This window comes from Arhodomonas sp. KWT2 (assembly GCF_041949875.1).
GTDB lineage: Bacteria > Pseudomonadota > Gammaproteobacteria > Nitrococcales > Nitrococcaceae > Arhodomonas > Arhodomonas aquaeolei.
Genome location: NZ_JBHFPQ010000022.1, coordinates 1 through 56,746, shown reverse-complemented (window position 1 = coordinate 56,746; position 56,746 = coordinate 1). Strand labels below are relative to the sequence as shown.

50 protein-coding genes and 1 tRNA gene (1 of these 51 cut by a window edge) are annotated in these 56,746 nt (G+C 70.0%); 35 read left to right on the top strand and 16 right to left on the bottom strand.

Translation table 11 applies throughout. The features are described from left to right. From rimI to ACEZHJ_RS01575, 4 genes are all read left to right on the top strand, one after another. Positions 1 to 90: the end of a ribosomal protein S18-alanine N-acetyltransferase gene (gene rimI / locus ACEZHJ_RS01590; protein ID WP_018719019.1), read on the top strand. 390 nt of this gene lie to the left of the window's left edge; the window shows 90 of its 480 coding nt (coding positions 391–480); its start codon lies off the left edge, out of view; its stop codon occupies positions 88 to 90. Next, on the top strand, positions 87 to 1,337 hold the full coding sequence (locus tag ACEZHJ_RS01585; protein ID WP_163139257.1) for an MFS transporter: 1,251 nt from the start codon (positions 87 to 89) through the stop codon (positions 1,335 to 1,337). The genes rimI and ACEZHJ_RS01585 overlap by 4 nt, the downstream gene beginning before the upstream one ends. A gap of 54 nt (positions 1,338 to 1,391) precedes the next feature. Continuing rightward, positions 1,392 to 1,634, top strand: coding sequence for a DUF2970 domain-containing protein (locus tag ACEZHJ_RS01580; RefSeq protein ID WP_018719021.1), 243 nt, complete (start codon positions 1,392 to 1,394; stop codon positions 1,632 to 1,634). Between the two features lie 114 nt (positions 1,635 to 1,748). Then, positions 1,749 to 2,069, top strand: coding sequence for a cytochrome c (locus tag ACEZHJ_RS01575; protein WP_040409587.1), 321 nt, complete (start codon positions 1,749 to 1,751; stop codon positions 2,067 to 2,069). Positions 2,070 to 2,106: 37 nt separating this feature from the next. On the opposite strand, the gene ACEZHJ_RS01570 is transcribed toward ACEZHJ_RS01575, so the two are convergent. Further along, on the bottom strand, positions 2,107 to 2,994 hold the full coding sequence (locus ACEZHJ_RS01570; protein ID WP_163139256.1) for a ferritin family protein: 888 nt from the start codon (positions 2,992 to 2,994) through the stop codon (positions 2,107 to 2,109). Positions 2,995 to 3,175: 181 nt separating this feature from the next. On the opposite strand from ACEZHJ_RS01570, the gene ACEZHJ_RS01565 reads away from it, so the two are divergent. Genes ACEZHJ_RS01565 through ACEZHJ_RS01540 form a run of 6 tightly spaced genes read left to right on the top strand, consistent with a single transcriptional unit; the run spans position 3,176 to position 11,001 of the window. Beyond that, on the top strand, positions 3,176 to 5,467 hold the full coding sequence (locus tag ACEZHJ_RS01565) for a NosR/NirI family protein (RefSeq protein WP_163139255.1): 2,292 nt from the start codon (positions 3,176 to 3,178) through the stop codon (positions 5,465 to 5,467). Next, positions 5,464 to 7,386, top strand: coding sequence for a TAT-dependent nitrous-oxide reductase (nosZ, locus tag ACEZHJ_RS01560; protein ID WP_018719025.1), 1,923 nt, complete (start codon positions 5,464 to 5,466; stop codon positions 7,384 to 7,386). Before ACEZHJ_RS01565 ends, nosZ begins: the two co-directional genes overlap by 4 nt. Next, complete coding sequence (locus ACEZHJ_RS01555) at positions 7,387 to 8,679, top strand: nitrous oxide reductase family maturation protein NosD (RefSeq protein WP_163139253.1); 1,293 nt, start codon at positions 7,387 to 7,389, stop codon at positions 8,677 to 8,679. After that, complete coding sequence (locus ACEZHJ_RS01550) at positions 8,676 to 9,599, top strand: ABC transporter ATP-binding protein (RefSeq protein WP_018719027.1); 924 nt, start codon at positions 8,676 to 8,678, stop codon at positions 9,597 to 9,599. The genes ACEZHJ_RS01555 and ACEZHJ_RS01550 overlap by 4 nt, the downstream gene beginning before the upstream one ends. Further along, complete coding sequence (locus ACEZHJ_RS01545; RefSeq protein WP_163139252.1) at positions 9,596 to 10,417, top strand: ABC transporter permease subunit; 822 nt, start codon at positions 9,596 to 9,598, stop codon at positions 10,415 to 10,417. The genes ACEZHJ_RS01550 and ACEZHJ_RS01545 overlap by 4 nt, the downstream gene beginning before the upstream one ends. Continuing rightward, the gene (locus ACEZHJ_RS01540; protein ID WP_163139251.1) at positions 10,417 to 11,001 is read left to right on the top strand and encodes a nitrous oxide reductase accessory protein NosL; all 585 of its coding nucleotides are present in this window, start codon (positions 10,417 to 10,419) and stop codon (positions 10,999 to 11,001) included. The genes ACEZHJ_RS01545 and ACEZHJ_RS01540 overlap by 1 nt, the downstream gene beginning before the upstream one ends. A 459-nt stretch (positions 11,002 to 11,460) precedes the next feature. On the opposite strand, the gene ACEZHJ_RS01535 is transcribed toward ACEZHJ_RS01540, so the two are convergent. The 3 genes from ACEZHJ_RS01535 to ACEZHJ_RS01525 form a co-directional block, all read right to left on the bottom strand. Then, positions 11,461 to 14,262 (bottom strand): valine--tRNA ligase, encoded by a 2,802-nt coding sequence (locus ACEZHJ_RS01535; RefSeq protein ID WP_018719711.1) that lies wholly within the window; start codon positions 14,260 to 14,262, stop codon positions 11,461 to 11,463. 109 nt (positions 14,263 to 14,371) lie between these two features. Continuing rightward, entirely contained in the window at positions 14,372 to 14,800 is a 429-nt protein-coding gene (locus ACEZHJ_RS01530; RefSeq protein ID WP_018719710.1) for a phage holin family protein, read from the bottom strand. A 4-nt stretch (positions 14,801 to 14,804) separates the two neighbouring features. Then, positions 14,805 to 15,077, bottom strand: a complete 273-nt coding sequence (locus ACEZHJ_RS01525) for a YqjD family protein (protein WP_018719709.1) — start codon at positions 15,075 to 15,077, stop codon at positions 14,805 to 14,807. A 194-nt stretch (positions 15,078 to 15,271) separates the two neighbouring features. Between ACEZHJ_RS01525 and ACEZHJ_RS01520 the strand changes: the two genes are divergently transcribed. From ACEZHJ_RS01520 to ACEZHJ_RS01505, 4 genes are all read left to right on the top strand, one after another. Continuing rightward, positions 15,272 to 16,642, top strand: a complete 1,371-nt coding sequence (locus ACEZHJ_RS01520; RefSeq protein WP_163139250.1) for an L-serine ammonia-lyase — start codon at positions 15,272 to 15,274, stop codon at positions 16,640 to 16,642. Between the two features lie 114 nt (positions 16,643 to 16,756). Continuing rightward, on the top strand, positions 16,757 to 17,143 hold the full coding sequence (locus ACEZHJ_RS01515; RefSeq protein ID WP_018719707.1) for a rhodanese-like domain-containing protein: 387 nt from the start codon (positions 16,757 to 16,759) through the stop codon (positions 17,141 to 17,143). Positions 17,144 to 17,189: 46 nt separating this feature from the next. Further along, entirely contained in the window at positions 17,190 to 18,743 is a 1,554-nt protein-coding gene (locus tag ACEZHJ_RS01510; RefSeq protein WP_018719706.1) for a phospholipase D family protein, read from the top strand. Positions 18,744 to 18,845: 102 nt separating this feature from the next. Next, complete coding sequence (locus tag ACEZHJ_RS01505) at positions 18,846 to 19,763, top strand: cation diffusion facilitator family transporter (protein ID WP_163139249.1); 918 nt, start codon at positions 18,846 to 18,848, stop codon at positions 19,761 to 19,763. Positions 19,764 to 20,345: 582 nt separating this feature from the next. Here the strand turns inward: ACEZHJ_RS01505 and ACEZHJ_RS01500 are convergent. Further along, on the bottom strand, positions 20,346 to 22,544 hold the full coding sequence (locus ACEZHJ_RS01500) for a TRAP transporter large permease subunit (RefSeq protein WP_018719704.1): 2,199 nt from the start codon (positions 22,542 to 22,544) through the stop codon (positions 20,346 to 20,348). 99 nt (positions 22,545 to 22,643) lie between these two features. Next, a complete protein-coding gene (dctP, locus tag ACEZHJ_RS01495; protein WP_018719703.1) occupies positions 22,644 to 23,780 on the bottom strand; it encodes a TRAP transporter substrate-binding protein DctP in 1,137 nt (378 codons plus the stop codon). Positions 23,781 to 24,160: 380 nt separating this feature from the next. Between dctP and ACEZHJ_RS01490 the strand changes: the two genes are divergently transcribed. From ACEZHJ_RS01490 to ACEZHJ_RS01475, 4 genes are all read left to right on the top strand, one after another. After that, positions 24,161 to 24,328, top strand: a complete 168-nt coding sequence (locus tag ACEZHJ_RS01490) for a phospholipase D-like domain-containing protein (protein WP_375036161.1) — start codon at positions 24,161 to 24,163, stop codon at positions 24,326 to 24,328. 75 nt (positions 24,329 to 24,403) lie between these two features. Next, a complete protein-coding gene (locus tag ACEZHJ_RS01485) occupies positions 24,404 to 24,643 on the top strand; it encodes a hypothetical protein (protein ID WP_375036158.1) in 240 nt (79 codons plus the stop codon). A gap of 302 nt (positions 24,644 to 24,945) precedes the next feature. Beyond that, entirely contained in the window at positions 24,946 to 27,138 is a 2,193-nt protein-coding gene (locus ACEZHJ_RS01480) for a TonB-dependent siderophore receptor (protein ID WP_375036157.1), read from the top strand. A 618-nt stretch (positions 27,139 to 27,756) separates the two neighbouring features. Continuing rightward, positions 27,757 to 29,190 (top strand): M20 family metallopeptidase, encoded by a 1,434-nt coding sequence (locus ACEZHJ_RS01475; protein ID WP_163143086.1) that lies wholly within the window; start codon positions 27,757 to 27,759, stop codon positions 29,188 to 29,190. 419 nt (positions 29,191 to 29,609) lie between these two features. Here the strand turns inward: ACEZHJ_RS01475 and ACEZHJ_RS01470 are convergent, their stop codons facing one another. From ACEZHJ_RS01470 to ACEZHJ_RS01460, 3 genes are all read right to left on the bottom strand, one after another. Beyond that, on the bottom strand, positions 29,610 to 29,864 hold the full coding sequence (locus tag ACEZHJ_RS01470) for a hypothetical protein (RefSeq protein WP_163143822.1): 255 nt from the start codon (positions 29,862 to 29,864) through the stop codon (positions 29,610 to 29,612). Positions 29,865 to 30,013: 149 nt separating this feature from the next. Then, positions 30,014 to 30,430, bottom strand: a complete 417-nt coding sequence (locus tag ACEZHJ_RS01465) for a DNA polymerase III subunit chi (protein ID WP_018717194.1) — start codon at positions 30,428 to 30,430, stop codon at positions 30,014 to 30,016. 1 nt (position 30,431) lies between these two features. Beyond that, positions 30,432 to 31,922, bottom strand: coding sequence for a leucyl aminopeptidase (locus ACEZHJ_RS01460; protein WP_375036156.1), 1,491 nt, complete (start codon positions 31,920 to 31,922; stop codon positions 30,432 to 30,434). 144 nt (positions 31,923 to 32,066) lie between these two features. Here ACEZHJ_RS01460 and lptF point away from each other — a divergent pair, with 144 nt between their 5' ends. After that, positions 32,067 to 33,143, top strand: a complete 1,077-nt coding sequence (gene lptF, locus ACEZHJ_RS01455) for an LPS export ABC transporter permease LptF (protein ID WP_163139167.1) — start codon at positions 32,067 to 32,069, stop codon at positions 33,141 to 33,143. Next, entirely contained in the window at positions 33,140 to 34,201 is a 1,062-nt protein-coding gene (lptG, locus tag ACEZHJ_RS01450) for an LPS export ABC transporter permease LptG (protein WP_163139166.1), read from the top strand. The genes lptF and lptG overlap by 4 nt, the downstream gene beginning before the upstream one ends. 13 nt (positions 34,202 to 34,214) lie before the next feature. On the opposite strand, the gene ACEZHJ_RS01445 is transcribed toward lptG, so the two are convergent. Together ACEZHJ_RS01445 and ACEZHJ_RS01440 are read right to left on the bottom strand one after the other, a co-directional pair. Beyond that, a complete protein-coding gene (locus ACEZHJ_RS01445) occupies positions 34,215 to 34,646 on the bottom strand; it encodes an RDD family protein (RefSeq protein ID WP_259202251.1) in 432 nt (143 codons plus the stop codon). A 70-nt stretch (positions 34,647 to 34,716) separates the two neighbouring features. Next, positions 34,717 to 34,791: transfer RNA gene (locus ACEZHJ_RS01440), tRNA-Glu, on the bottom strand. A 107-nt stretch (positions 34,792 to 34,898) separates the two neighbouring features. On the opposite strand from ACEZHJ_RS01440, the gene pcnB reads away from it, so the two are divergent. The 5 genes from pcnB to panD all read left to right on the top strand — a co-directional run bounded on the left by pcnB (position 34,899) and on the right by panD (position 38,972). Beyond that, complete coding sequence (pcnB, locus tag ACEZHJ_RS01435; RefSeq protein ID WP_163139165.1) at positions 34,899 to 36,242, top strand: polynucleotide adenylyltransferase PcnB; 1,344 nt, start codon at positions 34,899 to 34,901, stop codon at positions 36,240 to 36,242. After that, positions 36,232 to 36,720 carry a 2-amino-4-hydroxy-6-hydroxymethyldihydropteridine diphosphokinase gene (folK, locus tag ACEZHJ_RS01430; protein ID WP_205599746.1) on the top strand — a complete coding sequence of 163 codons (489 nt, stop codon included), beginning with the start codon at positions 36,232 to 36,234 and terminating at the stop codon, positions 36,718 to 36,720. The genes pcnB and folK overlap by 11 nt, the downstream gene beginning before the upstream one ends. 52 nt (positions 36,721 to 36,772) lie before the next feature. Further along, the gene (panB, locus tag ACEZHJ_RS01425; RefSeq protein WP_026320946.1) at positions 36,773 to 37,594 is read left to right on the top strand and encodes a 3-methyl-2-oxobutanoate hydroxymethyltransferase; all 822 of its coding nucleotides are present in this window, start codon (positions 36,773 to 36,775) and stop codon (positions 37,592 to 37,594) included. 43 nt (positions 37,595 to 37,637) lie between these two features. Further along, a complete protein-coding gene (gene panC, locus ACEZHJ_RS01420) occupies positions 37,638 to 38,486 on the top strand; it encodes a pantoate--beta-alanine ligase (RefSeq protein ID WP_163139163.1) in 849 nt (282 codons plus the stop codon). Between the two features lie 105 nt (positions 38,487 to 38,591). Continuing rightward, complete coding sequence (gene panD / locus ACEZHJ_RS01415; protein WP_018717203.1) at positions 38,592 to 38,972, top strand: aspartate 1-decarboxylase; 381 nt, start codon at positions 38,592 to 38,594, stop codon at positions 38,970 to 38,972. A 396-nt stretch (positions 38,973 to 39,368) separates the two neighbouring features. Here the strand turns inward: panD and ACEZHJ_RS01410 are convergent, their stop codons facing one another. The 4 genes from ACEZHJ_RS01410 to ACEZHJ_RS01395 are packed head-to-tail and all read right to left on the bottom strand — an operon-like array spanning position 39,369 to position 43,998. After that, positions 39,369 to 39,695, bottom strand: a complete 327-nt coding sequence (locus tag ACEZHJ_RS01410) for a hypothetical protein (protein ID WP_163139162.1) — start codon at positions 39,693 to 39,695, stop codon at positions 39,369 to 39,371. Continuing rightward, complete coding sequence (locus tag ACEZHJ_RS01405; protein WP_375036155.1) at positions 39,692 to 41,092, bottom strand: acyclic terpene utilization AtuA family protein; 1,401 nt, start codon at positions 41,090 to 41,092, stop codon at positions 39,692 to 39,694. The genes ACEZHJ_RS01410 and ACEZHJ_RS01405 overlap by 4 nt, the downstream gene beginning before the upstream one ends. Further along, positions 41,089 to 43,005: a TRAP transporter permease gene (locus ACEZHJ_RS01400; RefSeq protein ID WP_375036154.1), complete on the bottom strand. Its 1,917-nt coding sequence runs from the start codon at positions 43,003 to 43,005 to the stop codon at positions 41,089 to 41,091. The genes ACEZHJ_RS01405 and ACEZHJ_RS01400 overlap by 4 nt, the downstream gene beginning before the upstream one ends. 27 nt (positions 43,006 to 43,032) lie before the next feature. Beyond that, on the bottom strand, positions 43,033 to 43,998 hold the full coding sequence (locus tag ACEZHJ_RS01395) for a TAXI family TRAP transporter solute-binding subunit (protein WP_375036153.1): 966 nt from the start codon (positions 43,996 to 43,998) through the stop codon (positions 43,033 to 43,035). A 172-nt stretch (positions 43,999 to 44,170) separates the two neighbouring features. Here ACEZHJ_RS01395 and ACEZHJ_RS01390 point away from each other — a divergent pair, with 172 nt between their 5' ends. Beyond that, positions 44,171 to 45,067: a LysR family transcriptional regulator gene (locus ACEZHJ_RS01390; RefSeq protein WP_259202246.1), complete on the top strand. Its 897-nt coding sequence runs from the start codon at positions 44,171 to 44,173 to the stop codon at positions 45,065 to 45,067. 24 nt (positions 45,068 to 45,091) lie between these two features. On the opposite strand, the gene queG is transcribed toward ACEZHJ_RS01390, so the two are convergent. Further along, the gene (queG, locus tag ACEZHJ_RS01385) at positions 45,092 to 46,171 is read right to left on the bottom strand and encodes a tRNA epoxyqueuosine(34) reductase QueG (protein WP_163139157.1); all 1,080 of its coding nucleotides are present in this window, start codon (positions 46,169 to 46,171) and stop codon (positions 45,092 to 45,094) included. A gap of 205 nt (positions 46,172 to 46,376) precedes the next feature. Here queG and ACEZHJ_RS01380 point away from each other — a divergent pair, with 205 nt between their 5' ends. From ACEZHJ_RS01380 to hflC, 9 genes are all read left to right on the top strand, one after another. Beyond that, on the top strand, positions 46,377 to 47,855 hold the full coding sequence (locus tag ACEZHJ_RS01380; RefSeq protein ID WP_375036152.1) for an NAD(P)H-hydrate dehydratase: 1,479 nt from the start codon (positions 46,377 to 46,379) through the stop codon (positions 47,853 to 47,855). Further along, positions 47,852 to 48,325 (top strand): tRNA (adenosine(37)-N6)-threonylcarbamoyltransferase complex ATPase subunit type 1 TsaE, encoded by a 474-nt coding sequence (gene tsaE / locus ACEZHJ_RS01375; protein WP_163139155.1) that lies wholly within the window; start codon positions 47,852 to 47,854, stop codon positions 48,323 to 48,325. Before ACEZHJ_RS01380 ends, tsaE begins: the two co-directional genes overlap by 4 nt. Positions 48,326 to 48,444: 119 nt before the next feature. Continuing rightward, entirely contained in the window at positions 48,445 to 49,737 is a 1,293-nt protein-coding gene (locus tag ACEZHJ_RS01370) for an N-acetylmuramoyl-L-alanine amidase (protein WP_163139154.1), read from the top strand. A gap of 36 nt (positions 49,738 to 49,773) precedes the next feature. Further along, on the top strand, positions 49,774 to 51,690 hold the full coding sequence (gene mutL / locus ACEZHJ_RS01365; RefSeq protein WP_163139153.1) for a DNA mismatch repair endonuclease MutL: 1,917 nt from the start codon (positions 49,774 to 49,776) through the stop codon (positions 51,688 to 51,690). A 2-nt stretch (positions 51,691 to 51,692) separates the two neighbouring features. Next, positions 51,693 to 52,649, top strand: a complete 957-nt coding sequence (gene miaA, locus ACEZHJ_RS01360; protein WP_205599745.1) for a tRNA (adenosine(37)-N6)-dimethylallyltransferase MiaA — start codon at positions 51,693 to 51,695, stop codon at positions 52,647 to 52,649. Positions 52,650 to 52,756: 107 nt separating this feature from the next. After that, on the top strand, positions 52,757 to 53,008 hold the full coding sequence (hfq, locus tag ACEZHJ_RS01355) for an RNA chaperone Hfq (RefSeq protein ID WP_018717215.1): 252 nt from the start codon (positions 52,757 to 52,759) through the stop codon (positions 53,006 to 53,008). A 4-nt stretch (positions 53,009 to 53,012) separates the two neighbouring features. Beyond that, entirely contained in the window at positions 53,013 to 54,311 is a 1,299-nt protein-coding gene (hflX, locus tag ACEZHJ_RS01350) for a ribosome rescue GTPase HflX (RefSeq protein ID WP_163139152.1), read from the top strand. A 100-nt stretch (positions 54,312 to 54,411) separates the two neighbouring features. Continuing rightward, positions 54,412 to 55,680, top strand: a complete 1,269-nt coding sequence (gene hflK / locus ACEZHJ_RS01345; RefSeq protein ID WP_163139151.1) for an FtsH protease activity modulator HflK — start codon at positions 54,412 to 54,414, stop codon at positions 55,678 to 55,680. Continuing rightward, positions 55,680 to 56,746 (top strand): protease modulator HflC (hflC, locus tag ACEZHJ_RS01340; RefSeq protein ID WP_375036151.1); only part of this gene is annotated, 1,067 nt, incomplete at its 3' end. The genes hflK and hflC, both read left to right, overlap by 1 nt.

Here is a 56,746-nt window from a genome sequence, read left to right as displayed (position 1 = left end):
GTCGGCCGGCGCCGCGATTACTACCCCGCCGAGACCGGCCGGGAGGACGCCCTGGTGCTGCGTCTCGTCCTGGCCGGAGAGGACGCGTGAACCGCCGCGCGGTCACCGCCTGGGCCCTCTACGACTGGGCCAATTCGGCCTTTGCCACCGTCGTTATCGCCGGCTTTTTCCCCCTGCTGTTCCAGGACTACTGGAGCACCGACGTGGGCCCGGCGGCGAGCAATCTGCGCCTGGGTGGGGCGAGTGCCGTGGCGAGCCTGATGCTCATCGCCGTGGCGCCGCTGCTCGGTGCCATGGCGGACCGCCTGGGTGCACGCAAGCGGCTGCTGTTCACCTTCGCGGTCCCCGGCATGCTCGCCACCGCCGCGCTGGCCTGGGTGCCCGGCGGCGCCTGGATGTCCGCCGCGGCGCTGTATGTGTGTGCCTCGGTGGGGTTCATGGGCGCGAATGTCTTCTACGATGCGCTGCTGGTGAACGTCGCGCCGCCGTCCCGGTGGGACGCCGTCTCCGGTCTCGGTTACGGGCTCGGCTATCTTGGTGGCGGGCTGCTGTACCTCGGCTGCGTGCTGGCCGCGCTCAATCCGTCGGCGCTGGGTTTCGCCGACGCGGGCGCCGCCGCGCGGGCCGGGTTCGTGGCCACCGCGGTGTGGTGGGGCGTTTTCGCGCTACCGCTCGCACGGCGGGTGCCCGAGCGCCGCCGCCATCCCGAGGCCGGCGCGTGGCAGGCGGGCTGGCGCGAGCTCGCCGGCACGTTACGGCACCTGAGCGCGGTGCGTCCGGTGCTGGTCTTCCTGCTGGCTTACTGGCTCTATATCGACGCGGTGCACACCGTGATCCGCATGGCGGTGGCCTACGGCCGGGCGCTCGGCTTCGGCCGCGACGACCTCATCGTCGCGCTGCTGGTGGTGCAGTTCGTGGGCTTTCCGGCCGCGATCCTCTACGGCCGTCTGGGCGAGCGCTGGGGCCCGCGGCGTGGCATCTACGCGGGGCTGCTGGTGTACGCGGCGATCTGCGTGTGGGGGGCGTTCATCGAGTCGGCCTGGGAGTTCTACGTGATCGCCGTGCTGGTCGGGCTGGTGCAGGGCGGTGTCCAGGCCCTGAGCCGTTCGCTGTATGCACGGCTCATCCCGCCCGGGCGCGCCGGTGAGTTCTTCGGTTTCTACAACCTGCTCGGCAAGTTCGCGGCCGTGCTGGGGCCGCCGCTGTTCGGTGTGTTCGGCACGGTGTTCGGTAGCGTGCGTTTCTCCATGCTCTCGCTGATCGTGCTCTTCGCCGTCGGTGCCGCGGTGCTGGCGCGGGTGCCGGAGTCCGCCTTCCGGGCCGGTGACGGGTCGTGAGCCCGGCCCCGTTTGCCCGCTATAATGGCGACTCATTCCGAGAGGGAGACAGTGATGAGCGACGGTGAGCGCGAGCACAGCACGGACGCCGGCCAGGGGCGTCCGCCGTCCACGTGGCAGGTGATGAAGAGCGTCGCCGCGGCGGCGTTCGGCGTGCAGTCCGAGGCGGCCCGTCAGCGGGACTTCACCCGTGGCCGGCCCGGCACCTTCATCATCGCCGGCGCCGTGTTCACTGCGGTGTTCGTCGTCGCCCTGGTGGTCATCGTCAACCTGGTTCTCAGCGCGGCCGGCCACTGACCCCGAATTCCCCCGGGGTAGTGGGCGGCCTTGCCGTGCGCCCTTAATGAAGTAAAATACGTACTTCATTTAAAAGGCGCCACCGGCGCCACTGCCCTGGGGGATGTCCAGATGATGAAGAAAGCGATCGTGTTCACGGGGATGCTCGTCTTCGCCGCCGCCGTCAGCGCCAAGGGGGATCCGGCCGCGGGCAAGAGCAAGGCGGCGGTCTGCGCCGGCTGCCACGGCCAGGACGGCGTGTCGATCGCGCCGATGTATCCGAACCTCGCCGGCCAGAAGGAGCAGTACCTGGTCAACGCCATCACCGCCTACCGGGAGAAGCAGCGCACCGGGGGCAACGCCCCGACGATGTACCCCATGGTGGGCAGCCTGTCGGACCAGGATGTCCAGGATCTCGCCGCCTACTTCTCCTCTCTGCCCGCCGGCGGCAAGTAGATCCGGCACCGGGCGGGCCGGGCGCGCGTCGTCCGGCTCACCCCCGCACCAGCCCGGCGCGCACGTCGCCCAGGATCGCGATCCTGGGCACGATCCCGTCGGCCCGCGACTGCGCCTCGCGCACCAGGGCCTCGTCCTTCGCCTCCTCCGCCGTGCTCATCAGCGCCGCATAGAGCGCCTCCGTCGTCCGCAGTGCCGCGTCCACATGGCTCAACGGGGTGCCTGCGCTGCCGGGGGAGGCCGACGGTTCCCCGTCCGCATCCGTGTACAGGCGGGCCAGACGCGCCGCCGCGCCCTCCAGCCCCTGGTTCCGGCAGGCGGCGACGGCGGCGGCGAGCTGGCCGCGTAGCGTGGTCTCGCCGCTGTCCATGTACGCACGGAGCGCTCCGGTATCGGCGAACGCGCGGGTGCCGGGACCGATGCGTCGCCGCGCCCGCCGGCGTTCGAGGCGCAGCAGGGCGACGTGGCCGAGCTCCTCGTCGGCCATGCGCTCGGCGTACTCGCGTACGGCGGGCTCCTCCGCCTCGGAGGCGATGCGCACGTAGAAGGCGAAAGCCCGTTCCTCGTTGTGCACGGCGAGCTCCAGGGCCCGTAGCGGCGTCATCAGTGCCTCGCCGCCGGCGTCCGCAACCGCGTCCTCCGACAGCGACTCCGGCGACTGCCAGCGAAACCCCGGCAGCGAGTCCGTGTCGACGCCCTGCCGGCGGCCCCACTCGGCGATGCCGTGCTCGTGTTCGCGTTCCTGCTCCGCGAGGTCGGCGAAGACCCGGGCGAGGGCGGCGTTGCCGGCGGCGTGCATGCGTGCCGCCAGTGCGTCATAGCGACACGCGGCCTCCCGTTCCATGGCCGTGGCCAGGGCGAACAGTGCCGGCACACTGTCAACGGCCGGGAGGGCATCGAATTTGTATATTTCGTCCTTGTTCATTGATGTATCTCCAACACGTGACAACGATCGGAAAGCCCTGTCTATTCTGACCTAACGTGACCATGCCCACATGTTGACCTCGGTCAAGCGAATCATTGAATGACAAAAGTAGCATTGCATATACATTGAAATGAGCTGACGGCGACAGCCGTGACAGCCGGTGACGGAAGGTGACTTTCCCATGCGCGTGTCCCTGCCCGCTGCAACGACCCGGTTACTGGGCCTGTCCCTTGCCGTCGTTCTGCTTTGCCTGCTGCCCGGCGTCGCCGGTGCCTCGGCCTCCGCGCTGGGGCACTTCCTTGAGCGGGTGCAGCCGGGGCAGGTCTTCCCGGGGGCGGAGCGTTTCGGTCCGGTGCAGACCGACCCACCGGTAGCCCCGGTGTTCCGGGGCGGCGAGCAGGTCGGTTACGTGCTGCTCAACACCGACTACTCCCAGGCCATCGGCTACTCCAGCAAGCCCATCGACATCCTGGTCGGTGTCGACAATGACGGCATCGTCCGCGGTGCGCGGCTGGTGCAGCACCACGAGCCGATCGTGTTGATCGGCATCCCGGAGAAGCGTATCCGGGCGTTCCTGGACCAGTTCATCGGCTTCGACGCGACCCGCGGCACGGAGATGGAGGAGGCGGTGGACATCGTCTCCGGCGCCACGGTGACCGCCATGGTCATGGAGGACAGCACCCTCTGGGCCGCCAACCAGGTGGCCCGGCGCCTGGGCCTCGGTGACCTGGAGGCCGACGGCGGGGACGAGGGCGGCAGCGCACGGTCCGTGGACACGGAGGCCCCCGTGAAGGTGCGGGACTGGAGTGCCCTGACCGCGGACGGCTCGGTGGCTTCCATGCGGGTCACGGTGCGCGAGGTGAACAAGGCCTTCCGTGGGCTGGACAATCCCAAGGCCCGGCGGCGCCCGGAGAAGGGCCCCCAGGACGACACCTTCGTGCAGCTCTACACGGCGCTGGTGAGCGTGCCCACCATCGGGCGCTCGCTGCTCGGCGAGCACGGCTGGGACAACCTTCAGGCCCGGCTGGAGCCGGGCCAGCAGGCGATCCTCATCGCCGGGCGGGGCCGTTATTCGTTCAAGGGGTCGGGCTATGTGCGCGGCGGCATCTTCGACCGTGTCGAGATGGTGCACTCCGGCGGCACCACCCGTTTCCACGACTACCAGTACACCCGGGTGCGCGAGCTCGCGGCCGAGGGGGCACCGGAGCTCGAGGAGATCGGCGTGTTCGTCGTGCCCGCAGAGGCACACTTCGATCCGGTGCAGCCCTGGAAGCTGGGCCTGCTCGTCCAGCGGGCGACAGGCGCGCTGTCCAAGGTCTTCGTGAGCTTCGAGCTGGACTACCAGCTCCCCGAGCGCTACCTCACCCCCGCGCCGAAGGCGCCGGCGGCCGGAAGCGGCAACGGCGGCGCGGCGCCCGGGGCCGCGACCGCCCCCGGGCGCGGCAGCGACCTGTGGAAGCGGGTCTGGCAGGGCAAGCCGGTCAGCATCGGCATCCTCGCCGCGCTGCTCGCGGTGGTCACCGCCATCTTCTTCTTCCAGGGCACGATATCGCGGCGGCCGGCGTTGCGGCGCTGGCTGCGCTACGGCGTGCTGACGTTCGTGCTGGTCTGGCTCGGCTGGTGGTCGAACGCCCAGCTCTCGGTGGTGAACGTGTTTGCCCTCACCAACGCGGTGCTCACGGGCTTCAGCTGGACCTACTTCCTCATGGACCCGCTGGTGTTCATCCTCTGGGCGAGCGTCGCCGCGGCGATGATCTTCTGGGCCCGGGGGGCGTTCTGCGGCTGGCTGTGTCCGTTCGGCGCGCTCCAGGAGCTGACCAACCACATCGCCCGGTGGCTCGGCGTGCGCCAGATCCGCGTGCCGTTCGCGCTGCACGAGCGGCTGTGGCCGATCAAGTACGTGATCTTCCTGCTGCTGTTCGGCCTCTCGCTCTACGACCTCGCCCTCGCGGAGCGCTTCGCCGAGGTCGAGCCGTTCAAGACCGCGATCATCCTGAACTTCGTCCGCGACTGGCCGTACGTGGTCTACGCACTGACGCTGCTCTCGGTGGGGCTGTTCATCGAGCGCTTCTTCTGCCGCTACATCTGCCCGCTCGGCGCTGGGCTCGCGATCCCGGCGCGGCTGCGGACCTTCGAGTGGCTCAAGCGCTGGCCGGAGTGCGGCAGCCAGTGCCACCGCTGCGCCCGCGAGTGTCCCGTGCAGTCCATTCACCCCGAGGGGCACATCAACGTCAACGAGTGCATCTACTGCCTGCACTGCCAGGAACTCTACTTCGACGACCACCGCTGCCCGCACAACGTGACCCGCCGGCTCAAGCGCGAGCGCCGCCGCGCCCTGGGCCGGCGCGGGCGTGAGCAGGGGGGCGCGCAGCCGGCGGCCGCCGGCGCGGGCGCCGCGACCGTGCATTCCGTGGGCTGGGGGGAGACCCGCCGGTCCGGATCCGACCAATCGACACAGGAGAACGGGCAATGACCGACCAGAATCACAAACAGGGGCTCAGCCGCCGGGCCTTTCTCGGCGGGTCGACCCGGCTCGCCTCACTCGCGGGGCTGACCGGGATGACCGGCATCGGCGCCGGCTGGGCGCTGCAGCCGGGTACGGCACAGGCCGCCGACGCCGCCAACGTCGGCCCTGGCGAGCTGGACGAGTATTACGGCTTCTACTCCAGCGGCCAGACCGGCGAGGTCCGTCTCTACGGCGTGCCCTCGATGCGCGAGCTCATGCGCATCCCGGTGTTCAACCGCTGCTCGGCCACCGGCTGGGGGCGTACCAACGAGAGCCTGAAGGTCCTCCGCGACGGCCTCACCGAGGAGACCCGGGCCTACCTCGACGAGCACGGCGAGAGCCGGCACGGCGTGTGGGTCAACGGCGACGCCCACCATCCGCACCTCTCCTACAAGGACGGCGTCTACGACGGCCGCTACGTGTTCATCCAGGACAAGGCCAACCGCCGCATGGCCCGCATACGCTGCGACGTCATGAAGTGCGACAAGATCGTCGAGATCCCCAATGCGACCGCCATGCACGGCATGCGCCCGCAGAAGGTGCCGCACACGCGCTACGTCTTCGTCAACGGCGAGCACCGGGTGCCCGTGCCCAACGACGGCCGCGACCTGGACGACCCGAGCAAGTACCACGCGATCTTCACGGCGGTGGACGCCGAGAAGATGGAGGTCGCCTGGCAGGTCATCGTCGACGGCAACCTCGACAACAACGACTGCGACTACCAGGGCAAGTACACGTACTCCACCTGCTACAACTCCGAGGAGGGTACGACCCTGGAGGAGATGACCGCCCAGGAGCAGGACTGGGTGGTGGTGTTCAACATCAAGCGTATCGAGGACGCGGTGGCCGCCGGCAAGGCGGACATGATCGGCGGCGTGCCGGTGGTCGACGGCCGCCACGGCTCGCCCTACACCGCCTACATCCCGGTGTCCAAGAGTCCGCACGGCATCAACACCGCGCCGGACAAGCAGCACGTGGCCATCAACGGCAAGCTCTCGCCGACGGTCTCGCTGATGGACGTCACCCGCCTGGACGATGTCTTCGCCGGCAAGATCAAGCCCCGCGATGCCATCGTCGCCGAGCCGGAGCTGGGTCTCGGGCCGCTGCACACCGCCTACGACGGGCGCGGGAACGCCTACACCACGGCGTTCATCGACAGCCAGATCGTCAAGTGGGACATGGCCAAGGCCATCCGGGCGTACAACGGTGAGGACGTGAACCCCATCGTCCAGAAGCTCGACGTCCATTACCAGCCCGGCCACAACCACACCTCCATGGGCGAGACCCTGGAGGCGGACGGCAAGTGGCTGGTCTCGCTGAACAAGTTCTCGAAGGACCGTTTCCTCAACGTCGGTCCGCTCAAGCCCGAGAACGACCAGCTCATCGACATCTCCGGCGACGAGATGAAGCTCGTCCACGACGGGCCCACGTTCTCCGAGCCCCACGACATCACCATCGTGCGTGCCGATCTCATCCAGCCGAGGCAGACCTGGGACCGCAAGGACCCGATGTTCGCCGAGACCGTGAAGATGGCCGAGGCGGACGGCGTCAACCTCATGGGCGGCAACAAGGTGGTGCGCGACGGCAACAAGGTACGGGTGTACATGTTCTCCGTGGCACCGAAGTACAGCATGGACGAGTTCCGCGTGAAGCAGGGCGACGAGGTGACGGTCGTGGTCACCAACATGGATACCGTCGCCGACGTGACCCATGGCTTCACCATCGAGAACTACGGCCTGGCCATGGAGATCTCGCCCCAGCAGACGTCGTCGATCACCTTCACGGCGGATCGCCCCGGGGTCTACTGGTACTACTGCCAGTGGTTCTGCCACGCCCTGCACATGGAGATGCGCGGGCGCATGCTGGTCGAGCCGAGGGAGGCCTAGGTGCCGGTGCGCACGCCGGCGCCGGACCCCGACCGCCGGGCGGCATCGCCCGTCCGGTGGCTCGCCGGTCTGTGCCTGCTGGCCGTCGCGGTGGCGGCCTGGCCGGCCGCCGCGGCGTCGCTGGCCGAGCGCGTGCGCGATGCCGGGCCGGGGGCGGTGATCCACCTCGCCCCCGGCACCTATCACGGCCCGGTCACCATCGACCGGGCCCTGACCCTGGAGGGCGAGCCCGGGGCGGTGATCGTCGGCGACGGCGAGCACAGCGTCGTCACCGTGACCGCGCCGGACGTCGTCGTCCGCGGCCTCACCATCCGCGACTCCGGCAGGAGCCTGGCCGACATGGACGCGGGTATCACCCTGACCCAGGCGGCACGGGGGGCGGTGGTCGACGGCAATCGCCTGGAGGGCAACCTCTTCGGCGTCCACGTCGCCGGTGCGCCGGATGCGCTGGTGGCCAACAACGTCGTCATCGGCCTGCGCGGCCGCCACATGAGCGAGCGCGGCAACGGCGTGTATCTCTGGAACGCCCCGGGCACGCGGATCATCGGCAACCGCTTCCGCTACGGCCGCGACGGCATCTTCTCCACCACGAGCAAGCGCAACCTCTTCGCCGGCAACCGCTTCGAGGACCTGCGCTACGCTGTGCACTACATGTACACCAACGACAGCACCGTCCGGGACAACGTCTCCGTGGGCAACCACGCCGGCTACGTGATCATGTACTCCAGCCGCATCGCCATCCGGCGCAACGTCTCCCGCAACGACCGCGATCACGGGCTGATGCTGAACTTCGCCAACCACAGCGAGATCGCGGGCAACGCCGTCATCGACGGCAGGGGCAAGTGCGTGTTCATCTACAACGCCAACATCAACGTCTTCCGCGGCAACCGCTTCCGCGGCTGCGACATCGGTGTGCACTTCACCGCCGGCTCCGAGCGCAACACGCTCGTGGGCAACGCCTTCATCGACAACCGCACCCAGGTCAAGTACGTGGGTACGCGCAACGTGCGCTGGTCGAAGGACGGGCGGGGCAACTACTGGAGCGACCAGACCGCCTTCGACCTGGATGGCGACGGCATCGCCGACCAGCCCTACCGCCCCAACGGCCTGGTCGACCAGGTGATGTGGCGCACACCGGAGGCCAAGCTGCTGATGTCGAGCCCGGCGGTGCAGATGCTGCGCTGGATGCAGTCGGCGTTCCCCACCATCCGTCCCGGCGGCGTGGTCGACGAGGCCCCGCTGATGCACCCGCCGGCGCTGGCGCCCAACGTGGCCGCGGAGGTGGCGGAATGAGCGATGCCGTGATCGAGCTCCGGGGCGTGGAGAAGCACTACGGCCGGTTCCACGCCCTGCGCGGCATCGACCTCGCCGCCCGGGACGGGGAGCTGCTGGCGCTGCTCGGCCACAACGGCGCCGGCAAGACCACCCTGCTCAAGATCCTGCTCGGCCTGACCGGCGCCAGCCGCGGTCACGTGCGGGTGCTCGGCGAGCGCCCCGGCACGCCCGCCGCCGTCGCCTCGCGGGCGCGGATCGGCTTCCTGCCGGAGAACGTGGTCTTCGCCGGCGGCATGACCGGGCGCGAGGTCGCACGCACCCTGGCGCGGCTGAAGGGCCGGCCGGTGGCCGAGTCGGAGGCGCTGCTGGAGCGGGTCGGGCTCACGGATGCCGCCGCGCGGCCGGTGCGCACCTACTCCAAGGGCATGCGTCAGCGCCTCGGACTGGCCCAGGCACTGATCGGCCGGCCCCGTCTGCTGCTCCTCGACGAGCCCACCACCGGCCTGGATCCGGTGCTGCGAAGGACGTTCTACGCCATCCTCGCCGAGCTCCGGGGCGAGGGCACCACGATCCTCGTGTCCTCCCACGTGCTCGCGGAGATGGAGCTGCACACCGATCGCGTCGCGATCATGCGCGGCGGCGAGCTCACCGCCTGCGACACCCTGCCGGGCCTGTGCAGCGCCGCGGGCCTGCCGGTCCGGGTGCGGGTGCAGCCCGGCGACGGCGCCGCGGCGCAGTGCCTGTTCGAGGGCACCTGGCCGGCCCGGCGCCAGGCGAACGGCGGGGTGGAGCTGCAGATCGCCGCGGACGAGAAGATGCCCGTGCTGCGCTGGCTCGGTGGACTGCCGGACGGCGCGGTGACGGACGTGGGTATTCACACGCCGAGCCTGGACGAGGTGTATGCCCACTTCGCCAGTGCCGAAGGGGAGGGCGCATGAGGGGCGTTCTGGTGATGGCCGGCCGGGAGATCCGTGCCGGGCTGCGCAACCGCTGGGTGGTGGCGGCGACCGGCGTGCTCGCCGTGCTCGCGCTGGTGCTGGCGTTCCTGGGCAGCGCCCCCGCCGGCGAGGTGGGCGCGGACGCGCTCACGGTCAACGTCGTGTCGCTGTCGTCGCTGTCCATCTACCTGCTGCCGCTGATCGCGCTGATGCTGAGCTACGACGCCATCGTCGGCGAGGCGGAGAACGGCACCCTGCTCCTGCTGCTCGCGTATCCCGTCTCGCGCTGGCAGGTGCTGGCGGGCAAGCTCATCGGTCATGCGGCGATCCTCGCGTTCGCCACGGTGGTGGGTTTCGGCCTGGCCGGTGCGGCGATCGCCGCCACGGGCGAGGTCGACGCCCAGGGCGTGTACGCCTTCGCCCTGCTGATCGGCTCATCCGTGCTGCTCGGCTGGGTGTTCGTCGGGGTCGGCTATCTGCTGAGCGCGGTGGTGCGCGAGCGCAGCACGGCGGCCGGGCTCGCGATTGCGGTGTGGCTGCTGCTGGTGGTGCTCTACGACCTCGCGCTGCTCGGCGGTCTGGCGGTTACCGGTGGTTCCGGGCTCATCGGCCGGCTGGTGCCGGCGCTGCTGCTGCTCAACCCGGCGGATGCCTACCGCCTGCTCAATCTCGCCGGTCTCCCCCAGGTGGCCGCCTTCTCGGGGCTGGCCGCCGCGGGCCGGGGCGTTGCCGCCTGGGCGCCGCCGGTGGCGCTGCTCGCGTGGGTGGCGGTGCCGGTGGCGGCCGCATGGCTGGTATTCCGCAGGAGGGCACTGTAATGCTGAGGCCACGCTTTCGTTTGGGACTTCCCGGGGTCGTGCTGCTTGCCGTACTGCTGGCAGGTTGCGGTGAGGGCGGTGAGTCCGCCACCGCGCCGCCGGCAGTGGCGCCGACGCGGGAGGCGCTGACCTACTATGGCGGCATGATTCTGGTGGACCACCGCGGCCCCAAGGCGCAGATCCACCTGGCCTCCCGGGACGAGCCGCTGTGGTTCCCCCAGGTGCGCAATGCCGTGGCCTTCACGATGTCGCCGGAGGAGCCGGACGACATCACCGCGATCTACGTCACGGACATGGCCGCCGCCGGGGAATGGAGCTCTCCGGGGCAGTGGATACCGGCGCAGGACGCGGTCTACGTGATCGACAGCGAGTGCCGCGGCGGCATGGGGGCGCTGGAGGCGGTGCCGTTCTCGGAGCGTGGGGCCGCGCAGGCGTTCATTGAGCTGCACGGCGGTGCGCTGGTCGACTGGGACGCCATCCCGAAGGACTACATCCTGGAGCGTTCCATCGCGGTAATCGATTCCCCGACGATGCAGGGGATGGATGGCGGGGGCGGCTGCCGGCGGCTGGCGCCGGCGCAGTAGCACTTTGGCGGCACGCCCGTCAGGTGAAACGTCGCACGCCTTGGGCGCACGACCTACGCGCGCGCAGCCGGAGGTGGGTCGTGCACGGCCGCACGACCATGTGCGACAGGGCTCCTCGGTGTTCGCCGGCGCGCCATTGAGGACGTCGCACGCCTTCGGCGCACGACCGCCGCGCGCGTGCAGCCGGAGGTAGGTCGTGCACGACCGCACGACCGTGTGCGACAGGGCTCCTCGGTGTCCGCCGGGGCGCCATTGAGGACGTCGCACGCCTTCGGCGCACGACCTACGCGCGCGTGCAGCCGGAGGTAGGTCGTGCACGGCCGCGAGGCCGTGTGCGACATCGCGGCCACGGCGGGGAAGGGTCCGCGTTGACCCTGGACCGTCGTCGGACCGGGGCAGGCATTGCCGCAACGGGAACTGCGGGTGCCCCGTGCGGGGCACCGCCGCCGGTGATCCGGCTCAGCCGGGGATGCGTTCGACGCGCTCGTACTGCTCGTTGAGCCGTGCCAGCGCCGATTCGAGTTCGGCCAGCCGGTCCCGCTCCTTCTGCACCACGGATTCCGGGGCGCGGGAGACGAAGTTCTCGTTGGCGAGCTTGGCGCTCACGCGCTCGTGATCCTTTGCCAGGCGGCCGCGCTCCTTGTCCAGCCGGGCGAGCTCGGCGGCCTTGTCGATGAGCCCGGCCATGGGCACCAGCAGCTCCATCTCGCCGATCAGGGCGATGGCGGACTCCGGGGCGTCGTCCCTGGCGACGAAGTCCACCGACTCCAGCCGCGCGAGCGCGGCGAGGTAGTCGCGGTGGCGCGCCACGCGGGCGCGGTCCGTTTCCGAGGCGTTCACCAGCAGCACGGGCAGGGCGCGGTTGGGCGATATGTTCATCTCGCCGCGGATGCGGCGCACGCCCAGGATCACCTGCTGGACCCAGGCGATCTCCGCCTCCGCCTCGCTGTCCTCGCGCGCGGTCTCCGGCGCCGGGTAGGGCTGGCGCATGATGGTCTCGCCCTCCACGCCGGCGAGGGGGGCGACCCGCTGCCAGATCTCCTCGGTAATGAAGGGCATGAACGGGTGGGCGAGCCGCAGCACCGCCTCCAGCACCCGCACCAGGGTACGCCGGGTGCCGCGGCGCTCGGCCTCGCCGGCGTTCTGCAGGACCGGCTTGGAGAGCTCCAGGTACCAGTCGCAGTACTCGTCCCAGATGAACTCGTAGAGCGCCTGCGCGGCGAGGTCCAGGCGGTAGCCCTCCAGGCCGTCGATGACCGCGGCCTCCGCGCGCTGCAGCCGTGAGATGATCCAGCGGTCCGCGTGGGAGAGGCTCACCTCGCCGCCGTCGACGCCGGTGTCCTCGCCCTCGGTGTTCATCAGCACGTAGCGGGCGGCGTTCCAGAGCTTGTTGCAGAAGTTGCGATAGCCCTCGACGCGGCCCATGTCGAAGACCACGTCGCGCCCGGTGGTGGCGAGGCTGGCGAAGGTGAAGCGCAGCGCGTCCGTGCCGTGGGCGGCGATGCCCTCGGGGAAGTGCCGGCGGGTCTGCTTCTCGATCTTCGGGGCGAGCTGCGGCTGCATCAGCCCGCTGGTGCGCTTGGCCACCAGGGATTCCAGGTCGATGCCGTCGATGATGTCGATGGGGTCGAGCACGTTGCCCTTGGACTTCGACATCTTCTGGCCGTCGGCGTCGCGCACCAGGCCGTGGATGTAGATCTCGTGGAAGGGCACGTCGTCCATGAACTTCAGCCCCATCATGATCATCCGGGCGACCCAGAAGAAGATGATGTCGAAGCCGGTAACCAGCACCGAGGTCGGATAGAAGGTGCGCAGGGCGTCGGTGTCCTCGGGCCAGCCGAGGGTGGAGAACGGCCACAGCGCCGAGGAGAACCAGGTGTCGAGCACGTCGTCGTCGCGGGTGAGGGTCACTTCGTTGCCCAGCCCGTGGAACGCGCGGGTCTCCGCCTCGTCGTGGCCGACGTAGACGTTGCCGGCCTCGTCGTACCAGGCGGGGATACGGTGGCCCCACCAGATCTGGCGGCTGATGCACCAGTCCTGGATATCCTCCAGCCAGTTGAAGTAGGTCTTGTCCCAGTTGCCCGGGATGAAGCGGATGCGCCCGCTGGAGACCGCCTCGATGGCCGGGCGGGTGATCATCCGCCGGCCGCCGGGGCGCCCGTCGGGAAGCTCCTCGCGGGTGAGGTCCACGAACCACTGGTTGGTGAGGTAGGGCTCGATGACCGCGCCGCTGCGGTCGCCCCGGGGCACCATCAGGGTGTGGTCCTCAACGCGCTCGAGCAGTCCCGCGGCGTCCAGGTCGGCGACGACGCGCTTGCGCGCCTCGTAGCGGTCGAGCCCGCGGTAGGCCTCGGGGGCGTTGTCGTTGATCGCCGCCGAGGGCGTGAGCACGTTGATCTGCTCGAGATCGTGGCGCAGGCCGACCTGGTAGTCGTTGAAGTCGTGGGCCGGGGTGATCTTCACGCAGCCGGAGCCGAACTCCGGGTCCACGTAGTCGTCGGCGATCACCGGGATCTCGCGCTCCACCAGGGGCAGGCGGATGCGGTGGCCGATGAGATGGCGGTAGCGCTCGTCCTCCGGGTGCACGGCCACGGCGGTGTCGCCGAGCATGGTCTCCGGGCGGGTGGTGGCCACCACGACGTGGCCGCTGCCGTCCGCCATCGGGTAGCGCATGTGCCAGATGTGGCCCTTCTCCTCCTTGGACTCGACCTCCAGGTCGGAGACGGCCGTGTGCAGGACCGGGTCCCAGTTCACCAGGCGCTTGCCGCGGTAGATCAGGCCCTCGCGGTAGAGGCGCACGAAGGTCTCGCGCACCGCCGCGGACAGCCCCTCGTCCATGGTGAAGCGCTCGCGGGACCAGTCCACGGACGCGCCCATGCGCCGGAGCTGGTTCTGGATGGTGCCGCCGGACTCCTCGCGCCACTGCCAGATCCGCTCCACGAAGGCCTCGCGCCCGAGGTCGTGGCGGGTGCGCTCCTCGCCGGCGAGCTGGCGCTCGACGACCATCTGGGTGGCGATGCCGGCGTGGTCCGTGCCGGGCTGCCAGAGCGTGTTACGCCCGCGCATGCGCTGAAAACGGGTGAGCGTGTCCATGATCGTGTCCTGGAACGCATGGCCCATGTGGAGGGTGCCGGTTACGTTCGGCGGCGGGATCATGATGCTGTAGGGCTCACCCTGCCCGGAGGGCGCGAAGTAGCCGTTGCGCTCCCAGGTCTCGTACCAGCGGGGCTCGATGGCGCGCGGATCGTAGCTCTTCTCCATTATCAGGCATCCCGACGGTTGCAGGGTTGGGCGGTAAACCTGCAAGTATAACGCAGCCGTCGGGTATCAACAGCCGCAGACGCGCGCGCCGCGGCGGCTGTGGAACGGTTCAGCGCTTCGGCATCAGCAGGTCCCGCACCGCATGGCGTGCCCGCGGACTCACCCCGAGGATCACTCCGGCGGCGAAGGCGGCCCCGGCGGCGGTCTTGCGGTTGCTGCGGATGGCCGTTGCCAGGTCCTCGCCCAGGCGGGCGGCGGCGTCCACGCCCATGTCGCCGTCTGCCCGGTCACGGGCCTCGCCCGTCCGCTGTGGCGCACGGGCGAGGCTGCGCAGGCTCAGCACCAGCAAGGCCGCCACGATCAGACCGCCGACCCCGACGACGGCACCTGCCGCCGCCGGGGACATGACGCTCGTGAGCGCCATATAGGCGGCGGCCGCCAGGAAGCCGAGCCCGCCGAGCGCGAAGAACGTGGCGAAACCGGCAATCAGCATCGCCGTAAGGGCCCGGGCCAGGGCCTCGCTGATACGCTCGCCCATGGGCTTAACGACGGCCGTGCAGCAGCAGGCCGGTGATCAGTCCGCCGATGAACATCACCAGGACGCTGGTGAGGGGGCGCTCGCTGATCTCCCGCTCGACACTCTGCTCCGCCTCGTGGGCCCTGTTGCGCGCCTGGGAGGCGCCCTCGCGCACGCGCTCGTAGGCCTGATGGCCGCGCTCGGAGGCAAGCTCGCGCACCGTGCCGGTGAGCCCGCGGAGGTCCTCCTGAAGCTGATTGATATCGTTGCGCAGCTTGTCGTAATCCTGCTCAGCCATGATGGCGTCTCCCTTTCGTTGTTACAGAAAATCCCGTTCCCCAGTCAGCAGTTGGGGATTGCGTGACGTGATTTAAATGGCACCCGCGGCGATGTCGCCGTGGATGTGCCGGGCGTCGCTTTCGCTCAAGCGCGTGCCATTGCGGGGGAGTATCAATAAGACATTAATACGCTTCCCCGGTAGCGGAGGTGGCGATGGCGGTGAGCATCTTCGAGCTGTTCAAGGTAGGGGTCGGCCCGTCGAGCTCGCATACGGTAGGACCCATGCGGGCGGCGCGGCTGTTCGTGACCGCGCTGGCGGAGGAGGGCAGCCTCCCGCGGGTTGCCGGCGTGCACGTGGGGCTCTACGGCGCCCTCGCCGCCACCGGCCGGGGCCACGGCTCGGATACCGCGGTCATGCTCGGCCTGGAAGGGGAGGACCCGGAGACCGTGGACATCGAGGCCGTGGACGAGCGGGTGGGCGCGATCCGCGAGCGGGGTCGCCTGCGCCTTGCCGGCGAGCACGAGGTCGCGTTCCATCACCGCCGCCAGCTCGTGATGAACAAGCGAAGGAGCCTGCCCGCCCATCCCAACGGCATGTGCTTTACCGCGGTGGACGGCGATGGTGCGGTGCTCGCCGAGCGCACGTTCTATTCCGTGGGCGGCGGCTTCGTGGTGGAGCCGGACGAGTCGGGCAACGCCCGCGTGGTCGCGGACACCACGCCCCAGGCATACCCCTTCCGCACCGCCGCCGAGCTGCTGGGCCATTGCCAGGAGACCGGCCTGCCGGTCAGCGCGGTGATGCGCGCCAACGAGCGGGCCTGGTGGGATGACGACGGCATCAGCGTGGGGCTGTGGCGTATCCACGATGTCATGGCCGCCTGCGTCGCCAACGGCTGCGCCCGCGACGGCGAGCTGCCCGGGGGCATGCACGTGCGCCGCCGGGCGCCGGGGCTGCACGAGCGGCTGCGCGAGCGCGAGGACCGCGGCGACCCGCTGGACGTCATGGACTGGGTCAGCCTGTATGCCATCGCTGTCAACGAGGAGAACGCCTCCGGTGGCCGGGTGGTGACGGCGCCCACCAACGGCGCGGCGGGCATCATCCCGGCGGTGCTGCACTACTACACCGGTTTTCGTGATGGTGACGACGCCGGGGTCGAGCGCTTCCTGCTCACCGCCGGTGCTATCGCGGTGCTCTACAAGGAAAACGCCTCGATCTCCGGCGCCGAGGTGGGCTGCCAGGGGGAGGTCGGCGTGGCCTGCTCGATGGCGGCCGGCGCGCTGGCAGAGGTCCTCGGCGGCACGCCGGAGCAGGTGGAGAACGCCGCGGAGATCGGCATGGAGCACAACCTGGGCCTGACCTGCGATCCGGTGGGTGGACTGGTGCAGGTGCCCTGTATCGAGCGCAACGCCATGGGCGCGGTGAAGGCCATCACCGCCGCGCGCATGGCGCTGCGCGGCGACGGCCGTCATTTCGTCTCCCTGGACCGGGTGATCCGCACCATGCGCCAGACCGGCGCGGACATGAAGACCAAGTACAAGGAGACCGCGCGGGGCGGGCTCGCGGTGAACGTCACCGAGTGCTGAGCCGTTCCCCGCCTGCGGGGGCGCCCGGACTGTCGGGAAAACGCCCCACCGCGCGGATGCGCGGGGTCGTGTTATCGTCCTTCCGAACCGCAGACCACCAAAGGGAGGACGGCGATGGAGACGCTCAGCGTCGAGGACGGGACCCTGGAACAGTGGGGGCCGAAGGAACTCTACGAGGCCTTCCAGCGCGGGGAGGTGGCGATCATCGACGTGCGCACCCCCCAGGAGTTCGCTTTCGAGCACATCAAGGGTGCGCTGCTCTCGCCCCTGGCGACCTTCGATCCGGCAACGCTGCCCAGCCAGGAGGGCAAGCGGCTGGTCTTCCACTGCGGCTCCGGTGTGCGCTCGCGCCGGGTCGCGGAGGCGTGCCTGCGCTCCGGCCATGACCGGGTCGCCCACCTGGAAGGCGGCTTTGCCGCGTGGAAGGGGGCGGGGCTGCCGTATGTAGCCATCGACCCGGCCACCGGCGGACAGCACGTCGTCGGCGGGCGCCAGGACTGAGTGGCGGTGTGACGCCGTGTCACACGCCTGAGCCCACGGGCGCCCGGTGACCCCGCCGGCCGGAAGCGGTCCGCGCCGGGGCAAGCGGCGCCGGCGCCCGCTGATCCTGCTGCCGCGGCGTCGCCGCGGCGCGGCGCAGGCGCAGGAGCGCTCGGCCTCGCTGCCCGTCAGCGAGGCGGTGCTCACCAGCCTCGGCCGGGCGGTCACCGACCGCCTCGCCGAGCATCCGGACTGCAGCGGCATCCACCCGTTGCCGAATCCGGTCAACGCCTTCTCCGCCCGGGTACTGCTCGCCGAAGCCGCCGAGCGCACCCTGGATGTCCAGTACTACATCTGGCAGAACGATCTCACCGGCACCCTGCTGCTGACCGCGCTCTACGATGCCGCCGAGCGCGGCGTGCGGGTGCGTCTGCTCCTCGACGACAACGGCATCGACGGACTGGACCGCACCCTGGCCGCCGTCAACGCCCACCCGAACATCGAGGTGCGGCTGTTCAACCCCTTCACCCTGCGCTGGCCCAAGTCTTTGGGCTTTCTCACCGACTTCGCCCGCGCCAACCGCCGCATGCACAACAAGTCGTTCACCGCCGACAACCAGGCGACCATCGTCGGCGGGCGCAATATCGGCGACGAATACTTCGGCGCCGGCGAGGGCGGGGTGTTCGCGGACCTGGACATCCTCGGCGTCGGTCCGGTCGCGCAGGACGTCTCCACCGATTTCGACCGCTACTGGGCCAGCGCCTCGGCCTGTCCGCTGGAAGCCATACTGGCGCCGCCGGAGTTCGCAGAGCCCGGGCTGGACGCGGCGGAGGCGACGCTCTCCGCCACCCCCATCGCCCGTGCCTACCTGGACGCGGTGCGCGGCAGCAGCCTGGTGCGGGATCTGGAGTCCGGCGGCCTGGCGATGGAGTGGGCGCGCACGGAGATGCTGAGCGACGACCCGGCGAAGGGCCTGGGCCGGGCGCCACCGGAAGGGCTGCTGACCCACCGGCTGGTGGGCCTGATCGAAGGCGCGCAGCGCTCATTCAACCTGATATCGCCGTACTTTGTGCCCGCCGGCCGGGGCACCGGGCTGCTCGGCGGCCTGGTGGCGCGGGGCGTGGCCACGCGGGTGCTGACCAATGCGCTGGAGGCCACGGATGTCGCACTCGTGCACGCCGGCTACATGAAGCGGCGCCGCGCGCTGCTGGCCGCCGGGGTGCGCCTGTTCGAGATGCGGCGGCACTCACCGAAGGGTGACTGGAAGGACATCGCCGGCCCGTTCGGCATCTCCGGCGCCAGCCTCCATGCCAAGACCTTTTCCGTGGACGGCGAGCGGGTGTTCGTCGGCTCGTTCAACTTCGACGCCCGCTCCGCGAACCTCAACACCGAATCGGGCTTCCTCATCGACAGCCCGGAGCTCGCCCGGCGCATCGACGAGGCGTTCGACACCACCGTCGCGGAGACCGCCTACGAGGTCCGCCTCAACGGCGGTGCGTTGCAGTGGGTCGAGCACGACGGTGGCACCCCGGCCGTCTATCGCCGCGAGCCCAACACCGGTTTCGCCCGCTGGCTCGTGCTGCGGCTGCTCTCGTGCCTGCCCATCGAGGCGCTGCTCTAGGCGGGCAGCCGTTACCCCGGCTCCGGCGCGTTGTCCCTGGCCCGAGTCCGGGCGGCAGGGTATGGTCATCGGCGCCAGCCCAAGGACAAGGAGGACCGCCCCATGGCGGGTTCGAGCAAGAAGGTCATCTTCGCCGCCCTCGGCGGCAACCTGCTGATCGCATGCACCAAGTTCGTCGCGGCCGTATTCACCGGCAGCTCCGCCATGTTCTCCGAGGGCGTGCACTCGCTGGTCGATACCGGCAACCAGATCCTGCTGCTCTACGGCATGCGTCGCGCCGCCCGCCCCGCGGATGCCGAGTACCCCTTCGGCTACGGCAAGGAGGTGTACTTCTGGAGCTTCGTCGTGGCGATCCTGATCTTTGCCGTGGGCGCCGGTATCTCGCTGTACGAGGGCATTCATCACATCATCGCGCCGGCGTCGATCAGTGACCCGTTCGTGAACTACATCGTCCTCGCCCTGGGCATGGTCTTCGAGGGGGCGGCGTGGTTCTTCGCCTGGACCGAGTTCAGCCGCGCCAAGGGCAAGCGGGGCTACCTGGAGGCGGTGCGCCGCGGCAAGGACCCGACCATGTTCGTGGTCCTCTTCGAGGACTCCGCCGCCATGCTCGGTCTGCTCACGGCCATGGCCGGCATCTTCCTTGCCGAGTACACCGGGCTGCTCTGGCTGGACGGCGTGGCCTCGGTGATCATCGGCTGCATCCTCGGCGCCACCGCCATCTGGCTGGCGGTCGAGACCAAGGGGCTGCTCATCGGCGAGGCCGCCAACCGGCCGGTGATCGACGGCATCCGCGAGCTCGCCGCGGACGTCCCCTCCATCGAGCGTGTCCACGAGGTGCTGACCATGCACATGGGGCCGGACTTCCTGCTCGTGAACATCAGCGTGAAGTTCGCCCCCGGGACCGTCGCCGCCGATATGGAGGCCGCCATCGCCGGCCTCGACGGCCGCATCAAGGAGGCCTACCCGCAGGCGCGCCGTATCTTCGTCGAGGCCGAGGGGCGTGCGGAGGCGGGACCCTGAAGGCGGCTGGCGTGGGTCCTGTCCCGTTTCCTGCCGTCAGGCGTGGACTCGCATCCACGGGGCCAGGCCTGGCACCCCGGCCGTAGGGCTCGAGCCCGACCTCGATACGCGATGGGCCGGTGATCCCGATAAGGCGCGGTGGGAGCCGTGGGCGCCCCGGCGGCTCATAGGCGCGCCACCACGCCTCCCATTTCGATGCCCGACGAGGCCCGCGCCAACCGCCATGGCAGCCGGTGCCCCTCCACGCATGAGGTGATAGGCGGGGAAGGGGCCGTCACCCCGCGCGGCCGGGGTGGGCGGATGCCATGGATCACCGGGGCGCGGCCCTGACCATGACACCGAAGTTCCTACTCAAGGCAGGAAAACGACGGACCGGCAATCCATTGCCCGTCGCCAGCATTTGCGCCCCCCGGGTGGCTGCTTCAAGAAAGCCCCGGCGGGATGTCGAGGAGCACTGGTGCTGTCGCCGTCGACACGAAACCGGCCTAGCCCGGAATCGATACCGCACGCGCCATGCCTTGCCCACCCCGCCCTCCCACCATGCAGCTCGCGTGAATAAACACTAGTTCTGATGACAGCGCATTAATGGCCGCCGTAGACCTTGTTGGGCAGCCAGGTGATCAGGTCCGGGAACAGCACCACCAGCGTCAGACCTACCAGCTGAAGAGCCAGAAACGGCAACGCCGACTTGAAGATGGTAGACATCGGTATCTCTGCCGGCGTCACGCCCCGTATGTAGAACAGCGCGTAGCCGAATGGCGGACTCAGGAACGACATCTGCATGTTCACCAGATACAGCACGCCGAACCACAGCGCCACGTTGCCCGGCTCCACGCCGTCCAGCCCGAACAGGCCGTTGAACTCCAGGCCGCTGATCAGCGGCACGAAGATCGGCACCGCGAGCAGGAGGATGCCCACCCAGTCCAGGAACATCCCGAGGAAAATGAGGATGAGCATCATGATCGCGAGGATGCCGTAGGAGTGCAGACCGGAGCCACGGATCAGCTCCTGCACGAACTCCTGTCCGCCCTGGAGGATATAGAAGCCCACGAAGATAGTGGCGCCGAAGGCGATCCAGAGCACCATCGCGGTGGCCTTCAGCGTCGTCATGCAGGCCGCGTGCATATTCGGCCAGGTGAGCCGGCCGTGCATCAGGGCAACGATCATCGCGCCGAGCGTACCGATACCCGCTGCCTCCACCGGCGTCGCCAGGCCAGTGAAGATCACGCCGAGCACCAGAATGACAAGCGCCACCGGTGCCAGCATACCGCGCAGCAGACGCATCTTCTCCGTGAAGCTGACACGGTCCTCCGGCGGTAGCGGCGGCGCCGTGCCGGGCTTCAACGTTGCCCGCAGCCAGACGTAGGCCATGTACATGCCCGACAGAAGCAGGCCAGGGATCACCGAGCCAATGTAGAGCTCGCCGACGGACTGCTGTGCCACCACGCCGTAGATGATGGCGAGGATCGACGGCGGGATCAGGATGCCGAGCGTGCCGCCGGCCATGATCGAGCCGAGTGCGATCTTCGGGTCGTAGTTGCGCTTGAGCATTGCGGGCAGGGCGATGATGCCCATGGTCACCACCGCCGCGCCGATCACACCCACCATCGCGGCCAGCAGCGTGGACGCGAAGACGGTGGCGATGCCGAGACCGCCCTTCAGCCCGCCCATCCACTTGTAGATGACGTCGAACAGCTCCTCGATCAGGCCCGCCTTCTCCAGGATCGCCGCCATGAAGATGAACAGCGGTATCGCGGAGAGCTGGTAGTTGGTCATCAACGGGAAGATCCGCGATGGGATCAGGTTGAGCATGTAGTGATCCCCGATCAGGTATAGGAACACCACGCCCAGGCCGCCGGTGACGAAGGCCAGCGGCAGGCCGCAGAGCAGCACCACAAGCAGCGAACCGAACATGATCCAGGTAATGGAGCCGATGCCGACGTCACCCAGACTGCTCTCCAGCGTGAACAGGAAGTAGCCCTCGTCATAGAAGGCGATGTTGATGAGCTCGATTACCGTAATGGCCACGATGGCGAGGCCGATAACGAGCAGGATGCGCGACAGCAGCAGTCCCTCGGTGTGGAGCCGTACCGCCTGACGATAGATCTGGACGTCCTTGATGAAGCGTGCCAGCCCCTGCAACAGCAGCAGCACGCCGCCGAAGAAGATCGTGAACTTCACTGGGTAGTACTCGATCGCCCACTCGGTGAAGGACACCTCGTTGCGATAGCCGGTCGCGAAGAAGAAGTGCTCACCCGACATCGCCTGGGAGAAGAAGATCCAGCCGGTGAAGATCAGGGCCCACATGAAGATGAAGAAGAACGTCGCCGTGACCAGATCCAACGACGCCCGTGTCAGGGGCTTGAATCGGGCGTAGAGCACGTCGACACGCACATGGCCGTCCTCGCGTAGCGTGTAGGCGCCGGCCACCAGGTACTGCATGCCGAACATCAGGAACATGGATTCGTGTACCCAGTTCGTCGGGGAGTTCAGCGCATAGCGCACGAACACCTCGTAGCTGTAGACGAACGGGGCGATCATCGCCCAGTAGCCGACGTAGCGGCCGGTAAAGCCCGAGATCGTGTCCGCCAGCCGGGTGATGGCATTGCCCGGCGCCTCCGGCACCTCGCCCGCCGTGGGGACCTCCTCGGTGGACGTGCCGCTGACCGTGCCCCCGCGGCGGAAGCTTCGGTCGACCATGAACATCACGACCAGCGGACCGATGAGCAGCACCGACCAGTACAGCCAGTGCGGCAATACGAAATTGACCTGCAGGTTCATCGATAATCTCCGCACCAACGGCCGCGCCCTCCCTGGCGCGGCACGCAGTGAAATCGGGGGCTCCCTTAAAGGGAAGGCCCCCGCCCCCAGACGCGAGATTCAGATATTGAGCTCGTGGCCCTTGATGTCTTCTTCGGTGATCACCGCGACGGCGGGATCCTGCATCGTCTTGAGATGGATCTGGAAGAACCGGGCCGCGTCGGGGTCCTTGTTGGCCCACTTGAACCACAGCGGGATGGCGGCCTTGCGGAACTTGTCCGCGTCGTCTTCGGAGAGGTGAATGACCTCCACGCCTTTCTCCGCGTACTTGGGCCACGCCTTGGCGTTGGCCGTCTGGATGGCGGCGTAGTGCTCGCGTGAGTAGGCCGCGACCAGCTCGTGCATGACGTCCTGGGTCGCCTTGGACATCTTCTCGTAGACGCGGCGGTTGACCGAGAAGTCCATGAGGTCGACCGGCTGGTGCAGGCAGGGCGTCGAGGGCGGGCCCATGATGATGTAGTCCGCCACCTGCCAGAAGCCGAGCTCGTAGTTCACCGCGGCACCCACGTAATCGGCGGCGTCGATGGTGCCCTTCTCCAGCGCCGGGTAGACGTCGGAGCCCGGGAGCAGCGTGGTACGGGCGCCCACGGACGCGAACGTCTCCGCCACGATGCCGCCGGGCATGCGCAGCTTGACGCCCTTGAAGTCGTCGAAGCTGCGCAGCGGCTTCTTCGAGTGGATGAGGTTCATGTCGTGGTGGATGTAGCCTAGGAACTCCAGCCCCTGCTTGTGGTAGAGGTCCTTGACGAAGCCCATGCCGCCGTAGGCGCCGAACATCATGTCCCAGTGGTGGGGCATGGATAGCGCCATGGGGTAGGAGCTCATGAATACGCCGGCGGGCATCTTGCCGGCCCAGTACACCGTGAACCAGTTCATGCCGTCGAGCACGCCGTTGCGCACGGCGTCGGCGAGCTCAAAGGCGCCGGCGACGGACCCCGCCGAATACGGTTCCACCGTGACCTCGCCGCTGGTCAGCTCCTTCACGCGCCCCGCCCAGCTTTCGAATGTCTTATAGCCGGTAGTGCCCGCCTGCCAGGAGGTCTGCACGCGAAGCTTGATGCCGTTGGCCGCACTTGCATTGCGGATGTAGGGCGCACCCAGTGCCGCCGCGCCGCCCGCCCCAAGGGCCGCGGTCTTGAGGAATTTGCGTCGGCTGGTACCGGCGCGCTCATCAGGACGATCAGTATTCTCGGTCATGCCGCTCTCCTCCTCATAAAGACCCTGCCAGGCGCTCTTTCGCTTCCGCCTTGTCACGCCCTTCTGAAAGGGGCGCTCGCCGTAAAGCTTAGTCGACTACCGCCGTCTTACACGTCGATCGGTGACGCGCTGGATCTCGCGGTTGCGGGGGGACGCATGCTGCGGCCTGTCGTCGCTGACACGTCCTGGGTCGACGATACCCTCGGGCGGTTTCTTTATCTTCTGGTCTTGGATATTCAGAGTATCAGGACATCTGGACAGCGCCAGTGTCCGGAGTATCGGTAGTCGTGAGGAACATCGAGGGGGACTAAAATGGAGATTACGTCAGCTTTGCGGTCTCCGAACGACTCGGGGTATCACGCGGATCATTCGTCGGCGGGCTGATCGGCATTTCCGGCGCCAGCCTCCATGCCAAGACCTTTTCCGTGGATGGCGAGCGGGTGTTCGTCGGCCCGTTCAACTTCGATGCCCGCTCCGCGAACCTCAACACGGAATCGGGCTTCCTCATCGACAGCCCCTCGCTCGCCTGGCGCATCGACGAGGCGTGACATCATCGCGCCACCGCCATCTGGCTGGCGGTCGAGACCAAGGACCTGCTCACCGGCGAGGCCGCCAACCGGCCGGTGATCGACGGCATCCGCGAGCTCGCCGCGGACGTCCCCGCCATCGAGCGTGTCCACGAGGTGCTGACCATGCACATGGGGCCGGACTTCCTGCTCGTGAACATCAGCGTGAAGTTCGCCCCCGGGACCGTCGCCGCTGATATGGAGGCCGCCATCGCCGGTCTCGATGCCCGCATCAAGGGGAGCTATCCCGAGGCCCGCCGCATCTTCGTCGAGGCCGAGGGGCGCGCCGGGGCGTAGACCCGGGGGCTCACACGGCGGCCGGCGCGACAGCGCCGGTCACCGCATGCCGGTATGCCGTCCCGGCCTTCGAGGTCGCCGATTCCCGGTGCGGCGTCCGCGTACGCGGCGTGTCCGGTGGCTGTAGTGGCGGTCCTCCGTCGAGTTGCCGGTGGAAGAGGGCGGCGAGCGCCGGCGGGGGGTGTTCTTGCTCCGGTTATAAGAAAAAGAATACGTTTTCTTTCCATTTCTACACCGGTTCGATATCCTCCGTTTATGAGAATGAGTGTCATTCGGTTTCAGTCAGGGAAATCGGAGGGTCCATGCCAGCCAGCCAACACCCGTGCAGGCGCAGCCGGGCGGGGGTGGCCGCGGTCACCGCACTGCTCATTGCCGGTGCGGTCCACGCCCAGGACAGCGGCGACGACGCATCGGGGTCCATCACCCTGGACGAGGTGAACATCGAGGCGGGGGATCTCCAGGGCCTCAGTGCCTGGGCCCCCTTCTCCGGCTACAACGCGACCCAGAGTGCCGGTGCGACCAAGACCGACACGCCCCTGAGCGAGACCCCGCAGTCCGTCACCGTGATCGGCGAGGACCAGATCGCGGACCAGCACGCCCGCAGTCTGCGCGAGGTGCTGCGCTACACCGGGGGCACCGTGCCCGAGGTTCGCGGCAACGTGGCCACCCGCTACGATCAGGTGCGACTGCGCGGCTTCCTGCCGGAGGTCTACCTGGATGGCCTGTACACCGTGGGCGGTTACTACGCCGAGCCCCAGGTGGACCCGTACCTGGTGGAGCGCGTGGAGGTCATCAAGGGGCCGGCCTCCGTGCTCTACGGACAGACGCCGCCCGGCGGGCTGGTCAATATGGTGAGCAAGCGCCCGCGGGACGAGCGCCACGGCGAGATCAGCCTGGGCATCGGCTCCTCCGATCTCCGCGAGGGCGCGTTCGACGTGGGCGGACCGCTGGGCGAGGACGGCCGGCTGAGCTACCGGCTGACCGGCATCGGCATGAGCGCCGACGGCGGGGTGGAAACCACCGAGGAGGAGCGCTACTCCTTCGCGCCGGCGCTGACCTGGCGGCCCACGGACGAGACCGCGATCACCCTGCTCGCGAGCTATCGCGCGGATCCGGAATCGACCGCGTACGGGTCCGTTCCGGTCAACGGCTCGCTGCTGGACAACCCCAACGGTGAGCTGCCCCGCGACTTCTACGACGGCGACACCGGCTTCGAGGACTTCGATCGCAAGCAGCGCATGATCGGCTACGTCTTCGAGCACCAGCTCAACGACGTGCTCACCTTCCGCCAGAACGTGCGCTACGAGCGCGTGCGCGTCGACTACAAGAGCGTCTACGCCTCCTCGCTGATGGCCGACAACCGGACCCTGGCCCGCGCCACCGCGGCCTCGCGGGAGGATCTCGACGGCGTCGCCGTGGATAACCAGATGATCGCGCGTTTCGGCACCGGCGCCTGGGACCACACCGTGCTCGCCGGTATTGATTACCGCACCCAGAGCAACGACCGCGCCACCGGCTTCGGCACGGCGCCGACGCTGGACATCTACGACCCCGACAACAGCCAGTCCATCACCGACCCGGTGCGCACCGACTACGAGTCCGACTCGGAGCAGCTCGGTGGCTACCTCCAGGAGCAGGCGCGGGTCGGCTCCTGGGTGTTCCTGCTCGGTGGCCGTTACGACGACTTCGAGCAGATCTCGCGCACCGAGGGCAGCGAGACCGGCGACCTCGAGGACCACGCCTTCACCGGCCGCGCGGGCGCGCTCTACGAATTCGACAACGGCCTCTCGCCGTACGTCAGCTACATGGAGTCCTTCCAGCCCGAGACGGGCACCGACCGCAACGGGGAGACCTTCGATCCCACCCGCGGCGAGCAGTGGGAGGCGGGCGTGAAGTTCGTTCCCCCGGGCGAGAACGCGCTGGTGACCCTGTCCGCGTTCCAGCTCACCCAGAAGAACGTCACCACGCCCGATCCGGTGAACCCCACCTACAGCGTCCAGACCGGCGAGATCCGCGTGCGCGGTGCCGAGCTGGAGGGCAAGGCGAGCCTGGGCAACGGCCTCAGCGTCTCGGCCGTGTTCACCGTGCTCGACCCCGAGGTGACCGAGGCGAACGCCAGCGGCGCCGGTGTGAACCAGGAAGGCAACGCCCCCATCCAGACCCCGGAGCGCACCGGCTCGCTGTGGCTGGACTACGACGTCCCCGCCAGCGGCCGGCTGGGTGGCCTCGAGCTCGGTGGCGGCGTCCGCTACGTGGGCGAGCAGTACGCCGATTCCGCCAACGACGTCGAGGTCCCCTCGTACACGCTCCTGGATGCCGCGGTGCGCTACGACCTCGGCGCCTTCGACCGGTCCATGGACGGCTGGCGGATGGCACTCAACGTCAGCAACCTCACCGACAAGAAATACGTCACCTCCTGCTACGCCGACTACGGCTGGTGCTGGTGGGGCGAGGGCCGCAAGGCGACCCTGACGGTCAGCTACAACTGGAAGTAGGACCCAACCGGCCACGGACGGCCGGCCCCTCCGGGGGAAGCCCGTCAGCCGCACCCCGCGGCTGTCCCGTGCGTCACCCGCCCGTGGAGATGTTGGCTGCCGTAAGCGGTTTCACAAGACCCGCTGGTTCCGGGAGAGCCCCTCTCCCGCAAGGGGAGAGGGGTGTGGCACGGCCGTAGGTCGTCTGCTCCTGGCAGCCGACATCCCCGAGTCGGAGTTTATCCGGGCCGCTATCCGCGGGGAGCCGGAAAGCCTGGAGCGGGGGCCGCTATCCGGCCGCGCTTTTCGAGCAAGCGCGTGCGGTATATGACGACGGGGCGCTGCGGGCTGGCTTGCGCGATATTGCCAGTGCCATGAGCGGGGTGGAGGCCGAAGTCCGTGAGTGGTGATGAGGCCTCTCCGTGGTGGGCATCCCGGCGGTGTTCCCTGTGCCCGCGGGGCTGGAACCGGGGGGATTATCCGCCGTCGTCTTCGCCGGTGCTTGATCGCGCATGCCCTCGTGTATCAACGTTTCCGTGGTTGCCGGTGACCGCCGCACGCCCCGTACACAGGGGCGGGGATGTGGTTTCACGGCGTTGGTAACGGGACTGGGCCGCACGCAGCGGTGGAGGACAGGCAATGGCGTCCATGCTGGATCAGGCGAGAGCGCAGGCGCTGGTCGACGAGACCTGGGAGGCGTCGATCCTCCCGGCGCTGACGGAGTACATCCGCATACCGGCGAAGTCGCCGCACTTTGACGGGGACTGGGCGGCGTCGGGGCATATCGATGCGGCGGTGGCGCTTGCCGAGCGGTGGTGCCGGGAGCAGCCGGTCGAGGGCATGAGCGTGGAGGTGGTGCGTCTGGAGGGGCGCACGCCGGTGCTGCTGCTGGATATCCCCGGCACGGCCGAGGGTACGGTGCTGCTTTACGGGCACCTGGACAAGCAGCCGGAGATGACCGGCTGGGACGCGGACAAGGGGCCGTGGCAGCCGGTCATGGAGGGCGACCGGCTCTACGGCCGCGGCGGCGCGGACGATGGCTACGCGGTGTTCGCCTCGCTGACGGCGGTACGCGCGCTGCAGGACCAGGGCGTGGCGCATCCGCGCTGCGTGGTGCTGATCGAGACCTGCGAGGAGAGTGGCAGCTTCGACCTGCCTCACTACATCGATGCCCTGGCCGGGCGCATCGGCGAGCCGGAGCTGGTGATCTGCCTGGATTCCGGCTGCGGCAACTACGACCAGCTCTGGCTGACCACGTCGCTACGCGGCATGGCCATGGGCGATCTCAGCGTGGAGATCCTCGAGGAGGGCGTGCACTCCGGGGACGCCGGCGGTGTGGTGCCGGACAGCTTCCGCCTGGCCCGGGGCCTGCTGGAGCGCCTGGAGTCGGCGGCGGACGGCGGGATACTGCCCGAGGCGTTCCGTGCCGAGATCCCGGCGGAGCGCCAGGAGCAGGCCGAGGCCGCGGCGTCGGTGCTCGGCGAGGGCGTCTATCGCAAGTTCCCCTTCGTTGGTGGTGCCGGGCCGGACCGCGACGACCCGATGGAGCTCATCCTTGACCGGACCTGGCGGCCGGCGCTGGCGGTTACCGGCGCGGATGGCCTGCCGCCGCTGGCGAGCGCGGGCAACGTGCTGCGCCCGTGCACGGTGCTGCGGCTGTCCCTGCGCCTGCCGCCGACGGTGGACGGCGAGGCGGCGACCCGTGCCCTCAAGGACCTGCTGGAGCGGGACCCGCCCAACGGCGCGCGGGTGCACTTCGACGCGGCCTGGGCGACCACCGGCTGGCATGCACCGCCGCTGGAGTCCTGGCTGTCGGACGCCGTGAATACCGCCTCGCAGGCGTGGTTCGGCCGGCCGGCGATGGCGATGGGCGAGGGTGGCACGATCCCGTTCATGGGCATGCTCGGCGAGCGATTTCCGCAGGCGCAGTTCCTCATCACCGGGGTGCTCGGCCCGCAGTCGAACGCCCACGGGCCCAACGAGTTCCTGCACGTGCCCACGGCACGGCGGCTCACCGGTGCCGTGGCCTCGGTGCTGGCGGCCCACGCCGCTCAGGGCCGAGTGGCTGACTGAGACCTTCCGGTAGGGTGTTCACCCGGGAGTTACCCGGAAGACTGGCGGTGCGGGCCGGGCATCCCCGCCAGGAGGGCCGGGTGCGCAACGTTGTCTGTCGATCCTGGTCCCGGGTAGAGGATAGGCGTTCAGGTAGGCCGTGCGCCGCAGGCGTGGGACATTCCGGACCGGTACCGGAGCGTCGCACACGGCCTGCGGCCGTGCCCGACCTACGCGGGCTGTTGACCCTGCTCCCGGGTAGGGGATGGCAGTTCGGGTAGGTCGTGCGCCGCAGGCGTGCGACATTCCGGACCGGTCCCGGCGGCGTCGCACACGGCCTGCGGCCGTGCACGAGCTATCCGGGTGGTGCCCGGGCGCGACGATATCGTCTGGCGGGCGCAGCCGGCCTTGTACCAGTTCGGGGTTGAGGGGGTACGCGGCTAGCGGCGCCGGGCGGCGAACGGCGTGCCCGCGTGGTAGTGGCGGCCGGCCGGCACCGCGGTCCGTGTCGGCCGGCGCGTCAGGGCCACGGCCAGCGCGGCGCTGACGTGGCCCGCCAGCCATTCGCGCAGCGCCGGGCTCGGGCGATAGCGCAGCACGGGCGGCGCCGGTGTGCGGTGTCCCCGTTCGACGACGTCATAGAGCACCGGCGGCCGGGGCCGGCGTCCGGGGGCGGTCGCGGTTCCGTGCGACATGCTTGTGATCCTTCCCCGTGGTCCTGCCGTGCGCGCAGGCGCGCACGGCTTCCATACAGTGGCCTCATTATGGGTCGCCGCGTCGCGGTGTGTAGGCCTGTGCGACGGTTTCGTGCGGTAGGCCACACTCCGGCCGGGCCGGTGTACCGCTATAACGTGTGGTTGGTGGGCGTGACGCCCGCGTCGCGATAGCTACGGAACCGCGCCCGGGCCGGCCGGCGGGTCTCGTCGTCGGCGGTGACGATCTCCGCGACGCGCTCGAAGCCCTGCCAGTCCGGCGGGATGGCGTCGGTGAGGTTCACCAGCACGTCCCGCCGCGGCACGTCGCTGCCCCAGGCGATGACGACGGCGTCCGTGTCATCCGCCTCGCGGGCGAGGGCGTGGGGCACGAAGCTGCCCTGGCGGAAGCTCCAGAGCATGTCGTCGAGCTGTGCCGCGGCGGCGCTGTCGCCGGCCAGGATGGTGACGCCGAACGCCCCGCGGTAGGCCTTCTCGGCGAGCCGGCAGGCGAAGTGCGCACGCGCCTCCGCGCCGGCCTCGCCGAGAATGTAGAAATCGACCTGCACGTCAGCAGCGGTCGATCAGGTAGCGCGTGAGCAGCGCCACCGGCCGGCCGGTGGCGCCCTTGTTGTCGCCGCTGGTCCATGCCGTGCCGGCGATGTCGAGATGGGCCCAGCGCATCTTGCGGGTGAACCGCGAGAGGAAGCACGCCGCGGTGATGGTGCCCGCCGGGCGGCCGCCGACGTTGGCCATGTCCGCGAAGTTGCTCTTCAGCGCGTCCTGGTACTCCTCCCACAGCGGCAGCTCCCAGGCGCGGTCGCCGGTGTCGCGGCCGGCGGTGAGCAGCTCGTTGACCAGCGGGTGGTGGTTGCCGAGCACTGCGTGGGCCTCGTGGCCGAGGGCGATGATGCAGGCGCCGGTGAGGGTGGCCATGTCCACGACGCTGGTGGGCTCGTGGTAACGCTCGGTGTAGGTGAGCGCGTCGCAGAGCGCGAGCCGTCCCTCCGCGTCGGTGTTGAGGATCTCCACGGTCTGCCCGGACATAGTGGTGACGATGTCGCCGGGCTTGCTGGCGTTGCCGTCGGGGAGGTTCTCGGTGGCGGCGATCACCCCGACGAGGTTGAGCGGCAGCTCCAGCTCCAGCGCGGCGCGCACGGCGCCGAATACGCTCGCCGCCCCGCACATGTCGTACTTCATCTCGTCCATGGCCGCCGCGGGCTTCAGGGAGATGCCGCCGCTGTCGAAGGTCACGCCCTTGCCGACTAGGGCGTGGGGCTTGTCGCCCTTGTTGCCGCCGTCGTAGCGCATCACGATCAGCCGCGGCTCCTGGCGGCTGCCGCGGGCGACGGACAGCAGGGCGCCCATGCCGTGGGTTTCCATCTCCTTCGGCCCCAGTACCTCGACGGACAGCGCCGGGTACTCGGCGGCGAGCTGCTCGGCGCGCTCGGCGAGGTAGGTCGGCGTGCACAGGTTGCCGGGCAGGTTGCCCAGGTCGCGGGTGAGGTCCATGCCGTTGGCGATGGCCTGGCCCTCGCGCGCGGCCGCCTCGCCGGGGGCCAGGTCGCGGCGGCCGGGCACGGTGAGTACGAGCTTGCGCAGCGGCCGGCGCGGGGTATCCTTGCGGCTCTTGAGCTGGTCGAACCGGTACAGCGTGGTTGCCGTGGTCTGCACCGCCGTGCGCACCCGCCAGGGGTTGTCGCGGCCCTTCACGGGCAGGTCGGTGAGGTAGCTCACGGCCTCGACGGCGCCGCTGTCCTGCAGTGCGGAGGCCATGGCGGCGACCGCCTTGTTGTAGGCCTGGTCGCCGAACTCGCGCTCGCGGCCGCAGCCGACCAGCAGCACGCGGTCGCAGAGGGTGTCTGGTACATTGGTGAGCATCAGGGTCTGGCCGAGGCGGCCTTCCATGTCACCGCGGCGCAGCAGCTGCGTGAGAAAGCCGCCGCTCGCCTCGTCGAGCTGGCCCGCCGCGGCGGAGAGCCGGCGCGACTCGAAAACACCGACGACCACACAGGCTGAGCGCTGTTTTTCAGGGATGCCGCTCTTGACCGAGTATTCCATCGATTGCTCCTTTGCTGACTGGCGGCCCGCGCCGGCTGCGGATGGCCCGGGCGAAAACCGGATCGTAACGCAGATTGAGGCGGTTTTCGCGGTCTGGCCCGTGTTTTCCCATGCCGGCCCCCGGCGTGAGCGGTGCTGGCGGGCATGCTGAGGCGGCGGCTCGAACGCTACCTCGTGCGCGAGACCCTGCTCGCCTGGGGCGGTGTGACGCTGGTGCTGGTGGTGGTGCTGCTCACCAACCGGCTGATCAAGTTCATGGCCGCCGCCGCCCGCGGCGAGGTGCCCGCGGAGCTGATCTTCGGGCTGCTCGGGCTCAAGGCCCTGGCGAACCTGGGCATGGTGTTGCCGGCGAGCCTGTTCCTCGCCGTGATCCTGGCCCTGGGGCGGCTTTACCGCGATTCCGAGATGGCGGCGATGACGGCCTGCGGCTTCGGGCCCCGTCATATCCTGAGTGCGCTGATGACCCTGGCGGTGCCGCTGTCGATCTTCGTGGCGGTGTTCTCGATCTCCCTCGGGCCGCAGGCGGAGGCCACGGCACAGCGGCTGGTGATCGAGTCCAGCCAGCGTTCGCAGTTCCAGGGGCTGGAGGGCGGGCGCTTCCTCACCCTGGACGGCGGCGGTGCGGTGTACGCCGGCGCCGTCGCCGACGACGGCACGCTCCGCGACGTCTTTGCCCGCCTGCCCGGCGACGGCGTCGACCGGGTGATCGTCGCCGACAGCGCCTACCGCCGCACCGACCCGGATACCGGCGGGCGCTTCCTCGTGCTCGTCGACGGCTGGCGCTATGACGGCTCGCCGGGCCTGCTCGCCTGGCGGATGCTCTCGTTCAAGGAGCACGGGATCCGCCTGGACGCCCGCGCGCCGGTGAAGGGGCACCTCAAGCGCGACGCCCGCAGCGTGCCCCGGCTGCTCGCCGGTGGCGAGCGTGCCGACTATGCGGAGCTGCAGTGGCGGCTGGGCATGGCGGTGAGCGTGTTCACGCTGATACTTGCGGCGATACCGCTGGCGCGCACCGCCCCGCGGGAGGGGCGCTACGCCAAGCTGGTGGGGGCGGTGCTGCTCTACGTGGTGTACTTCAACGGCCTCAAGGTCGCGCAGGACTGGTACGAGAGCGGCACGGTCCCGGGCTGGCTCGGGCTGTGGTGGGTGCACGCCGCGCTCGGCGTGTTCGCCGTGGCGATGCTGGTGCGCGAGTACGGGCTGCGGCGGAGGCCATCATGAACCGGCTGTCGCGCTACATCGGCCGCCAGGTCATCCTCGGTGCGCTCATGGCGCTGCTGGTGATTGTCGCGCTGGACGCGGTGTTCACGTTCATCAACGAGAGCGGGGACGTGGGCGAGGGCGGCTACACCAGCCTGATGGCGCTGGTGTACGTGCTGCTGCAGGCGCCCCGCAGTGCCTACGAGACGTTCCCGGTGGCGACGCTGGTGGGGGCGCTGGTCGCCCTGGGCGGGCTCGCCGCGCGCAGCGAGCTCACGGCGATGCGTGCCGCGGGCCTGTCCATCGGCGGGATCACCCGTGCCGTGGTGATCACCGGGCTGCTGCTCGCGGTGGGCGCGGTGGCGCTGGGCGAGTGGGCGGCGCCGGCGGCCTCGCGCCTTGGCCAGGACCTGCGTGCACGCAGCATCGGCGGCGGGAGTGCGGGTATCGGCGACGGCGGCCTGTGGCTGCGGGACGGCCCGCGCTATATCCATGTCGCGCGCGTGCGCGAGCAGACCCAGATCGAGGGTGTGCGCGTCTACCGCACCGACGGGGGCCGGCTGAGCCGGATCGTCACCGCCGAGCGCGGACGCTACCAGGACGGCCAGTGGCTGCTCTCCGGCGTGGAGGTGACCCGTATCGGCACCGACGGCGTGCGCGTGAGGCATCCGGACGGCCAGGTACTGGAGGCGGAGCTCAATCCGGAGCTGCTCGGGCTGGTGGCGCTGCCGCCGGAGCTGCTGCCGCTGCCGGAGCTCTACCGCTATATCGACTACCGCACCCGCAACGGCCTGGAGACCGTGCGCTACCGCCTGGCCTTCTGGGTGAAGCTCGCCACGCCGCTGGCGACCATGGTGATGCTGCTACTCGCGGTGCCGCTGGTGCTCTACGTCCGCCCGCGGGCGGGTGCGGGGCAGCAGATCGTGGTGGGCGTGCTGGTGGGCACGGCGTTCATGCTGCTCAACCGCCTGCTCAACCAGGCGGGCGTGATCTACGGGTTCCCGCCGGTGCTGAGCGCGATGGCGCCGTCGCTGATCTTCATGGTCCTGGCGGTGGCGGGGCTGCAGCGGCTGCGCTGACCGGGGCGAGGCCTCAGCGCCGCCGCGGGATGACGACCAGCTGTGTGCCCGAGAGGCGGTCGTGCCAGGCAAGGCGGTCGCGGTCCACCAGCGACCAGAGGAAACCGAGGCCCAGGCTCGCCCAGGAGAGCAGGGCGGCGAGATAGCGCAGCAGTGCGAGGCGCAGGCCCACCGGGCCGCCGTCGTCGCGGCGCACCAGGCGCAGCCGCCACGCCTGCATGCCCAGGGTGCGGCCGGCGCGCCACCAGAACCCGCAGAGGAAGACCGCGCCGATCGCGAGCAGTACGAGCTGGTAGCCGATGTGGCCGGGCGGGATGGCCTCGCCGTGGTTGAAGGCGACGAGCACGCCGGTGGCGATCATCCACAGGGCGATCAGCAACAGGCCGTCGTAGACCATCGCCGCGAGGCGCCGGAACAGGCCGCTGGTGCGTGGGGGCTCGCTCACTGTGTGTATTCCGTTGTGCCGCCGGTCGGCCGGAACGAAAAAGGCCGCCCTGAGGCGGCCTTTGCGAAGATGGCGCTCCCACGGGGATTTGAACCCCGGTTTCCGCCTTGAGAGGGCGGCGTCCTTACCGCTAGACGATGGGAGCGTGTTGTCGCCGGGGCCCCTGAAGAGCCGCCGTCCGCGGTGCACCGCGTGTTGAGGGCTGCTATTATACGGAATCTTTATTCCCGCACAAGAGGCCGGTTCCAGTCCGTGTTTGAACAGCCAGCCCAACACGTCCAGCCCGTCATCGTCCCGCGGTCCGACCACCGGATCTCCCGATCGCAGATCAGCGATAACGCCCTCAAGGTCCTCTACCGGCTGAAAAACGGCGGCTACGAGGCCTATCTCGTCGGCGGTGGTGTGCGCGATCTCTCGCTGGGTCGTGAACCCAAGGATTTCGATATCGCCACGGACGCCACCCCGGAGCAGGTCAATGAGCTGTTCCGCAACTGCCGGCTGATCGGGCGGCGCTTCCGCCTTGCCCACGTGCACTTCGGTCGCGAGATCATCGAAGTGGCGACCTTCCGCGCCCTCAACAACGGCGGTGAGGAGGACAGCGACGGCGACCACGTCACCGAGGACGGACTGGTGCTGCGTGACAACGTCTACGGCACCATCGAGGAGGACGCGCTGCGGCGCGACTTCACCGTCAACGCCCTCTACTACAACATCGCCGACTTCTCCATCGTCGACTACGCCGGCGGCATGGCCGACCTGGAGGCGGCGGTGATCCGGCTCATCGGCGACCCGGAGGTGCGCTTCCGCGAGGACCCGGTGCGCATGCTCCGGGCGGTGCGCTTCGCCGTGAAGCTAGGCTTCCGCATCGACCCGGAGGTGGCCGAGGCGATGCCCCGGCTGGCGCCGCTGCTTGCCGACATCCCCGCGGCGCGGCTGTTCGAGGAGGTGCTGAAGCTGTTCATGGGCGGCCAGGGCGAGGGGACCTTCGAGCTGCTCCGCCGCTTCGGGCTCTACCGCTATCTCTTCCCCGCCACCGATACCCTCCTGGACGAGGCCGGCGACGACGTGGCCGTGCGCTTCATCGCGCGGGCGCTCGCGAATACCGACCTGCGCATCATGGAGGAGCGCCCGGTCACGCCGGCGTTCCTGTTCGCCGCGATGCTCTGGCCGGTGGTCGTCGAACGCGCCGCCGAGTGGCAGGACGACGTCGACAGCGACGGCCAGGCGCTGCAGCAGGCGTCCGCGGCCGTGGTCCAGGAGCAGGTGGCGGTGGTCACCATCCCCAAGCGCTTCGGCGTGCCCATGCGCGAGATCTGGTCGCTGCAGCCGCGTTTCGAGAAGCGCTCCGGCAAGCGTGCCCAGCGCCTGCTCGGTCACCCGCGCTTCCGTGCCGCCTACGATTTCCTCCTGCTCCGCGCCGAGGTCGGCGATGCCGACCCGGAGCTGGCGAACTGGTGGACGGAGTTCCAGGACGCCGACCCGGAGCGGCGGCGGGCCATGACCGGCGCCTCCGGCGGCGGGGGCAAGCGCGGCCGCCGCGGGCGGCGGGGACGGCGCGGTGACGATGGCGACAACGACGGTGACGATGAGGAGTAGCCTCCCCGCCTGGGTGGCCGTCGGCAGCAACATCGGCGGCCCGGTCACGCAGGTTCGCCAGGCCATGGCGGCGCTGGAGGCGCTGCCGGAGACCCGCCTGGAGGCGTGCTCCTCGCTGTACCGCAACCCGCCGATGGGGCCCCAGGACCAGCCGGATTTCGTCAACGCCGTGGTTCGCCTGCGCACGTCGCTGGAGCCGCTGGCGCTGCTCGATGTGCTGCAGGCTATCGAGCGCGCCCAGGGCCGCGTGCGCCACCGCCGCTGGGGCGAACGTACCCTCGATCTCGACCTCGTGCTCTATGGTGAGCAACGCATCGATCACCCGCGCCTGGTGGTGCCCCATCCGGGCATCGGCGAGCGCGCGTTCGTCCTCCGCCCGCTGCAGGAGATCGATCCCGGCCTGGATGTGCCGGGGCAGGGAGTGGTTGACGCGCTGCTCGCCCGGGTCGATGATGCCGCGCTGCAACGTGTGAACTGAATCGTGCCCCGGCGATGGTCGCCGGCGGTGCGGGCCACACGGGAGTGAGGGTATGTATTCGGGAGAACAAAAACCCCGTTCGCAGCCGGTGACCGTCGCCCGGCTGCACCGCATGAAGCGTGAAGGCACCCCCATCGCCTGCCTGACCGCTTACGACTTCACCCTGGCCAGCGCGGAGGACGCCGCGGGCGTCGACGTCATGCTGGTGGGGGATTCCCTTGGCAATGTCATGCAGGGCCGCAAGACCACCCTGCCGGTGACGGTGGACGAGATCGTCTACCACACCCGGTGCGTGACCGCCGCCTCCCCCGGCGCGCTGGTCATGGCCGACATGCCGTTCATGAGCTATCCCGACGTGCCCACGGCGCTCCACAACGCCGGCCGCCTGATGAAGGAGGGCGGTGCGCAGATGATCAAGCTCGAGGGCGCCGGTGATCAGGCCGGCGTGGTCGCTGCGCTGGCGGGTGCGGGCGTGCCGGTGTGCGGCCACCTCGGGCTGCAGCCCCAGCTGGTGCACAAGATCGGCGGCTACCGCGTGCAGGGCCGCGACAGCGAGACCGCCGAGCGCATGGTGGAGGACGCCCTGGCGCTGGAGCGTGCCGGCGCCGACATGCTGCTCGTGGAGTGTATCCCGGCGGCGCTGGCCGGGCGGCTGACCCGGGAGCTCACCATCCCGCTGATCGGTATCGGCGCGGGCCCGCACTGCGACGGCCAGATGCTCGTCCTCCAGGACATGCTCGGCGTCACCCGGGGCCGGCCGCCGAAGTTCTCCCGCGACTTCATGCCCGAGGCGGGCAGCATCCCCGCGGCGCTGGCGGCCTACGTCGCCGCGGTCCGCGAGCATCGCTTCCCCACGGACGAGCACAGCTTCTAGCGTTCGCCGGCAGGCGGGCGCCCGACGGAACACGGGGCATCCCATGCACATCATCAACAACATCACCGAGCTTCGCGCCCAGGTCCGTGCCTGGCGGGACGCCCGCGAGGAGGTCGGCCTGGTGCCCACCATGGGCAATCTCCACGGCGGGCACATGACCCTCGTGGACGAGGCCCGCGAGCGCAGCGACCGCGTGGTGGTGAGCATCTTCGTCAATCCGACGCAGTTCGGTCCGGAGGAGGACTTCGACGCCTACCCGCGCACCCTGGAGTCGGACTGCGAGCAGCTCGCCGGGGCCGGCGTGGACGTCGTCTTCGCGCCCACCGTGGAGGAGATGTACCCCGGGGGCGGCGGTCTCTCCACCGTGGTGGACGTCCCGGCGCTGTCCGGCATCCTCTGCGGCGCGACCCGGCCGGGGCATTTCCAGGGCGTCGCCACCGTGGTGGCGAAGCTGCTCAATGTGGTCGCCCCGGATATGGCGGTGTTCGGGCGCAAGGACTATCAGCAGCTCATGGTCATCCGCCGCATGGCGCGGGATCTCAACATGCCGGTGCAGATCGTCGGTGCGCCGGTGGCGCGGGAGTCCGACGGCCTCGCCATGAGCTCGCGTAACGTCTACCTAGGTAAGGACGAGCGTGCCCGCGCGCCGGCGCTCAATCGGGCGCTGCGGGATGCGGCGGCACGGCTCGCCGCCGGCGAGCGGGACTTTGCCGCGATCGAGGCCGCCGGCAGCGAGGCCATCGCCGAGGCGGGCTTCCGCCCGGACTACTTCAGGATCCGCCGGCCCGGGGATCTCGGCGACCCCACCGGCTCGGAGGAGGAGCTGATCGTCCTCGGCGCGGGCTGGCTCGGCCGGGCACGGCTCATCGACAATGTCGCCGTCCGGCTCTAGCGTCCTGACGCGGGTGTTCGCTGCGCCCCAGGTCGCCGGTTCCTGTCAGGGCCGGCCGCGGTCATCAGGCCGGATCGCATCACCCCTTACCCCGGAGGGTTTCCCATGTATCTGAGCATGCTCAAGTGCAAGCTCCACCAGGCCCGCGTGACCCATACCGAGCTGGAGTACGAGGGCTCCTGCGCGATCGACGCGGACCTCCTCGACGCCGCGGGGATCCGTGAGAACGAGGAGGTCCACGTCTACAACATCGCCAACGGCGAGCGTTTCTCGACGTACGCTATCCTCGGCGAACGCGGCTCGCGGATCATCTCGCTCAACGGTGCCGCCGCCCACAAGGCGAACGTCGGCGACCGCGTGATCATCTGCGCCTACGCCCTCATGGACGACGCCGAAGCCGCGGAGCACGCGCCCACCCTCGTTTACTGCGACGCGGACAACCGTATCGCCGGCACGCGCAACGCGGTCCCCGCCCAGGTCGCCTGAGTCGCCGGCACAGGCGCCGGCAGAACGCGCGTGCCGGCGTCATCAGGCCGGCTGCGCCCGGCAGTCGACGTTGCCGGCGCCGCGGGACGGGATGTTGGCTGCCAGGAGCAGCCAACCTACACGGCAGTGCATCCGGCACAGCGATTCCACAGGACCCGCCGTCCCTGGAAGAACCCTCTTCCCCGACCCTTCCACCGCGAGGGGAGAGGGGTATGACGTGGCGGTAGGTCGGCTGCTCGAAGGCAGCCGACGTCCCCGGTGCCACGGTGTGGGATGTTGGCTGCCGGGAGCAGCCAACCTGCAACGCCCGTTCCCGTCGCAGGCATGCCGGGACGCTACCCGCCTGCGGTATACGACCTGCCTGGCGGTTGGGGCTGAGCGCGGCGGGGCGACCGTTCAGCCGGGCAGTGTCACCTCCAGTGCCAGCAGTCGGTAGGACAGGGACTTGCCGTGGCCGTCGAGGTTGAGCGCGCCGTTGACGCCGCCCTGGAGGACCGCGTCGATGACGAGGTTCATCCCCGCAAGCTGCGGGAGGAGGTGGCGGCGTACCCGCGTGGCGCCGCGATGGGCGAACGTCGCGAGCACGCGCTGCTCGGTGACCTGTGAGACCACGGCGTCGTAGTCCACGGGGTCGTAAACGAACAGCGACAGGTTGAGCCGGTTGCCCTTGTCCCCGGCGCGGGCGTGGGCGATCTCGTGGAGCGTGACGCGGCGCGCCGTCATCGGCGTGTCTCCGTATTCGTGGCCGCCTCCCCGGCGGCATCGAGGGTGTGTACTCGGGTCGGCACCTGGGCGCGGGGGACGAGGAACGACACCGTCGCCACCCGCCGGCGGTGATGGCGGCGCACGCCGCCGCCGCCGGCCGGGCCGGTGCAGTAGAGCGCGAGCAGCTCCTGGGTGGCTGCTTCCACCGCGGCGCGCCCGGCGTGGGCGACCGCGAGGCGAAGGCGTACCTCCGCCGGCGCGGTCGGCGGCGCTTCGGATTGCAGGGTGCCGTCGTCGTCGCCAAACACGCTCACGTGGCCGATGTAGTCGAACCGGCAGCGCAGGTCCGCCGGCAGGCGGCGTGTGAAACGCTCGCGCAGGGTCTCTGCCGCGAGCCGTGCGCGGGGGAGGGCGTTGGGACCGGCGTAGGTGATCCCGGCCTCGCCCTGCCAGCCGGCGTCGTAGCACACCGTGGTCTTGAGGCGTTCGGGCGCGGGACGGCCGCGCACCCCGGTGACCGCCACCCGGTCCGGTCCCTGCTGGTGTACCTCGACGCCGGAGAGGTCGATCACCACGTCCGGTGTGACGTAGCCGGCGGGGTCATGGATCTCGTAGAGCAGCTGCTCGCGCACGGTCTGCGTCGTCACCAGGCCGCCGCTGTCGCGGGGCTTGGTGACGACGATGCCGCCGTCGCGATCGACCTCGACGATGGGGTAGCCCAGCACCGCCAGGCCCGGGACGTCCTTGTAGCCGGGGTCGGCGAAGTAGCCGCCGGTGACCTGTGCGCCGCACTCCACTAGGTGGCCGGCGAGGGCCCCGGCGGCGAGGCGGTCCCAGTCGTCCCAGGGCCAGCCGAAGTGGTTCACCAGCGGTGCCAGCGCCAGCGCCGGGTCCGCGACTCGGCCGGTCACGACCACGTCGCCTCCCCGTGCCAGGGCCTCGGCTAGCGGCGGTGCGCCCAGATAGGCGTTCGCCGCGACGATGGCGTCGCGCGCCGGCAGCGATTCGTGCTCGGCGTCCCAGGGGGCGAGGTCGAGCGTGGCCAGACGCTCGCGGAGGTCGTCACCCTCGACCCGGGCCATGCGGCCCTGCGGGTGGCCCGCGGCGCGCATCAGCGCGGCGATGCGGTTGCACGCCGCGCGGGGGTTGGCGGCACCGAAGTTGCCGAGCACCGGGATGCCGTGATCGAGACAGCGTCCCAGCACCGGTGACAGGTAATCGGCCAGCAGCGGCTCGTAGCCCGCACCGGGATCGGCGTCCATGGCCCGCTGGGCGGCGGCCAGGGTCCGCTCCCCCAGGGTCTCGAAGATCAGCGCACAAGGCTGGCCGCGGCGGACGAGCTCGTCCACCACCGCCCCGGCAGCGTCGGTGCGGTCGCCGGAGAAGCCGGCGCCGCAGCCCACGAGAAACGTCATCGGCCGTCTCCTGCGTTGGTGATTTCCGCCATGTCCCCCGCGTGCGCCGGGGCGTCGTCCGCGGTGTCGCGCCGGCGCCGCGCAATCACGAGCAGCGCCGCGAGCAGGGCCAGTGCGGCGAGGGTGCTCGGCCATCCCGGTGCGAGGGCGAGTGCCCCGGCGGCGAGCAGCACTGCCGTGCCCGCGGTCCGGCCCAGAGCGGGACGGATCCCCGAGAGCAGGGTCGCGAAGGCGAGCACGAAGGCCAGGCCCTGGCAGGCGGCCAGGACGACGTCACCGGCGTTGCCGAATCCGGCCAGTGCCGGGTAGGCAAGCATCACGAACGGGATGACATACGTGGCCGCGCCGAGGCGAACCGCCTGGCCCGCCGCGGGCAGCCAGTTCGTCCCGGCGATGCCGGAGGCGACGAACACCGCCACGCACACCGGCGGCGTGATCACGGAAATCGTGGCGAAGTAGAACACGAACAGGTGTGCGACCAGCGGCTGGAACCCGAGCTCCGTGAGCGCCGGGGCGAGCACCGAGGAGACCAGCACGTAGGCCTCGGTCGTCGGGATGCCCATGCCCATGATCAGGCAGATGGCGGCGACGATGGCCGCCACCAGCAGCCCGGAGTGACCGGCCAGGTCGACGATCAGCCCGGCCAGGGTGACGCCGATCCCGGTCATGTTGATCATTGCCACCAGGATCTGGGCGCCGGCGAGCAGCACGCCGATGATCACCATGCCGCGGCCAGCGTCGGCGATGCCGCCGGTCAGCCGTGCGGCGATGGTCCGCACCGGTGTGCCCGCGTGCACCGAGAAGCCCACGAAGGTCACCACCACCGCGACCACGCCGAAGAATGCCGAGGTCTGGATGGAGTGGCCGGTGAGCACGCCGTAGAACAGTCCGCCCAGTGCCGCGGCGATGGGCACGAGTCGCCCGGGGCGCAGGATGGCTGGCCAGGCGGGCATGTCCGCCTCCGGCACCACCGGCAGGCCGCGGCGCAGCGCCAGCAGGTGGACGGTGAGGAATACCGCGACGTAGAACAGCACCGCCGGCAGTATCGAGGCGAGCACGATGCGTACGTAGCTCTCCCCGAGCACCTCCGCCATCACGAATGCCGCCGCCCCGAGGATCGGCGGCGCGATCTGGCCGCCGGTGGAGGCGACGGCCTCGACCGCCGCCGCCAGGGCCGGCGGGTAGCGCAGCCGCTTCATCAACGGGATGGTGAAGTTGCCCGTCGTCGCCACATTGGCCACGGCGCTGCCGCTGACCATCGCGAACAGGCTCGACGCCACCGTCGCGACCTTGGCCGCGCCCCCGGGGCTGCGCCCGCCGAGGCGCACGGACGCGTCGATTAAGGTCTGGCCGCCGCCGGTGTGCAGCAGCAGGCTGCCGAAGAGCACGAACGCGGCGATGGTGGTCGCGGCGACGCCCACCAGCAGGCCCCATACGCCGAGGTCGCCCAGGAACAGCGTCTCGGTGACGAACGCCGGCCCGAAGCCCCGGTGCGCCAGGGCCCCGGGTAGCAGGTTGCCGAAGAACGCGTACGCCAGGCCGACCACCACCAGCGACGGGAACAGCCAGCCGATGGCCCGCCGGGAGACCTCCAGGATCGCGGCGACCAGTCCGGCCGTCATCACCATGTCCGCGGGCGTCGCCCAGGGCAGCTCGGTGAGGATGCGCTCGTGGTTGAGCGCCACGTACCCGCAGCCGGCGAGCGCCACTGCGCCCAGCAGCGCGTCGACGGCGAGCGCTGCCGGACGCAGACGCGGGCCTGCCGGCAGCGGGTAGACGGCCAGGCCGAGCAGGAGGACCAGGGCCAGGAATACCGGCCGCTGTACCAGGCTCGGGAACTGGCCGAACGCCGAGGTGTAGAGGATGAAGCCGCCCAGCACGAGGGCCAGGGCGGTGGTGAGTCGCTCGCGCATGGTGGTGCTCCCGACGTGCGGCCGCGGTCAGCGGGGCTGGAGCTGGTCGGGGATGTCCATGCCCTGCTCGCGGTAGTAGCGCGCCGCTCCGGGGTGCAGGGGTACGGTGCCGTAGTCCATCGTCATCGCCCCAAGGTCGGCGCCCTCCAGCGACTTGAACGCGTTGGCCTGCGGTCCCTGGTGCTCCATCACGGCCTTGACGATGCGGTAGGCGGCCTCGTCGCTCAGCCCCGGACGCGCGTGCACGGCGACGCCGAAGGCCCAGGTGGCGTAGGCGGGGATGCCTTCCGCGGCCCCGGCGGGGACGTCCACCACGCCGATGTCCGGCATCTCCTCGCGCAGGGTGCGTTTCTGCGCGCCGGTCAGCGAGAGCACGCGGATCGGGGTGAAGGTGGCGATGTCCAGTGACGAGCCGTCGAGGCGGTCACCCACCCCGGACTTGACGTAGCCATTGAGGCGGTTGTCCTTGATCGCGCTGACGATGTCGCTGGTGGAACCGCGCACGTAGTCCGGCGAGATGCCCAGGGTGCGCATCACCGCCTCGGTGGTCTTCTCGGTGGCCGAGCCGGTAATGCCCGGATTCAGCCGGCGGCCGTCCAGGCCGGCGAGCGTCGCGATGCCGGCGTCCTTGCGTACGACGACATTCTGCGGTGCGACCGTATAGACCCAGAGCAGCCGGCTGTCGACGGCGTGGCCGTCGAAGGCGCCAGTGCCCTTGTAGGCGTGGTAACCCACATTGGTGGTGACCAGGCCGAGGTCGACCTGCCCGCGGGAGAGCCGCCGGAGGTTGTCCACCGTGGCGCCGGTCTCTACCACCGAGGCGTTGACGCCCTCGGCGTAGTCGTTGATGACCTGATTGACGGCGACGAAGTAGCTGTAGTGGCTGGATGACGTGGACGTCGAGCCGATGAGTATCTCGTCGGCGCCCTGTGCGCCCTGGCTCAGGGTGAGCGCGGCCATTGCGGCCGCCGCGGCAGCGGTCAGCTTGCCCATGATCTCCTCCTCCGCCGGCGCCGTGCGTGTGCGGTGCCGGCCGTTATGGCGTTGGCGGTGTGCCGGCGTACGGCACGGAGGTATCGTTGCGGTGGGCTGCTATATTTGTCTAATTTATTATTACTGATTGATATTTTGAAAAATAAAACAATAGGGCGAGGGGACGAAGGATATGACACCGACGGTCAAGCAGCTGCGGGCCTTCGTGGTCTCCGCCCAGTCGGACAGCTTCGCCGAGGCGAGCGAACGGCTGCACCTCTCGCAGCCCGCACTGAGCCTTTCCATCCGCAAGCTGGAGACCGGTGTGGGCGGTGCGCTGTTCGCGCGCTCGGGGCGTCACATGACGCTGACCCCGGAGGGCCAGGCCTTCCTGCCGGTGGCCGTGCGACTGCTCAACGACTGGACCGAGGCGTTCGCGGACCTCACCGAGTTGTTCTCCAAGCAACGCGGCAAGGTCACCGTCGCGGCGCTGCCGACACTCGCGGCGGGCCTGCTGCCGCCGGTGATCTCGGCGTTCGGGGAGCGCCACCCGCGGGTCAATCTCAGCGTCCACGACGTCCTCGCCGACGAGGTGGGGCAGCTCGTGCGTGAAGGGCGTGCGGATATCGGGGTGTCGGTGCCGCCGCTGGACTCCGACGATCTCGCCTTCGAGCCGCTGCTCCTCGATCGCTACGTGGCCGTTTGCCCGGAGGGCCATCCGCTGCTGGCGGGGGAGGCGGTGGCGTGGGTGGCGCTGGCGGGGGTTCCGTTCATCGGGATCAACCGGCTGTCGAGTGCGCGCCAGGCGATCGACCGCGTCATGGCCGAGGTCGGCGGTACGCTGGATATCCGGTGCGAGGTCAACCAGATCGCCACGGTGGGCCGCATGGTTGCCGCCGGCATGGGGATCAGCGTCCTTCCGGCGCTCAGCTTCCGCCAGATCGCCGTCGCTGGCCTCGGCTATCGACCCTTGGTCGAGCCGGTCATCGAGCGCCGGCTCGGCGTCATTACCCGGCGGCGCCAGCCCCTGTCCGCCGCGGCATCGGCGCTGCACGAACTGCTGCGCGAACGGGCGGCCGAGGCCCCCTGAGCGGCGGCCTGCGCAGGGCAGCGGCTACGTCGGTGCCCCCAGCCGTTCCAGCGCCCACTGCACGTGCTCGCGTACCAGCTCCGAGGGGTGGGCGGTGCGCTCGCGCAGGGCGGCGACCGCCTCATCCGAGGCCGGGCCGTTGCCCAGGGCGACGGCGATGTTGCGCAGCCAGCGCTCGTGGCCGAGGCGGCGGATGGCCGAGCCCTCGGTGCGCTTGAGGAAGGTGGCCTCGTCCCAGCGGAACAGGCTGACCAGCGAGGCGTGGTCCAGCCCGTGGCGGGGCTGGAAGTCGGCCTCGTCGGTGGGCCGGGCGTAGCGGTTCCACGGGCAGATGCTCTGGCAGTCGTCGCAGCCGAAGATGCGGTTGCCGATGGCCGGGCGCAGTGCCTCCGGGATGGTGCCGTGGTGCTCGATGGTGAGATACGAGATGCAGCGCCGGGCGTCGAGCTGGTAGGGCGCCGTGATCGCCCCCGTGGGGCATACCGCCAGACAGGCCCGGCAGCTTCCGCAGTGCGCCGTGGGCGGCTCGTCCGCCGGCAGCGGCAGGTCGGTGAACAGTTCGCCGAGGAAGAAGTACGATCCCGCCTCGCGCGAGAGCACCAGGGTATTCTTGCCGATCCAGCCGAGCCCGGCGTTGCGCGCCAGCGCCTTCTCCAGCACCGGTGCGGAGTCCACGAAGGCGCGGTAGCCGAACGTGCCGGTGGCGGCCTCGATGCGCCGGGCGAGCTGCTGGAGGCGCCGGCGCATGAGCTTGTGGTAGTCCCGGCCCAGGGCGTAGCGGGCGACGAAGGCGCGCGCGCCGTCGGCGAGCACCGGGGCGTCGTCCTCGACGTCGTCGGGTCGGTAGTCCAGGCGGACGCTGATCACGCGCACCGTCCCCGGGTGGAGCACCGACGGACGGGCGCGCTTGACGCCGTGCCGGCCCATGTAGTGCATCCCGCCCTGACGGCCCTCGCGGAGCCAGCGCAGCAGGTGCGCTTCGTCCTGGCTGAGGTCCGGGGCGGCGATGCCGGCGTCGCTGAAGCCGAGCTCCCGTGCCCAGCGCCGGATGTCCCCGGCAAGATCGGTCATGGACGGGGCGGTGTCGGTCGCGGCGTCTCTCATACGACTATTTTACTAGTCTTTCCGGCGGGATTGTCGTGTGTCGGGCGGGACACCGGAACGGCTCGCGGGCACCCCGTCCTCGTGGCGGCCCGGCCCGGCCGTATCAAGAGGGTGCTACGCCGCCGGGGCAGTCCTGCGTGAGTGTCCACGGGCCTGACCGTTATACTGCAAGGCTTTCCCGTTCGGCTGGAGCGCGGAGCGAGCCATGGAAGCGTTACCGACACGACTCTACACCCCCGAGCAGGTCCGGGAACTCGACCGCCGGGCCATCGAGGACCACGGCATTCCCGGCGAGCGGCTGATGGAGCAGGCCGGGCGCGCCGCCTACCGGCTGCTGCGCCGTCGCTGGCCGGACGCCAGACGCGTGACGGTGCTCTGCGGCGGCGGCAACAACGGCGGCGATGGCTACGTGATCGCGCGGCTGGCCGCGTCGACGGGGCTGGACGTGCGCGTGGCCGCGGTGTCGGACCCGGAGCGCCTGAGCGGTGCCGCGGCGGACGCGATGGGCCGTTGCCGCGAACTGGTCGCCCTGGAGCCGTGGGATGCCCGGGCGCTGGACGACGCGGACGTCGTCGTCGACGCGCTGCTCGGCACCGGCCTGGACCGCGAGGTCGCCGGCGAGTACGCCGAGGCCATCGAGGCGGCCAATGCGCGCGCCGTGGGCCGACTCGCCGTGGATGTGCCCTCGGGCATCAGTGCCACCACCGGCGCCTGTCTCGGTGTCGCCTTCCGCGCGGACGTCACCCCGACCTTCATCGGCCTCAAGCAGGGGCTGTTCACCGGTGCCGCGCCGGACTATACCGGCACGGTCCGCTATGACGATCTCGACGTGCCCCCCGCGGTGTTCGGGGATATGCCTCCGGCCGCCTGGCGGGTGGACGCCGGGGCGGTGGCCGGGTGGCTGGCGCCGCGTTCGCCCGCGAGCCATAAGGGCCATTTCGGCCACGTGCTGGTGATTGGCGGCGATTACGGCTTCGGCGGCGCCGTACGCCTCGCGGCCGAGGCCGCGGCGCGCACGGGGGCCGGGCTCGTGAGCGTGGCCACCCGCAAGCGCCATATCGCGCCGCTGCTCGCCGCGTGCCCGGAGGTCATGGCCCATTCAGTGGACAGCGCCACCGCCCTGGAGCCGCTGCTCGGGCGCGCGAGTGTGGTGGCCATTGGCCCCGGACTCGGGCAGTCGGACTGGGGTCGCGGGATGCTGGCCGCCGCCGGCGGGTTCGACGGGCCGCTGGTCGCCGACGCCGACGCCCTCAACCTCCTCGCCGCGGAGGGGCCGGTGGCGAACCCGCGCCGGGTCATTACCCCGCACCCGGGGGAGGCGGCGCGCCTGCTGCGCCGCGATACCGCCGAGGTGCAGCGCGACCGGTTCGCGGCGCTGGACGAGCTGCTCAGCCGCTTTGGCGGGGCCGCGCTGCTCAAGGGTGCCGGGACGCTGATCGGTGCCGGCGACCAGCGCTGGCTGTGCACCGCCGGCAACTCGGGCATGGCGAGCGGCGGCATGGGGGACGTCCTTACCGGCGTGGTCGCCGGGCTGCTGGCCCAGGGGCTCGGCGTGGGCGAGGCGGCGGCCATGGCCGCGGCGGTCCACGGCGGCGCCGCCGACCGTGCAGCGGTGCGTACCGGCCGCCGGGCGCTGCTCGCCCGGGACGTGATCGATGCGCTGTCCGGGGGTCTGCCGGAATGAGCGGGCTCACGCGTGTCCTCCCGGATGCCGCCGCCACCGAGGCGGTGGGTGCGGCGCTTGCCGCCTGCCTGCCGGAGGCGCTGACGGTGACCCTCGCCGGCGACCTCGGCGCAGGCAAGACCACCCTCGCGCGCGCCGTGCTCCGCGGGCTCGGGCACACGGGCGCGGTGCGCAGTCCGACCTATACCCTCATCGAGCCCTATGAATGCGGCGGCCGGCGGGTCTTCCACCTGGACCTCTATCGCCTTGCCGACCCGGAGGAGCTGGAATTCCTCGGCCTGCGTGATCTCTTCGAGCGGCCTGCCGTGGTGCTCTTGGAGTGGCCGGAGCGCGGCGCCGGCGCGCTCCCGGCGCCCGACCTGCGGCTGGCCCTCGACGCCGACGGGGCGGGGCGGACGTTGACGGTCGAGGCTTGTAGCGAGGCGGGCGAGACGGTGCTCTCCGCGCTGCGTGCACACCTCCCGGATTGAAGTGTTAATCCAGAAACTGCGTCTATCTCTCTGCTCAGTAAGAGAAAAGTATTGAAATACCCGGGCGTTTGTGCCTAACTGGCACCTGTAGCGTCCCGGAGAAGAACAGGAATCCCTTCATGCGCCTTGTGCTCGCGCTAGTGCTCAGCCTGATCGTCGGCGTGGCGCACGCGGCCCGTACGCAGGTCACGGACGTGCGCACGTGGTCGGGCCCGGAGCATACCCGCGTGGTGCTCGATCTCTCCGGCGCGTCGGATTACAAGATGTTCACGCTGGACAATCCCAGGCGCGTGGTCGTCGATCTGCCGGAGGCAGGGATCGCGAATACGGCGGTGCGGAGCGACGAGGTCACCGGCGTGCTCAAGGACATCCGCACCGGTGTGCGCCACGGCCGGGACCTGCGGGTGGTGCTGGATCTGGACGGCGCCGCCAAGGCGAAGGCGTTCACCGTCTCCCCCAACGACACCTATGGCCATCGCCTGGTGGTCGACCTGGAGAGCCCGAGCAAGCAGGCGGCCAACCGCAAGGCGGAGCGTGAGGTGCGGCGGCAGTCCGAGCGCCAGGGCGACCTGGTGATCGCCATCGATGCCGGCCACGGCGGTGAGGACCCGGGCGCCACGGGGGCGCACGGCACCCACGAGAAGGACGTCGTCCTCAAGGTCGCCCGCAAGCTCGCCGCGATCCTCGAGAAGACGCCCGGGTTCCGTCCCGTGCTCACCCGCAAGGGCGACTACTACATCGGCCTGCGCGAGCGCACCCGCAAGGCCCGGGCGGTAGGGGCGGACATGTTCGTCTCCATTCATGCCGACGCCGTGCGCCAGCGCAGCGTTCGCGGCGGCTCCGTCTACATCCTCTCCCGCCGCGGCGCTTCCGGTGAGGTCGCGCGCATGCTTGCGCGCAACGAGAACGCCGCCGACCGTATCGGCGGCGTCTCGCTGGACGACAAGGACGATATGGTCGCCTCGGTGCTGCTCGATCTCTCCCGCGCGGCGACCATCGAGGCCAGCACCGGTCTGGCGAATACGCTGATCGGGGAGATGGACAACGTCGGGCGGATGCACAGCCGGGACGTGGGCAAGGCCGCGTTCGTGGTGCTCAAGTCCCTGGACATGCCCTCGGTGCTGGTGGAGCTGGCGTTCATCTCCAACCCGCAGGAGGAGCGCTTGCTGCGATCCGCCAGCCACCAGCAGGAGCTGGCCTCGGCGCTAGCCGAGGGCATTACCCAATACGCCAACGCCCACCGGCCGCGGCTGCGCATGGCGGGCTCGAAGTCGCAGGAGTACGTGGTCAAGCGCGGCGACACCCTGAGCGAGATCGCCTCCAATCACGGCGTCAGCGTCAGCCGTCTGCGCCGCGCCAACGAGATCAACGGCGACACCATCGTCGCCGGGACGCGCCTGCGTATCCCGTGAACCGGGCCATGGCCGTGGCCCGGGTGAGCCCGCATAATGGACGCCATGGGCACCCCCGAGACCGAAACCCGAATACGTGAGCTGCCGCCCCTGCTGGTCGACCAGATCGCCGCGGGGGAGATCATCGAGCGCCCTGCCTCAGTGGTGAAGGAGCTGCTCGAGAACGCCATCGACGCCGGCGCCCGTCGCATCGACGTGGCGGTGGAGGCCGGCGGCAAGGGCCTGATCCGCGTGCGTGACGACGGTCAGGGCATGAGCCCGGCGGACCTGCGCCTGTCCGTCGGCCGCCATGCCACCAGCAAAATCCGTGAGCTCGACGACCTGGAGCACATAGCCAGCCTCGGCTTCCGCGGCGAGGCGCTGCCGAGCATCGCCTCGGTCTCGCGGCTGTGCATCACCTCCCGCGCCAGCGGCGAGGAGCATGCCTGGCGGCTGGAGGTGCAGGACGGTGAGGCCGGTGAGCCGGCGCCCGCGCCGCACCCGGCGGGCACCACCGTCGAGGTCCGCGAGCTATTCCACCGCACGCCGGCGCGGCGCAAGTTCCTGCGCGCCGAGCGCACCGAGTTCCGCCACGTCCAGGAGCTCGTGCGGCGTATGGCGATGAGCCATCCCGGCGTCGCCGTGAACCTCGAGCACAACGGCCGCACCGCGATGCAGCTCCCTGCAGCGGGTAACCGTGCGGCGTGGGGCCAGCGCCTGGCCGAGCTCACCGGCCGGGCCTTCGTGGACCAGTCGCTGTTCCTGGAGACCGAGGCCGCCGGCATGCGCCTGTGGGGATGGCTGGGCCTGCCCACGGCCTCCCGCGGCCAGGCGGACCTGCAGTACGTCTACCTCAACGGGCGCATGATCCGGGACCGGCTGATCAGCCACGCCCTGCGCCGGGCCTATGCCGATCTCCTGTTCAAGGACCGGCACCCCGCCTATGTCCTCTACCTGGAGATCGACCCCGGGCAGGTGGACGTCAACGTGCACCCGACCAAGCACGAGGTCCGCTTCCGCGACAGCCGCCTTGTCTACGACTTCCTGCTGCGCCAGGTCCACCACGCCCTGGAGCATGCCGGCGATGCGGACGCGCCCGAGCCGGTGGCGCCCGCTGCGGAGCCGTCCCGAACGGAGACTGCAGCGGCACCGCCCCCGGCTCCGGCCGGCGGGCCGGTGGCGCCGCCCAGGCCGCCGCAGCAGGCCTCCATGGGCCTGCCGGTGGCGGAGGCCCGGGCACTGTACGGGCCGGAGGAGGGCGGTGTGCCGGCGGCCGGGGCGGAGGAACGCCCGGCGCAGGCCAGCGCCGCGGCGGACGGGGACAGCGGCCGCGCCGTCCCGTCGGCGCATGCGCCGTCCGCCGTGCAGCCGCGGGAGGTCTCCGGCGAGGCGCCGCCCCTGGGCTTCGCGCTGGCTCAGCTTCACGGCGTGTACGTGCTCGCGCAGGACGATGACGGCCTGATCCTGGTGGACATGCATGCCGCCCACGAGCGCATCGTCTACGAACGCCTCAAGGACCAGGTGGCGGAGCAGGGCGTGGCCTCGCAGCCGCTGCTGGTGCCGGTGCGGGTGTCGGTGACACCGCGACAGGCGGACATCGCCGAGGAGTACGCCGAGGTGTTCACCCGCCTGGGCTTCGAGGTGGACCGCGGCGGCCCGGACGTCGTCCATCTCCGCCGCCTGCCGGCGCTGCTGCGCACCGCCGACCCCGAGACGCTGGTCCGCGACGTGCTCGCCGACCTCCAGGCGGAGGGGCGCAGTGGCCGGGTGGAGGCCGCGGTGAACCACGTGCTCGCCACCATGGGCTGCCACGGTTCCGTGCGCGCCAACCGCCGTCTGAGCCTGGATGAGATGAACGCCCTGCTCCGGGAGATGGAGCGCACGCGCAATATCGGCCAGTGCAACCACGGCCGGCCGACCTGGACACGGCTGACCATGGCCGACCTGGACCGGCTGTTCCTGCGGGGCCAGTAGCCATGGGCGCGCCGCTGCCGGTGATCCTCCTCATGGGGCCGACGGCCTCGGGCAAGACCGCCGCAGCCATCGACCTGGTGGAGCGCTTCCCGGTGGAGATCGTCAGCGTGGACTCGGCCCTGGTCTACCGGGGCATGGACATCGGTACCGCCAAGCCGGGGGCGAACGAGCTGGCCCGTGCCCCCCACCGCCTGATCGATATCCTCGATCCCTCAGAGCGCTATTCCGCGGCGGGCTTCCGCGCGGATGCGCTGGCGGAGATCGCCGCCATCCATCGCGCGGGCCGCATCCCGCTGCTCGTGGGCGGAACCATGCTCTACTACCGCGCCCTCACCGAGGGCCTGGCGGACCTGCCGGAGGCGGACGCCGAGCTGCGCGCCGAGCTCGAGGCGCGGGCGCGGCGCGAGGGCTGGCCGGCGCTGCACCGCCAGCTTGCCGGCGTCGACCCGGCGACCGCCGCGCGGCTGCACCCCAACGACGCCCAGCGTGTGCAGCGGGCGCTGGAGGTCTACCTGCTCAGCGGTCGCACGCTCACGGAGCTGACGCGGGCGGCGCGCTCGGAACCCCTGCCGTTCAGTGTGGTCAAGTGGGCAGTGGCCCCTGCCGAGCGGCGCATCCTCCATGAGCGCATCGCCCGGCGTTTCGACGCCATGATCGAGCAGGGGTTCATCGACGAGGTCGCCGGCCTGAAGGCCCGGGGGGATCTGCATGCGGAGCTGCCGTCGATGCGTGCGGTGGGCTACCGCCAGGTCTGGGCCTTCCTGGACGGCGACTATGACCGCGAGACCCTGCGCGAGCGGGGTGTCGCCGCGACCCGGCAGTTCGCCAAACGCCAGCTCACATGGCTGCGCCGCGAACCGGATCTGAGGCACTTCGAGGCCACCGATCCGGCGCTGCGGCAACGCCTTAGGGAAGCCATGACCGGCGTGTTAGACTCATGCCAAGCGGTTGGGCCCTAGGGCTTTCGGGCGGCGAGGGAGGCCGCCCGACCGTCGATGAGCAGGCGCGGGTATGGAGGCTGCCGGCGCATAACAACAAGGGCCGAAGGCACGAAGGAGCATTTGGAATGGCCAAAGGGCAATCACTTCAGGAACCGTTTCTCAACGCCCTGCGCAAGGAAAAGGTACCGGTCTCCATCTATCTGGTGAATGGCATCAAGCTGCAGGGGCAGATCGAGTCGTTCGACCAGTTCGTGGTGCTGTTGCGCAACAGTGTCAGCCAGATGGTGTACAAGCACGCTATCTCCACGATCGTGCCCTCGCGCGCGGTCAGAGCCCACCAGCTAGAGGGGTCGGGTGCAGAGGAAAGCGACCAGTAAGCCGGTGACGGAGACCGCGCCGGCACAACTATTCGATCGTCCCGAGGGCGGCGAACGCGCCGTGCTGGTGCAGCTCGACGACGGTGGGGCCTCGCTGGACGAGACCCTGGAGGAATTCTCCGCGCTGGCGGTCTCCGCCGGCGCGGAGATCGTCGACCGGGTCGTGAACCGGCGGGACCGCCCCGATCCCCGTTACTTTCTCGGTCGCGGCAAGGTCGCCGAGCTCGGCGAGCGTATCGCCGCGGCCGGTGCGGACCTGGTCCTGGTGAACCACATGCTGTCGCCGGCCCAGGAGCGCAACCTCGAGCGCGAGCTCGGCTGTCGGGTGCTGGACCGCACCGGGCTGATCCTCGACATCTTCGCCCAGCGTGCCCGCACCCACGAGGGCAAGCTCCAGGTGGAGCTCGCCCAGCTCCGTCATATCGCCAGCCGGCTGGTGCGGGGCTGGAGCCATCTGGAGCGGCAGAAGGGCGGCATCGGCCAGCGCGGCCCGGGCGAGACCCAGCTGGAGATGGACCGGCGGATGCTCGGTCATCGCATCAAGCAGCTGGAGAAGCGTCTGGAGCGGGTGCGCCGCCAGCGCAGCCAGGGCCGGCAGGCGCGGCGCAAGCGCGACCTGCCGGCGGTCTCGCTGGTCGGCTACACCAATGCCGGCAAGTCCACGCTGTTCAACCGGCTCGCCGAGTCCACCGTGTTCACCGCCGACCAGTTGTTCGCGACGCTGGACACGACCCTCCGGCGGGTGCCGCTCCCGGGTGGCGAATCCGCGGTGTTCGCGGATACCGTCGGCTTCATCAGCGACCTCCCCCACCAGCTCGTGGCCGCCTTCCGCTCCACCCTGGAGGAGGTCATCGAGGCCGATCTGCTGCTGCACGTGGTGGATGCGGGCGCGGCGGATCGCGGGGACCAGGTCACCGAGGTCGAGGGCGTGCTCGGCGAGATCGGGGCCGGCGAGGTGGCGGTGCTCACCATCTACAACAAAATCGACCGGCTCGGCCAGCCCGCGCGGGTGGACCGCGACGAGCACGGCAAGCCGGTGGCCCTGTGGGTCTCGGCGAAGACCGGTGAGGGGCTGGACCTGCTGCCGGGGGTGGTGGCCGAGCGCGTCGGCGAGCGCCGTGCCCGCGGGCGGCTGCGCCTGCCGCCCAGCGAGGGGCGGCTGCGGGCACTGGTCTATCAGTCCGGCGAGGTGCTTGAGGAGCGCATGCTCGACAACGGCGACTGCCTGCTGGAGGTGAGCCTGCCTCAGCGGGAGATGGAGCGCCTTCGCCGTCACGAGGGATTGCCGACCTTTATCGACTGAGGCGCGTCCGCCTTGCGGCGGGCGCGCGGGCGTCATTAGAATCCGCCGCTGTGCCTGTGATCGGCCCCGGCGGGCCTGTCCAACTGGGAGTACTTCAATCATGGCCTGGAATGAGCCCGGCGGAGACAACCGGGACCCCTGGAGCGGCGGTGGCGGCAACCAGGGACCACCGGATCTCGACGAGGCGCTGCGCCGCGCGAAGCAGCGGCTGAGTGCCCTGTTCGGCGGCAAGTCCGGCGGCAATGGCGGCGGCTCCGGCCCGGACGGGGGCGGCGGACTGTCCATCGGCCCGACCGGCATCGGCGTGATCATCGTCGTGATCGTGCTCGGGTGGCTGGCCTCCGGCGTCTACATCGTCGATGCCGGCTGGCGCGGCGTGGAGCTGCGCTTCGGCCAGCACGTGGCCACCACCGGCCCCGGGCCGCACTGGCACCTGCCCTATCCCGTGGGCGAGGTGGAGAAGGTGCGGACCTCCGAGCGCCGGCGCATCACCGTCGGCTACGAGGCGACCACCGCCAACAACACCCGCACGGTGCCTTCCGAGGCGCTGATGCTCACCAAGGACGAGAACATCGTTAACGTGCACCTCGCGGTGCAGTACGACATCTCGGACCCGGCGAAGTACCTGTTCAACTTCCTCGAGCCGCAGCAGACACTGAAGTCGGTCACCGAGTCCGCCCTGCGTGAGACCGTGGGCAAGAACGAGCTGGACTTCATCCTCACCGAGGGGCGTGCCGAGGTCGCGATGCAGACCCGCCAGCGCATCGAGGAGACGCTCAAGGCCTACGACTCCGGGATCAACCTCGTCGAGGTCGCGATCCAGGACGTCCAGCCGCCGGAGCAGGTGCAGGACGCCTTCGCCGATGCGATCAAGGCCCGCGAGGACCGCCTGCGCCTGATCAACCAGGCGCAGGCGTACCAGAACGAGATCATCCCGCGGGCCCAGGGTCAGGCCGCCCGTATCAGCGAGGAGGCCGAGGCCTATCGCGAGCAGGTGGTCGCCCAGGCCAATGGCGAGACCGACCGCTTCGCCGCCGTGGCCAAGGAGTACAACATGGCGCCGCAGGTCACGCGGGAGCGGTTGTACATCGAGTCCGTGGAGGACGTGCTCTCGGCCACCGGCAACATCCTGATCGACTCCGGCAAGGGTAACGGCAGCCAGTCTCTGCTCTACCTGCCGGTCGAGAAGCTTATGGAGCAGAGCCAGCGCGCCCGCGCCGGTGTCGATAACGGTGATACCGGCAGCATGTCCGGTGCCGGCGGTGGCAGCTCGTCGAGCAGTGCCGGCAGCTCCGCGAGCTCCGGCAGCCAGAGCAGCTCCGGGGGCAACTGGAGCGAGAGCCGTCTGAGAACCCGGGAGAGCCGCTGATGAAACGAGGATTGCCCATCGTCGCCGTCATCGTCGTCGTGGCGCTGGTGATCGGCTCCATGTCGGTCTACACGGTCCGCGAGACCGAGAAGGCGATCAAGTTCCGTCTCGGTGAGATCGTGGACGCCAAGGTCGCCCCCGGACTGCACTTCAAGACGCCGTTCGTGAACAACGTGCGCTACTTTGATGCGCGCGTGCAGACCCTGGACCAGGACCCCCAGCGGTTCCTGACCCAGGAGAAGAAGAACCTCATCGTCGATGCCTTCGTGAAGTGGCGCATCGGTGATGTGCGTGCCTTCTACACCACCGTGCAGGGCTCGGTGCAGGCGGCGAACACCCGGCTCTCGGAGATCATCCAGGAGGGGCTGCGCAACGAGTTCGGCTCGCGCACCATCCGCGAGATCATCTCCGGCGACCGCGTGCAGATCACCCGTATCCTGCAGAAACGCGCCTCCGAGGCGGCCAAGAGCCTGGGCGTCGACGTCGTGGACGTGCGCCTCAAGCGCGTGGATCTGCCGGACAGCGTGAGCGAGTCCGTTTACCAGCGCATGGCCGCGGAGCGCGAGCGCGTGGCGCGGGAGTTCCGTGCCGAGGGTGCCGAGGCGGCGGAGCGTATCCGCGCGTCCGCGGACCGCCAGCGCACCGTCATCCTCGCCAAGGCGCGGCGCGACGCCGACCGCATCCGCGGTGCCGGCGACGCCGAGGCGGCACGGATCTACGCGGGGACGTACTCCGACAATCCGGAGTTCTACGCCTTCTACCGCAGCCTGCAGTCCTACAAGCGCAGCCTTGACGGTCAGGGCGACGTGGTCGTGCTCTCGCCGGATTCCGAGTACTTCCGTTACTTCCGCCAGCCCGGCGGTGGCGTCCAGTCCAGCGGTGATGCGCAGTCCGGCGGCGCGGCTGGCGGGGGGGGGGGGGGGTGGGGAGGGGGGGCCCCCCCCCCCCCCCCCCCCCCCCCGCGCCACCCAACAAAGTGTTTGCCAGGGAAGGGGGTGGCGAGCGCGAGGCGCGGGAGTTCCGTGCCGAGGGTGCCGAGGCGGCGGAGCGTATCCGCGCGTCCGCG

Coding starts and splice junctions, on each gene's coding strand:
- ACEZHJ_RS01580 (WP_018719021.1), top strand. CDS start 1,392: ATGAGCGACGGTGAGCGCGAGCACAGCACGGACGCCGGCCAGGGGCGT.
- ACEZHJ_RS01575 (WP_040409587.1), top strand. CDS start 1,749: ATGAAGAAAGCGATCGTGTTCACGGGGATGCTCGTCTTCGCCGCCGCC.
- ACEZHJ_RS01570 (WP_163139256.1), bottom strand. CDS start 2,994: ATGAACAAGGACGAAATATACAAATTCGATGCCCTCCCGGCCGTTGAC.
- ACEZHJ_RS01565 (WP_163139255.1), top strand. CDS start 3,176: ATGCGCGTGTCCCTGCCCGCTGCAACGACCCGGTTACTGGGCCTGTCC.
- nosZ (WP_018719025.1), top strand. CDS start 5,464: ATGACCGACCAGAATCACAAACAGGGGCTCAGCCGCCGGGCCTTTCTC.
- ACEZHJ_RS01550 (WP_018719027.1), top strand. CDS start 8,676: ATGAGCGATGCCGTGATCGAGCTCCGGGGCGTGGAGAAGCACTACGGC.
- ACEZHJ_RS01545 (WP_163139252.1), top strand. CDS start 9,596: ATGAGGGGCGTTCTGGTGATGGCCGGCCGGGAGATCCGTGCCGGGCTG.
- ACEZHJ_RS01540 (WP_163139251.1), top strand. CDS start 10,417: ATGCTGAGGCCACGCTTTCGTTTGGGACTTCCCGGGGTCGTGCTGCTT.
- ACEZHJ_RS01535 (WP_018719711.1), bottom strand. CDS start 14,262: ATGGAGAAGAGCTACGATCCGCGCGCCATCGAGCCCCGCTGGTACGAG.
- ACEZHJ_RS01530 (WP_018719710.1), bottom strand. CDS start 14,800: ATGGGCGAGCGTATCAGCGAGGCCCTGGCCCGGGCCCTTACGGCGATG.
- ACEZHJ_RS01525 (WP_018719709.1), bottom strand. CDS start 15,077: ATGGCTGAGCAGGATTACGACAAGCTGCGCAACGATATCAATCAGCTT.
- ACEZHJ_RS01520 (WP_163139250.1), top strand. CDS start 15,272: ATGGCGGTGAGCATCTTCGAGCTGTTCAAGGTAGGGGTCGGCCCGTCG.
- ACEZHJ_RS01515 (WP_018719707.1), top strand. CDS start 16,757: ATGGAGACGCTCAGCGTCGAGGACGGGACCCTGGAACAGTGGGGGCCG.
- ACEZHJ_RS01505 (WP_163139249.1), top strand. CDS start 18,846: ATGGCGGGTTCGAGCAAGAAGGTCATCTTCGCCGCCCTCGGCGGCAAC.
- ACEZHJ_RS01500 (WP_018719704.1), bottom strand. CDS start 22,544: ATGAACCTGCAGGTCAATTTCGTATTGCCGCACTGGCTGTACTGGTCG.
- dctP (WP_018719703.1), bottom strand. CDS start 23,780: ATGACCGAGAATACTGATCGTCCTGATGAGCGCGCCGGTACCAGCCGA.
- ACEZHJ_RS01480 (WP_375036157.1), top strand. CDS start 24,946: ATGCCAGCCAGCCAACACCCGTGCAGGCGCAGCCGGGCGGGGGTGGCC.
- ACEZHJ_RS01475 (WP_163143086.1), top strand. CDS start 27,757: ATGGCGTCCATGCTGGATCAGGCGAGAGCGCAGGCGCTGGTCGACGAG.
- ACEZHJ_RS01470 (WP_163143822.1), bottom strand. CDS start 29,864: ATGTCGCACGGAACCGCGACCGCCCCCGGACGCCGGCCCCGGCCGCCG.
- ACEZHJ_RS01460 (WP_375036156.1), bottom strand. CDS start 31,922: ATGGAATACTCGGTCAAGAGCGGCATCCCTGAAAAACAGCGCTCAGCC.
- lptF (WP_163139167.1), top strand. CDS start 32,067: ATGCTGAGGCGGCGGCTCGAACGCTACCTCGTGCGCGAGACCCTGCTC.
- lptG (WP_163139166.1), top strand. CDS start 33,140: ATGAACCGGCTGTCGCGCTACATCGGCCGCCAGGTCATCCTCGGTGCG.
- folK (WP_205599746.1), top strand. CDS start 36,232: ATGAGGAGTAGCCTCCCCGCCTGGGTGGCCGTCGGCAGCAACATCGGC.
- panB (WP_026320946.1), top strand. CDS start 36,773: ATGTATTCGGGAGAACAAAAACCCCGTTCGCAGCCGGTGACCGTCGCC.
- panC (WP_163139163.1), top strand. CDS start 37,638: ATGCACATCATCAACAACATCACCGAGCTTCGCGCCCAGGTCCGTGCC.
- panD (WP_018717203.1), top strand. CDS start 38,592: ATGTATCTGAGCATGCTCAAGTGCAAGCTCCACCAGGCCCGCGTGACC.
- ACEZHJ_RS01410 (WP_163139162.1), bottom strand. CDS start 39,695: ATGACGGCGCGCCGCGTCACGCTCCACGAGATCGCCCACGCCCGCGCC.
- ACEZHJ_RS01405 (WP_375036155.1), bottom strand. CDS start 41,092: ATGACGTTTCTCGTGGGCTGCGGCGCCGGCTTCTCCGGCGACCGCACC.
- ACEZHJ_RS01400 (WP_375036154.1), bottom strand. CDS start 43,005: ATGCGCGAGCGACTCACCACCGCCCTGGCCCTCGTGCTGGGCGGCTTC.
- ACEZHJ_RS01395 (WP_375036153.1), bottom strand. CDS start 43,998: ATGGGCAAGCTGACCGCTGCCGCGGCGGCCGCAATGGCCGCGCTCACC.
- ACEZHJ_RS01390 (WP_259202246.1), top strand. CDS start 44,171: ATGACACCGACGGTCAAGCAGCTGCGGGCCTTCGTGGTCTCCGCCCAG.
- queG (WP_163139157.1), bottom strand. CDS start 46,171: ATGAGAGACGCCGCGACCGACACCGCCCCGTCCATGACCGATCTTGCC.
- ACEZHJ_RS01380 (WP_375036152.1), top strand. CDS start 46,377: ATGGAAGCGTTACCGACACGACTCTACACCCCCGAGCAGGTCCGGGAA.
- tsaE (WP_163139155.1), top strand. CDS start 47,852: ATGAGCGGGCTCACGCGTGTCCTCCCGGATGCCGCCGCCACCGAGGCG.
- ACEZHJ_RS01370 (WP_163139154.1), top strand. CDS start 48,445: ATGCGCCTTGTGCTCGCGCTAGTGCTCAGCCTGATCGTCGGCGTGGCG.
- mutL (WP_163139153.1), top strand. CDS start 49,774: ATGGACGCCATGGGCACCCCCGAGACCGAAACCCGAATACGTGAGCTG.
- miaA (WP_205599745.1), top strand. CDS start 51,693: ATGGGCGCGCCGCTGCCGGTGATCCTCCTCATGGGGCCGACGGCCTCG.
- hfq (WP_018717215.1), top strand. CDS start 52,757: ATGGCCAAAGGGCAATCACTTCAGGAACCGTTTCTCAACGCCCTGCGC.
- hflK (WP_163139151.1), top strand. CDS start 54,412: ATGGCCTGGAATGAGCCCGGCGGAGACAACCGGGACCCCTGGAGCGGC.